The organism is Amycolatopsis sp. DSM 110486 (genome assembly GCF_019468465.1).
Classification (GTDB): domain Bacteria; phylum Actinomycetota; class Actinomycetes; order Mycobacteriales; family Pseudonocardiaceae; genus Amycolatopsis.
Map to the genome: position 1 here is coordinate 2,366,453 of NZ_CP080519.1, position 56,492 is coordinate 2,422,944.

60 protein-coding genes and 1 tRNA gene (2 of these 61 running past the window's edge) are annotated in these 56,492 nt (G+C 68.7%); 21 read left to right on the top strand and 40 right to left on the bottom strand.

Annotation, left to right across the window (positions count from 1 at the left end):
• Both K1T34_RS11370 and K1T34_RS11375 read right to left on the bottom strand, forming a co-directional pair.
• Positions 1-25 carry the 5' end (the start) of an NmrA family NAD(P)-binding protein gene (locus tag K1T34_RS11370; RefSeq protein ID WP_220244241.1) on the bottom strand. Its footprint begins 845 nt before the window's first position, so only the first 25 of its 870 coding nucleotides appear in the window; it begins with the start codon at positions 23-25; its stop codon lies beyond the left edge, outside the window.
• A gap of 23 nt (positions 26-48) precedes the next feature.
• Positions 49-753 (bottom strand): SDR family oxidoreductase, encoded by a 705-nt coding sequence (locus K1T34_RS11375; RefSeq protein ID WP_220244242.1) that lies wholly within the window; start codon positions 751-753, stop codon positions 49-51.
• 133 nt (positions 754-886) lie between these two features.
• On the opposite strand from K1T34_RS11375, the gene K1T34_RS11380 reads away from it, so the two are divergent.
• The 3 genes from K1T34_RS11380 to K1T34_RS11390 all read left to right on the top strand — a co-directional run bounded on the left by K1T34_RS11380 (position 887) and on the right by K1T34_RS11390 (position 2,501).
• Entirely contained in the window at positions 887-1,540 is a 654-nt protein-coding gene (locus tag K1T34_RS11380; RefSeq protein ID WP_220244243.1) for a helix-turn-helix domain-containing protein, read from the top strand.
• 212 nt (positions 1,541-1,752) lie between these two features.
• A complete protein-coding gene (locus K1T34_RS11385; protein ID WP_220244244.1) occupies positions 1,753-2,094 on the top strand; it encodes a hypothetical protein in 342 nt (113 codons plus the stop codon).
• Positions 2,095-2,234: 140 nt separating this feature from the next.
• The gene (locus K1T34_RS11390; RefSeq protein WP_220244245.1) at positions 2,235-2,501 is read left to right on the top strand and encodes a hypothetical protein; all 267 of its coding nucleotides are present in this window, start codon (positions 2,235-2,237) and stop codon (positions 2,499-2,501) included.
• A 306-nt stretch (positions 2,502-2,807) separates the two neighbouring features.
• Here K1T34_RS11390 and K1T34_RS11395 read toward each other — a convergent pair whose 3' ends face one another.
• On the bottom strand, positions 2,808-3,236 hold the full coding sequence (locus tag K1T34_RS11395; RefSeq protein ID WP_220244246.1) for a hypothetical protein: 429 nt from the start codon (positions 3,234-3,236) through the stop codon (positions 2,808-2,810).
• Positions 3,237-3,716: 480 nt separating this feature from the next.
• Between K1T34_RS11395 and K1T34_RS11400 the strand changes: the two genes are divergently transcribed.
• A complete protein-coding gene (locus tag K1T34_RS11400; RefSeq protein WP_220244247.1) occupies positions 3,717-4,127 on the top strand; it encodes an SHOCT domain-containing protein in 411 nt (136 codons plus the stop codon).
• Between the two features lie 61 nt (positions 4,128-4,188).
• Here the strand turns inward: K1T34_RS11400 and K1T34_RS11405 are convergent, their stop codons facing one another.
• Positions 4,189-4,368 (bottom strand): hypothetical protein, encoded by a 180-nt coding sequence (locus tag K1T34_RS11405; protein WP_220244248.1) that lies wholly within the window; start codon positions 4,366-4,368, stop codon positions 4,189-4,191.
• 387 nt (positions 4,369-4,755) lie between these two features.
• Between K1T34_RS11405 and K1T34_RS11410 the strand changes: the two genes are divergently transcribed.
• From K1T34_RS11410 to zwf, 4 genes are all read left to right on the top strand, one after another.
• Positions 4,756-5,379, top strand: a complete 624-nt coding sequence (locus K1T34_RS11410; RefSeq protein ID WP_220244249.1) for a hypothetical protein — start codon at positions 4,756-4,758, stop codon at positions 5,377-5,379.
• 335 nt (positions 5,380-5,714) lie between these two features.
• Entirely contained in the window at positions 5,715-6,161 is a 447-nt protein-coding gene (locus K1T34_RS11415) for a DUF6325 family protein (protein ID WP_255638450.1), read from the top strand.
• 84 nt (positions 6,162-6,245) lie between these two features.
• Entirely contained in the window at positions 6,246-6,464 is a 219-nt protein-coding gene (locus tag K1T34_RS11420) for an SHOCT domain-containing protein (RefSeq protein WP_255638451.1), read from the top strand.
• Between the two features lie 257 nt (positions 6,465-6,721).
• Positions 6,722-8,128 carry a glucose-6-phosphate dehydrogenase gene (gene zwf / locus K1T34_RS11425; RefSeq protein ID WP_220244251.1) on the top strand — a complete coding sequence of 469 codons (1,407 nt, stop codon included), beginning with the start codon at positions 6,722-6,724 and terminating at the stop codon, positions 8,126-8,128.
• Between the two features lie 6 nt (positions 8,129-8,134).
• On the opposite strand, the gene K1T34_RS11430 is transcribed toward zwf, so the two are convergent.
• The 5 genes from K1T34_RS11430 to K1T34_RS11450 all read right to left on the bottom strand — a co-directional run bounded on the left by K1T34_RS11430 (position 8,135) and on the right by K1T34_RS11450 (position 14,774).
• Positions 8,135-9,688: a GMC family oxidoreductase gene (locus K1T34_RS11430; RefSeq protein ID WP_220244252.1), complete on the bottom strand. Its 1,554-nt coding sequence runs from the start codon at positions 9,686-9,688 to the stop codon at positions 8,135-8,137.
• Between the two features lie 10 nt (positions 9,689-9,698).
• Complete coding sequence (locus K1T34_RS11435; protein ID WP_220244253.1) at positions 9,699-11,042, bottom strand: NAD(P)/FAD-dependent oxidoreductase; 1,344 nt, start codon at positions 11,040-11,042, stop codon at positions 9,699-9,701.
• The gene (locus K1T34_RS11440) at positions 11,039-12,247 is read right to left on the bottom strand and encodes a glycoside hydrolase family 15 protein (protein WP_255638452.1); all 1,209 of its coding nucleotides are present in this window, start codon (positions 12,245-12,247) and stop codon (positions 11,039-11,041) included. Before K1T34_RS11440 ends, K1T34_RS11435 begins: the two co-directional genes overlap by 4 nt.
• 104 nt (positions 12,248-12,351) lie before the next feature.
• On the bottom strand, positions 12,352-13,386 hold the full coding sequence (locus K1T34_RS11445; protein ID WP_220244254.1) for a cytochrome d ubiquinol oxidase subunit II: 1,035 nt from the start codon (positions 13,384-13,386) through the stop codon (positions 12,352-12,354).
• Positions 13,383-14,774, bottom strand: coding sequence for a cytochrome ubiquinol oxidase subunit I (locus tag K1T34_RS11450; protein WP_370643677.1), 1,392 nt, complete (start codon positions 14,772-14,774; stop codon positions 13,383-13,385). The genes K1T34_RS11445 and K1T34_RS11450 overlap by 4 nt, the downstream gene beginning before the upstream one ends.
• 987 nt (positions 14,775-15,761) lie before the next feature.
• Between K1T34_RS11450 and K1T34_RS54665 the strand changes: the two genes are divergently transcribed.
• Positions 15,762-15,956: a hypothetical protein gene (locus K1T34_RS54665; RefSeq protein ID WP_360593002.1), complete on the top strand. Its 195-nt coding sequence runs from the start codon at positions 15,762-15,764 to the stop codon at positions 15,954-15,956.
• Positions 15,957-16,326: 370 nt separating this feature from the next.
• Positions 16,327-16,737, top strand: a complete 411-nt coding sequence (locus K1T34_RS11460) for an Lsr2 family protein (protein ID WP_220244239.1) — start codon at positions 16,327-16,329, stop codon at positions 16,735-16,737.
• A gap of 378 nt (positions 16,738-17,115) precedes the next feature.
• On the opposite strand, the gene K1T34_RS11465 is transcribed toward K1T34_RS11460, so the two are convergent.
• The 4 genes from K1T34_RS11465 to K1T34_RS11480 form a co-directional block, all read right to left on the bottom strand.
• Entirely contained in the window at positions 17,116-18,213 is a 1,098-nt protein-coding gene (locus K1T34_RS11465) for a hypothetical protein (RefSeq protein ID WP_220244256.1), read from the bottom strand.
• Positions 18,214-18,770: 557 nt separating this feature from the next.
• A complete protein-coding gene (locus tag K1T34_RS11470) occupies positions 18,771-19,277 on the bottom strand; it encodes a hypothetical protein (protein ID WP_370643678.1) in 507 nt (168 codons plus the stop codon).
• A gap of 92 nt (positions 19,278-19,369) precedes the next feature.
• Positions 19,370-19,446 (bottom strand) — tRNA-Leu (locus tag K1T34_RS11475).
• Between the two features lie 31 nt (positions 19,447-19,477).
• Positions 19,478-20,086 carry a TetR/AcrR family transcriptional regulator gene (locus K1T34_RS11480; RefSeq protein WP_220244257.1) on the bottom strand — a complete coding sequence of 203 codons (609 nt, stop codon included), beginning with the start codon at positions 20,084-20,086 and terminating at the stop codon, positions 19,478-19,480.
• Positions 20,087-20,136: 50 nt separating this feature from the next.
• Here K1T34_RS11480 and K1T34_RS11485 point away from each other — a divergent pair, with 50 nt between their 5' ends.
• A complete protein-coding gene (locus K1T34_RS11485; protein ID WP_220244258.1) occupies positions 20,137-21,903 on the top strand; it encodes a multicopper oxidase family protein in 1,767 nt (588 codons plus the stop codon).
• 60 nt (positions 21,904-21,963) lie between these two features.
• Here K1T34_RS11485 and K1T34_RS11490 read toward each other — a convergent pair whose 3' ends face one another.
• From K1T34_RS11490 to K1T34_RS11500, 3 genes are all read right to left on the bottom strand, one after another.
• The gene (locus tag K1T34_RS11490; RefSeq protein WP_220244259.1) at positions 21,964-23,289 is read right to left on the bottom strand and encodes an NAD(P)/FAD-dependent oxidoreductase; all 1,326 of its coding nucleotides are present in this window, start codon (positions 23,287-23,289) and stop codon (positions 21,964-21,966) included.
• Positions 23,290-23,373: 84 nt separating this feature from the next.
• Positions 23,374-24,060, bottom strand: coding sequence for a uracil-DNA glycosylase (locus K1T34_RS11495; protein ID WP_220244260.1), 687 nt, complete (start codon positions 24,058-24,060; stop codon positions 23,374-23,376).
• Entirely contained in the window at positions 24,060-24,716 is a 657-nt protein-coding gene (locus tag K1T34_RS11500) for an endonuclease V (protein WP_220244261.1), read from the bottom strand. Before K1T34_RS11500 ends, K1T34_RS11495 begins: the two co-directional genes overlap by 1 nt.
• 50 nt (positions 24,717-24,766) lie before the next feature.
• Between K1T34_RS11500 and K1T34_RS11505 the strand changes: the two genes are divergently transcribed.
• Positions 24,767-26,251: a S10 family peptidase gene (locus tag K1T34_RS11505; protein ID WP_220244262.1), complete on the top strand. Its 1,485-nt coding sequence runs from the start codon at positions 24,767-24,769 to the stop codon at positions 26,249-26,251.
• 28 nt (positions 26,252-26,279) lie between these two features.
• Here K1T34_RS11505 and K1T34_RS11510 read toward each other — a convergent pair whose 3' ends face one another.
• The 10 genes from K1T34_RS11510 to K1T34_RS53215 form a co-directional block, all read right to left on the bottom strand.
• Positions 26,280-27,143, bottom strand: a complete 864-nt coding sequence (locus tag K1T34_RS11510) for an LLM class flavin-dependent oxidoreductase (RefSeq protein WP_220244263.1) — start codon at positions 27,141-27,143, stop codon at positions 26,280-26,282.
• Between the two features lie 43 nt (positions 27,144-27,186).
• The gene (locus tag K1T34_RS11515) at positions 27,187-28,113 is read right to left on the bottom strand and encodes a hypothetical protein (protein ID WP_220244264.1); all 927 of its coding nucleotides are present in this window, start codon (positions 28,111-28,113) and stop codon (positions 27,187-27,189) included.
• Positions 28,114-28,300: 187 nt separating this feature from the next.
• Positions 28,301-29,998 (bottom strand): S8 family serine peptidase, encoded by a 1,698-nt coding sequence (locus K1T34_RS11520; protein WP_255638454.1) that lies wholly within the window; start codon positions 29,996-29,998, stop codon positions 28,301-28,303.
• Positions 29,999-30,087: 89 nt separating this feature from the next.
• A complete protein-coding gene (locus K1T34_RS11525; RefSeq protein WP_220244265.1) occupies positions 30,088-31,086 on the bottom strand; it encodes an ABC transporter ATP-binding protein in 999 nt (332 codons plus the stop codon).
• Complete coding sequence (locus K1T34_RS11530) at positions 31,079-32,080, bottom strand: ABC transporter ATP-binding protein (protein ID WP_220244266.1); 1,002 nt, start codon at positions 32,078-32,080, stop codon at positions 31,079-31,081. The genes K1T34_RS11525 and K1T34_RS11530 overlap by 8 nt, the downstream gene beginning before the upstream one ends.
• Positions 32,081-32,086: 6 nt before the next feature.
• Positions 32,087-33,040 (bottom strand): ABC transporter permease, encoded by a 954-nt coding sequence (locus K1T34_RS11535; RefSeq protein ID WP_220244267.1) that lies wholly within the window; start codon positions 33,038-33,040, stop codon positions 32,087-32,089.
• Positions 33,033-33,959, bottom strand: coding sequence for an ABC transporter permease (locus tag K1T34_RS11540; RefSeq protein WP_220244268.1), 927 nt, complete (start codon positions 33,957-33,959; stop codon positions 33,033-33,035). The genes K1T34_RS11535 and K1T34_RS11540 overlap by 8 nt, the downstream gene beginning before the upstream one ends.
• Positions 33,960-34,054: 95 nt before the next feature.
• Positions 34,055-35,677: an ABC transporter substrate-binding protein gene (locus K1T34_RS11545; protein WP_220244269.1), complete on the bottom strand. Its 1,623-nt coding sequence runs from the start codon at positions 35,675-35,677 to the stop codon at positions 34,055-34,057.
• Between the two features lie 166 nt (positions 35,678-35,843).
• A complete protein-coding gene (locus tag K1T34_RS11550; RefSeq protein ID WP_220244270.1) occupies positions 35,844-36,797 on the bottom strand; it encodes a Ppx/GppA phosphatase family protein in 954 nt (317 codons plus the stop codon).
• Between the two features lie 24 nt (positions 36,798-36,821).
• Positions 36,822-37,886 (bottom strand): lytic transglycosylase domain-containing protein, encoded by a 1,065-nt coding sequence (locus tag K1T34_RS53215; RefSeq protein WP_255638750.1) that lies wholly within the window; start codon positions 37,884-37,886, stop codon positions 36,822-36,824.
• A gap of 333 nt (positions 37,887-38,219) precedes the next feature.
• On the opposite strand from K1T34_RS53215, the gene K1T34_RS53220 reads away from it, so the two are divergent.
• Positions 38,220-38,828 (top strand): hypothetical protein, encoded by a 609-nt coding sequence (locus K1T34_RS53220; RefSeq protein WP_255638455.1) that lies wholly within the window; start codon positions 38,220-38,222, stop codon positions 38,826-38,828.
• Between the two features lie 405 nt (positions 38,829-39,233).
• On the opposite strand, the gene K1T34_RS11560 is transcribed toward K1T34_RS53220, so the two are convergent.
• The 6 genes from K1T34_RS11560 to K1T34_RS11585 form a co-directional block, all read right to left on the bottom strand.
• Positions 39,234-39,776 carry a DUF501 domain-containing protein gene (locus K1T34_RS11560; protein ID WP_370643816.1) on the bottom strand — a complete coding sequence of 181 codons (543 nt, stop codon included), beginning with the start codon at positions 39,774-39,776 and terminating at the stop codon, positions 39,234-39,236.
• Positions 39,777-40,044: 268 nt separating this feature from the next.
• The gene (locus K1T34_RS11565; RefSeq protein WP_220244273.1) at positions 40,045-40,323 is read right to left on the bottom strand and encodes a helix-turn-helix transcriptional regulator; all 279 of its coding nucleotides are present in this window, start codon (positions 40,321-40,323) and stop codon (positions 40,045-40,047) included.
• Positions 40,323-40,814 (bottom strand): DUF2975 domain-containing protein, encoded by a 492-nt coding sequence (locus K1T34_RS11570; protein ID WP_220244274.1) that lies wholly within the window; start codon positions 40,812-40,814, stop codon positions 40,323-40,325. Before K1T34_RS11570 ends, K1T34_RS11565 begins: the two co-directional genes overlap by 1 nt.
• Before the next feature lie 121 nt (positions 40,815-40,935).
• Positions 40,936-41,298, bottom strand: coding sequence for a septum formation initiator family protein (locus K1T34_RS11575; protein ID WP_220244275.1), 363 nt, complete (start codon positions 41,296-41,298; stop codon positions 40,936-40,938).
• A gap of 230 nt (positions 41,299-41,528) precedes the next feature.
• Entirely contained in the window at positions 41,529-42,815 is a 1,287-nt protein-coding gene (gene eno / locus K1T34_RS11580; protein ID WP_220244276.1) for a phosphopyruvate hydratase, read from the bottom strand.
• Positions 42,816-42,914: 99 nt separating this feature from the next.
• Positions 42,915-43,385, bottom strand: a complete 471-nt coding sequence (locus tag K1T34_RS11585) for a VOC family protein (RefSeq protein ID WP_220244277.1) — start codon at positions 43,383-43,385, stop codon at positions 42,915-42,917.
• A gap of 72 nt (positions 43,386-43,457) precedes the next feature.
• Here K1T34_RS11585 and K1T34_RS11590 point away from each other — a divergent pair, with 72 nt between their 5' ends.
• Positions 43,458-43,859, top strand: a complete 402-nt coding sequence (locus tag K1T34_RS11590) for a tetratricopeptide repeat protein (RefSeq protein WP_220244278.1) — start codon at positions 43,458-43,460, stop codon at positions 43,857-43,859.
• Positions 43,860-44,038: 179 nt separating this feature from the next.
• Positions 44,039-44,239 carry a hypothetical protein gene (locus K1T34_RS11595; protein ID WP_220244279.1) on the top strand — a complete coding sequence of 67 codons (201 nt, stop codon included), beginning with the start codon at positions 44,039-44,041 and terminating at the stop codon, positions 44,237-44,239.
• A 195-nt stretch (positions 44,240-44,434) separates the two neighbouring features.
• On the opposite strand, the gene K1T34_RS11600 is transcribed toward K1T34_RS11595, so the two are convergent.
• Positions 44,435-45,220 carry a murein transglycosylase gene (locus K1T34_RS11600; RefSeq protein WP_255638456.1) on the bottom strand — a complete coding sequence of 262 codons (786 nt, stop codon included), beginning with the start codon at positions 45,218-45,220 and terminating at the stop codon, positions 44,435-44,437.
• A gap of 353 nt (positions 45,221-45,573) precedes the next feature.
• Here K1T34_RS11600 and efeU point away from each other — a divergent pair, with 353 nt between their 5' ends.
• From efeU to pip, 5 genes are all read left to right on the top strand, one after another.
• A complete protein-coding gene (efeU, locus tag K1T34_RS11605; RefSeq protein WP_220244280.1) occupies positions 45,574-46,422 on the top strand; it encodes an iron uptake transporter permease EfeU in 849 nt (282 codons plus the stop codon).
• A gap of 2 nt (positions 46,423-46,424) precedes the next feature.
• Positions 46,425-47,570: an iron uptake system protein EfeO gene (efeO, locus tag K1T34_RS11610; RefSeq protein ID WP_370643679.1), complete on the top strand. Its 1,146-nt coding sequence runs from the start codon at positions 46,425-46,427 to the stop codon at positions 47,568-47,570.
• Complete coding sequence (gene efeB / locus K1T34_RS11615; RefSeq protein ID WP_220244282.1) at positions 47,567-48,823, top strand: iron uptake transporter deferrochelatase/peroxidase subunit; 1,257 nt, start codon at positions 47,567-47,569, stop codon at positions 48,821-48,823. The genes efeO and efeB overlap by 4 nt, the downstream gene beginning before the upstream one ends.
• A gap of 34 nt (positions 48,824-48,857) precedes the next feature.
• Positions 48,858-49,268 (top strand): PPOX class F420-dependent oxidoreductase, encoded by a 411-nt coding sequence (locus K1T34_RS11620; RefSeq protein ID WP_220244283.1) that lies wholly within the window; start codon positions 48,858-48,860, stop codon positions 49,266-49,268.
• A 199-nt stretch (positions 49,269-49,467) separates the two neighbouring features.
• On the top strand, positions 49,468-50,445 hold the full coding sequence (pip, locus tag K1T34_RS11625) for a prolyl aminopeptidase (protein WP_220244284.1): 978 nt from the start codon (positions 49,468-49,470) through the stop codon (positions 50,443-50,445).
• A gap of 63 nt (positions 50,446-50,508) precedes the next feature.
• Here pip and K1T34_RS11630 read toward each other — a convergent pair whose 3' ends face one another.
• The 6 genes from K1T34_RS11630 to K1T34_RS11655 form a co-directional block, all read right to left on the bottom strand.
• Positions 50,509-51,054: a hypothetical protein gene (locus tag K1T34_RS11630; protein WP_255638457.1), complete on the bottom strand. Its 546-nt coding sequence runs from the start codon at positions 51,052-51,054 to the stop codon at positions 50,509-50,511.
• Positions 51,055-51,059: 5 nt separating this feature from the next.
• Complete coding sequence (locus K1T34_RS11635) at positions 51,060-52,385, bottom strand: hypothetical protein (protein WP_255638458.1); 1,326 nt, start codon at positions 52,383-52,385, stop codon at positions 51,060-51,062.
• Positions 52,382-53,185: an ABC transporter ATP-binding protein gene (locus K1T34_RS11640; protein ID WP_220247124.1), complete on the bottom strand. Its 804-nt coding sequence runs from the start codon at positions 53,183-53,185 to the stop codon at positions 52,382-52,384. Before K1T34_RS11640 ends, K1T34_RS11635 begins: the two co-directional genes overlap by 4 nt.
• A 21-nt stretch (positions 53,186-53,206) precedes the next feature.
• On the bottom strand, positions 53,207-53,983 hold the full coding sequence (locus K1T34_RS11645) for a zf-HC2 domain-containing protein (RefSeq protein WP_220244286.1): 777 nt from the start codon (positions 53,981-53,983) through the stop codon (positions 53,207-53,209).
• Positions 53,980-54,561, bottom strand: coding sequence for an RNA polymerase sigma factor (locus K1T34_RS11650; RefSeq protein WP_220244287.1), 582 nt, complete (start codon positions 54,559-54,561; stop codon positions 53,980-53,982). The genes K1T34_RS11645 and K1T34_RS11650 overlap by 4 nt, the downstream gene beginning before the upstream one ends.
• A 165-nt stretch (positions 54,562-54,726) precedes the next feature.
• Entirely contained in the window at positions 54,727-55,296 is a 570-nt protein-coding gene (locus K1T34_RS11655; protein WP_255638751.1) for a TetR/AcrR family transcriptional regulator, read from the bottom strand.
• Between the two features lie 189 nt (positions 55,297-55,485).
• Between K1T34_RS11655 and K1T34_RS11660 the strand changes: the two genes are divergently transcribed.
• Entirely contained in the window at positions 55,486-56,421 is a 936-nt protein-coding gene (locus K1T34_RS11660; protein ID WP_220244288.1) for a zinc-binding dehydrogenase, read from the top strand.
• Here K1T34_RS11660 and trpC read toward each other — a convergent pair.
• A protein-coding gene (trpC, locus tag K1T34_RS11665; RefSeq protein WP_220244289.1) for an indole-3-glycerol phosphate synthase TrpC crosses the window boundary here: on the bottom strand, positions 56,418-56,492 show its 3' end. The gene runs 702 nt beyond the window's last position; the window shows 75 of its 777 coding nt (coding positions 703-777); its start codon lies off the right edge, out of view; the stop codon is at positions 56,418-56,420. The genes K1T34_RS11660 and trpC overlap by 4 nt on opposite strands.

The following is a 56,492-nucleotide window of genomic DNA, read 5'->3' on the forward strand; positions in this document are numbered from 1 at the left end:
CACCGGCCGCTCCCGTGACGAGCACTCTTCTGTCTGAAGTGGACACAGTCACCTACCGGCCAGCGCCGGGTAGAGCGCCGTGACGTCGGCCGCGAGTCCGGCGTGGACCTTCTTCGTCATGTCGTCGACCAGAACCTCGTGCTCGCCGGCTTCGAGGGCGTCGAAGATCGCGCTGACGACGTCGGCAGGCTTGTTCATGCCGCCGGTGTCGTTGCCGGCCTGCATCGGAGTGTCGGTCGGGCCGAAGAAGGCCCCGAGGACCTGCACGCCGTCGGGCGCGAGTTCGAGCCGCAGGGCGTTGGTGGCCATCCACAGCCCGGCCTTGGAAACGCTGTGCGCCTTGCCGATGGCGAACCAGCTCAGCACCGACCCCACATTGAGCAGCGCGCCCTTTGCCGTCCGCAGCGCCGGCGCCAGCTCGCGGGTCAGGACGAGCGGGCCCAGCAGGTTGGCCTCGAACACCTCCTCGATCTCCTCGATCGGGGCGGTCAACAGGTCGCTGTGCGGGAAGATCGCCGCGTTGTTGACGAGGATCGTGGTGTCGCCCAGCTTCGCCGCGGCCGTCGCGATCGAGTCCCGGTCGGTCAGATCCAGGTCGACGGTCACGACCCGCTCGTCACCCCACTCTTTCTCCTTGCGGGCAGCCGCATACACCCGAGCCGCACCCCGATCCAGCGCGGCCTGGACGAACGCGGACCCGAGCCCACCGTTCGCACCCGTCACGCACACCGTCGCGTTCTGCAGAGCAGTCATCGTTGGTTCCCCTTCAGGTTCCGTGGCCCCTTCTTGGTCACGCCGAGGACGGTAATCCGGTCGCTTCATTTTTGCAAGTACAGTCCTTTTGGAGAAGTCTAGTCTCAGTTCGGGACGGTGCTACACTTAACACATGAAACGGCGTGATTTCGGGCAGTACTGCGGCCTCGCACGAGCCCTGGAGCTCGTCGGCGAACGCTGGGGGTTGCTGATCATCCGCGACCTGGCCATCCACCCGCGCCGCTACACCGATCTCCTCGACGGCCTGCCCGGCATCCCGTCCAACGTGCTGGCCACGCGCTTGAAAGAGTTCGAACAGTCCGGCATCGTCGAACGCCAGATCGCGCCCGCGCCCCGCCGCGGCGTCGTCTACGCCCTCACCCCACTCGGCCAGGAACTCGAACCGGCCATCCACGCCCTCGGCCGCTGGGGCACAACCCAACTCGGCGAACCCCGCCCCGGCGAGATCGTCACCCCCGAATCCCTGGCCATGTCACTCCGCGCCGCCTTCGACCCCTCCGGCGCCACCGACGTCACCGCGACCTGGGAAATCCACACCCCCGACTTCGCCGTCCACGCCGTCGTCACCAACGGCAAACTCGACGCCGGCGTCGGCCCCGCTCCCTCCGGTGCGGACCTCGTGATCACCCTCCAGCCCGAGGACCTCCCGTCCTACCTGGAGCTGGTGCAGGCCATCAAGTGCGGCCTGGTGAAGATCTCGGGGCCCCGCAAGCTTCTGGACACGTTTACCCGCGTGTTCGCCAGCCGTGGCCCTTCGACTCCCTAGGGTGGATCTCACTTCACTGGGCCCGCGGGCGGCATACTTCCCTGGCTCCGCCCCGATTTACCGGCCGTCCTTCGTGGCCACAGTGGACACTCGCGCGCACACTGTTCCTGAGTTCTTTCGACCCGATTTGGAACATGGCGAAGCGGCCGACTGCGACGACGACTGCTTCTGCGTATGGGAGAACGACGGCGCCACCGGACGACGGAAATCGGGTGCCTCTGGAAAACAGCAACTACCAGGGGCCAGTCGCTGAACGACGCGACCCCGGGATCGGCCTCGACCTCCACCACCGCCTCGGGCTGCACCGGCAGATATTGCGTGCGCCGCGGCCGAACCCACCGACCGACGTGTACGCCACGGGCTCGCCGGTGGGCAATCTGTGCGCCCAGCCGCGACGTCAGCGGCAGCGACAGCCCGATCTGCCGCCACCCACCGGCGCTGCGTTTGCCAGCTTTGAGCGGCGACGGCCGCGGGACCTCACAGTCGTCGATCTTGCCGCTGAGCACACTCCAAACCTGGCGCGCCAGCAGCAAAGTTCGGCTGATGGCATCTGAGGAGCGCTAGCTCGCAGGAGAGATCGGCTGGTGGGCTGAGCCCGAGAGCCCGGCTGGCCGTCAAAGCCTGTGCGAGGCGTAACGGGGTGAGCTCTACGCTCGATATAGGGCAACCTGATCGATCCGCTGGGGAGAAAGATATGGGATCTGACCCGAAGATCGTCTCGCGGTACACCCGCCCGGAAGTGGGCGACCCGGAGACCCGCGCACGCGACCTCGGGGAGCTGGTGGCCGAGCGCTTCAAGTGGGCACAGCTCGCCGTGGTTCCCGGGCAGTTCAACGGCTGGGACGTCGCCGTGCGCATCGACGGTTCGTACTCGAGCCTAGAGGCCGCGATGGCGGCAATGGAGCACCTTGCACACCGTGCGGCGAAGGTGGACTACCTCGACGGAGACGACGCCCAGTAGTCACGCGACACAAAAAGCCGCAACCGTGCAAGGTGTCGTGCGGTCGACGCACCACGCTCCGCCGCACGCTCACCTTCGTTGATCACTGTGGACCCGCCCCGCGGGCGCGGTGCGACTGAGTGCCCCGCCGTCGCCCGGCCTGCGACGATCGGCGCGAGATTGAGCCCCGCCGTCCCAAGCGCCTCATCGGTGTCCTTGTCTGCCACGCAAAAGGAGTAACCGGCTCCTGAGTCGAGGCGTCCGATCTGTCGCTCGATGCCACGCGCACCTCCGTCCACACGAGGGAGGACCGGACCTCCTCTGGCGTCAACCTGTGACCTCGACGACCGGCGTCGGCAGCGCGGCGAGCCCGGCCAGCATGCGCGGCGGGAAGTCGATCCAGCCGGCGAGGAGGAAGCGGTGGGTGTGCACGTGCAGCTCCTGGAAGCGGTGCCAGCGCCGCATCCCGTCCACCGCGGTGGCCAGGTCGAGGTGCCCTGCGTCGATCGCGTCGGCGAACTCGTCGAAGTCGAGCGGCCGCTGGTGGCGGCCGTCGGTGGACACCATGACCTCCAGGTACAGGTCGCGCAGCACGATCCGCCCGGGCTCGACCGTCACGTGCAGCAGATCGACATACCAGGTGGCCGGTGCGGGCAGGTCCCCGTCGACCCCCACGACGACGCGGCCATCGGTGGTCCGCATCCGCTGCCAGCACGGCTCGGCCATGCCCACCCCGAGGTCCAACAGGACGAACACGCGCACCAGCCGGGTGCGCCCCGGCCACGGCTCAAAACGCTGCGGCAGCTGGAATTCGTAGGCAAGGGTGTCGCCGTCGCGGACCCCGGCAGCGGGCCGACCAGCGGCACCGGGTCACCGTGGTCGCCCCGCCAGACCTCCACGTGCTTCATGGATCTTTCCCACCGCACCCGGCAACCGAAAACCCGACGTCTAGGTCCGCGAATTGCTGGCCGGCCGGGTATTGGCGACCTACCTTCACGGTCCGGTCCTGGCACGCAATTCTGCGCTGACCGACGTGCTGCTGGAATTTAAGGCTTTTCCGCCGACGTGCGGCCCCCTGTGGTCTCCGGCGCGATGGTTTTGGTCGTCGCTGGCGTGTTTCGGTCGACCAGTACTCCTCATCCATTCCAGGTGGTGCGCCAGGCACCCTGTCCGGTCGAGCGTGACTCCGGCGGCATCGGAGCCGCTGCCAATCGGACTGATGATCGGAGGCATCCGGTGTCGAGCTATCCGCTGCTCAACATTTTCTGGACCATGTTGTGGTTCTTCCTCTGGATCTTGTGGTTCATGCTCCTGTTCCGCGTGATAGCGGACATCTTCCGAGACGATCACCTCAACGGCTGGGCCAAGGCGGGGTGGACGATCTTCGTCTGCATCCTGCCATTCCTCGGAATCTTCGTGTACCTCGTTGCCCGCGGCCGTGGCATGGGCGAGCGCGCGCAGGAACGCGCACAGCGCCAGGAGCAGGCATTCCGCTCCTACGTGCAGGACGCGGCGCGCGATAAGCCACCGTCGGACCGTGGACCCGATCGGGTCGGCGAGCTGGAGCGGCTGGCCGGCTTGCGCAAGAGCGGCGACCTCACCGAAGACGAGTACCAACAGGCCAAGTCGAAGCTGCTCGCTGTTTGACGAACCAGAACGACAGACCGACTCCGGCCGGGCGCCGCGGCAGGCACCGCGCAGCCGGTATCTACGGCGCCATCGTGACCGCCGCGCTCACGGTCGCGGTGGTGGTCACGCTGCTCGTGTACTGGGTCGCCGAGGAGTACGCGGAACTGCTCGGCGAACACCTGGCCGACGTGCGTTTGACCGCGAAACCCGTGACACCGTTCACCGCGGAGGACTGCGCGGCGCGTACGGGGCAACGCACGCGATTGAAGGCACACGCCGTGGGAGGCACAGGTGCGGCCGATGGTCATGACCATGACGAACCGATTTCGCCGGCAGAACAGCCGCTGGCTGCACCACCGCACCCACCCCCGGCAACACCGCCGAGAGTTCGGCCCCAAGGGCGCTACCGCAGGCATCAGTGTCGTCGTCACACGGCGGAACGCCCGGCAAAACGACATTGGACCCTATCCGGACTCAACCCGCCCCTGCACGCTGGATCGCGGACTCCCCGCCGCCGGAGCACCACGCGCCGAGGCGGCGTAGAGCCCCACGGGGCCGGTGTCCTGGCTCCCGGTGCTTCGCTCGACAGTCGAGGTGAACCGTGTTCGCTCGCGTGGTGTGGTGGTCGACAGTGAGTTGCACGAGCGTGATTTGCGCACTCGGTCTCACGCTGGTACCGGCTCTGGCCCTGGTCGCCGTGGCGGCTTCAGCACTGGCCTTGGGCTTGTTCTTCCGGGTCTGCGCCAACGACCGCTGGGTGGAGCGTCGCTTCGGTCCTCGCCACGCGGCCCCGCGAGCAGCCGCGGCGGTCGCCGTCTTCACCGCGGTCGTCGGACTGATCGCGGCGACCATCGCAGTCGTCGCCGGAGCGACCCTCGCCCTGACGACCACCACCATTCTCGTAATCGCCGGCCTCTGGTCGGGGCCAAAGGTCCTCGCCCGGCCTGACCAGCCCCGCCGGCACCGGCGGCCCGCGCCTCTTCCGAACGTCCAGCGCGGGTCGGTCCAGCGCGGGTCCGTCCGGCCGGTGTCGGTCCGGCCGGTGTCGGTCAGCTCGCTGTCGGTCGAAGAGCTCTGCTTGGCGTGGCGGCGGAGTTACGTCGAGCTGGAGCACGTCCGCGACGAAGAGTCGCGGTACGCCGTCATTGCCGCCAGGCAGGCGTACCTCGACGAACTGGAACGGCGCGACCGGCAGGGTTTCACCCGATGGCTGGACAGCGGAGCGCGAGCGGCCGGCGATCCGAGCCGGTTCGTCCGCCCGGCGGAATGATCCCGCATCCGGCGGCTTGCGGTCCAGCGATCGAGGTGTCTGTCCGCGTTGCGCTCTACGTACTGCATCGCGACGTGGGACAGATACGAGTGCTGCCATTCGCTGGACTCGTGGAAGATGATCTTCATCGTGACCGGGGTTCGTGCTGACATCGATGACCGCGACAGGCGCGGGGTCGAAATCGGAAGTGGCGTACCCGCCAAGCCGTGCCCGCGCGACGTCACCTGCTTGGGATGAGGACAGGGCCGGCGCTCAGCTCGAAAGTCGAGTGGTGATGTGTGCGTCCGCTGTGGCGCGCACTACATCCCTGCCGGGAAGTAGCCAGGAGGCCTGTGATGACCGATGCCGTCGAGGCAATGGGGCCGGTCAGCTATCTGATCGTCGAGTTCCCGGGCGGCAAGATAACCGGCCACGGCTTGCCAATTTTAGTGGACTTGGTCGACCAGGGTTTGATCCGAATCCTCGATTTGCTGTTCGTCACCCGGGACGACGATGGGTCGGTGCGCGCGGTCGAGTTGCGCGACCTGGATCTTGACGGCCGGCTTGACGTGGCGACCTTCGAAGGCGCGTCCTCGGGCCTGTTCGACGACGGTGACCTGGCCGATGCCGCGTCCGCGATCGAACCCGGGGCGTCCGCGGCGATCCTGCTGTTCGAGAATCGGTGGGCACGGCCGTTCACGCAGGCCCTGCGCCGCGGTGGGGCCGAGGTGGTGGCTGTCGGTTACGTCCCCCTCGATGCCATCGCCGCATCGCTCGATGCCGCCGAAGCAGCCGACGTCTGATCCGACGGAGAAAGGACGAGAACCATGCCGGGTCTCCTCCGAGGTCTCGCACGAACTGCCGCGATCGCAGGGACTGCGACCGCCGTGTCGAATCGAGTCTCGCGCCGTCAGGGCCAACGCTGGTCCCGGCAGGAGGACGAGCAGTACGCCCAGCAACAGCAGGACGTGCCACCGTCGCAGCCAGCTGCGGCACCCGCTCGCGACACGGTCACGCAGCTCAAGGAGCTTGCCGAGCTCAAGGCGCAGGGCGTCCTCACCGACGCCGAGTTCCAGTCCGAGAAGGCCAAGATCCTCGCGTCATGACACTGCGGGCCCCGGATATGTATATGGAGGGCCGCCGCTGTTCCCGAGCGCGGCCTGTCTGCGGCTCGGTTTCGAGCTGAGCCGGGTGGCCACGAAGCTGCGTTGCCCGTGCGAGTCGTCCTCGATGGAGCCTGGCTGGTCGACGGGGACGAGTCTGCCTCGTGTGGACGGAGTCATCCGGATCGGGCGACGCGCCATGGGCTTTCCGGGCGCCATCGTGGCGACCGGACGCGGCCATGCCCGAGGTGGAGGTAAGGATGACATCGACAGCCACAGAGCCGCAGACGCGGCCGGCGGACGTACTCGTGATTTTCGGTATCACCGGCGACCTGGCGAAGGTGATGACCTTCCGTTCGCTGTACCGGCTCGAGGCCCGTGGCCTGCTGACATGTCCCATCGTCGGGGTGGCGGCTGACGACTGGGGGCTCGACCAGCTCATCGAACGGGCCCGGTCGTCGATCGAGGCGACCGGAGACCTGGACGAGGCGGTGTTCGATCGCTTCGCCGCCAAGCTGTCCTACGTCAGTGGAGATTTCACCGACCCCGCCACTTTCGAGCGGGTGGGAGACGCCGTCAAGGGTGTTGGGACTCCGGTGTTCTACCTGGAGATCCCGCCGTTCCTGTTCGGACGCGTGGTCAAGGGACTGTCGGAGGCCGGTCTGACCGCCGGCGCCCGGCTCGTCGTCGAGAAGCCGTTCGGACACGACCGGCAGTCCGCGCGTGCGCTGGCCGAGGAGCTGCACCAGTACATCGACGAGTCGCAGCTGTTCCGGATTGACCACTACCTGGGGAAGATGGGGCTGGAGGAGATCCTCCACCTGCGCTTCGCGAACGCCATCCTCGAACCGTTGTGGAGCCGCAACTACCTCGAGTGCGTGCAGATCACGATGGCGGAGAGCTTCGGCGTCGAGGACCGCGGCCATTTCTACGACCCGGTCGGCGCGCTGCGGGACGTCGTCGTGAACCACTTGATGCAGGTGGTCGCGGCTGCCGCGATGGAGCCGCCCTCGCGGGGCGACCCGGTGACGCTGAAGGAGTCGCAGGTCGGTCTGTTCCGAGCGGTGGAGGAGGCTGACCCGGCCCACTACGTGCGCGGCCAGTACGACGGTTACCTCGACATCGACGGTGTTTCGCGCGGCTCGGCCACCGAGACGTATGCGGCGCTGCGGCTCGACATCGAGAACTGGCGCTGGGCCGGCGTGCCGTTTTTCATCCGGACCGGCAAGCGGCTGCCGGTGACGCAGACCGAGCTGCGGCTGGTGTTCAAGCGCCCGCCCAAGCTGGGTTTCGGACTGGTCGGGCACGCGGCGCAGCCGAACCAGCTCGTGCTGAGGCTCGACCCGTCGACCGGGGTCCGGATCCAGGTCGATGCGCGTCGCGCCGACGTGGCCCGGATCGCGCCGATCGACCTCGACATGGAGTTCGCGGCCGAGGGCGGCGAGGGCCCGACACCGTATGAGACCCTGCTGCACGCGGCGATGATCGGGAAGAGCACGCGGTTCTCCCGGCAGGACAGCGTCGAAGAGACCTGGCGGATCATGCAACCCTTGCTCGACGCGCCGCCGCCCGTGCACTCCTACGCGCCCGGCAGCTGGGGCCCGGCCGCGGCCGACGAGATCCCGGCCGGATTCGGCGGCTGGCGTACGCCCTGGATTTCGAGCTGATCGGGCTCAGCCGAGTCGCTGCAGCAGGTGGTCTCCGACTCGCAGTGCGTTCGCGATCGCCGTCAGTGCCGGGTTGACCGCGCCGATGCTCGGGAAGAAGCTCGTGTCGACGACGTAGAGGTTGTCGAGTTCGTGAGCCTTGCAGTCGGAGTCGAGGACAGACGTCGCCGGATCGCGCCCGAACCGCACGGTGCCGGCCTGGTGCGCGCAGCCCGCCACCGGAATGTCGTTTTTCATGTAGACGTCGCGCGGAATCAGATGATGCGGATGCATCCCCAGCCGGCTCAGGTGCTTTTTCACGCGGTGGTAGAGCTGCTCCATCGGCTCCTGGTTGTTCGGGGTGTAGCTCAGCACCACGTTCCCGTCGCGGTCGAGCGTCACCCGGTTGTCGGGAACGGGAAGGTCTTCGGCCGACAGCCAGAAGTCGACCGCGTGCTCGGCCACGTCGTGGAGCGCGAACGTCGGTGCCAGCACCGTCTCGAGGGGCTTCTCGCCGCGGTACATCGGTGCGGACGACTTGCCCACCATCTGCAGGTTGCCCATCGGGTAGTCGAAATCGGCGTCGCCGAAGTAGTAGTCGTTGAGACCCAGCGTCTTCTGGAACCGGGTGTCGTTCTTCTCGGTCGAGATCGCGAGGAACGCGCGGCTGTTGTGGAACACGTAGTTGCGGCCGACCTGATCCGACCCGTTGGCGAGGCCGCCCGGATGGCGGTCGTTGGCGCTCGCGAGCAGGATCCGGGCCGAGTTGACCGCGCCCGCCGACACGACGACCACGTCGGCGGCGAACCGCTGCTCCTCGCCGTCCACGTCGGCGACGACCGAGGTCACCGTCCGCCCGGACTCGTCGGTCTCCAGGCGCTGCACCCGGGCGTTGCGGACCAGCGTCACGGTGTCGTGCTCGATGGCCGGTCGCACGGCGATGACGTCCGCGTCGGACTTCGCGTGGACCAGACACGGGAATCCGTCGCAGGTGGCGCAGCGGATGCACGCGCTGAACGCGGGCCGGGCCTCGTCGAGCATTATCCCCGCCGGCGCGTGGAAGGGGTGCAGCCCCACCGCTGCCAGGTCGTCGAACAGCCGCTGGATGCGCGGCTCGTGCGAAACCGGCGGGAAGGGGTACGGCGCGGAAGCGGGCGGATCGGTCGAGTCCTCGCCGCGCTTGCCGTGCACCTGGTAGAGCTGCTCGGCCTGGGTGTAGTACGGCTCCATCTCGTCGTACCCGATGGGCCACGCGGGCGAGATGCCGCCGTGATGCTTGAGCTCGCCGAAGTCTCGCTCTCGCAGCCGATACAGCGCGGCTCCGTAGAACTTCGTCGCACCTCCGACGAAGTAGTGGACCTGAGGCTGGAACGGATTTCCCTTGTCGTCCAACCACTTGTCGGTCGACACGTAGCGGTTGTCGACGAACACCGCCTCGGCGTCCCAATTCTGCGCCTCGCGGGGCAGCCAGTCGCCGCGTTCGAGGATCAGCACGCGCTTTCCCGACGGCGCGAGCCGATGTGCGAGGGTGCCGCCACCGGCTCCGGATCCCACGATGATGACGTCGTAGTGCTCGGTCATGCTGTCCTCCTCAGGAGCTATCAGCTTTCCTTGAAGAGTGGCCACGGTGCACCGAGATGTGCGGGATGTCCGCGGCGTCGTCTCCCCAGGCGATGCGCTTGGGCGTCGCCGACCACTCGACGGTCGCGGCGTGGTCGCGTTCGAAGTAGTCCCAGGCCCACGAGATGAACGCGTCGGCCTTGCTGTGGGCGCCGCTCAGCAGCATCGCGTGGACACCGAGCCAGGCGGCGAACGCGAGGGGCCCGTCGACCTGATGGCGGTGCTTGCCGACCTCGGCGACGGCGGCGTTGCGGCCGATCATGGCCATGATGCCCTTGTCCTTGTAGTGGAACGGCTTCGTGGGCTGTCCGTTGCGCTCGCGCAGGATGTTGCCCGCTGCCCAGTCGCCGGACTGCTGCGCGACCGAGCCCAGCTGCGGCAGCGTTGTGCCGTGCGCCGCCGGGATGTTGGCGGCGTCTCCGATCGCGTACACGCCCGGGTGCCCTTCGACAGTCAGGTCGGGCGACACGTCCACCCGCCCGCCCCGACCGGTCTTGAGCCCGGCGGCGGCCTGCACCACCGGCGCCGCCGACTCACCGCCGCCCCAGATGACGGTGCGGGTGCGGATGGCGGTTCCGTCGTCGAGTTCCACCCGGTCGGCGTGCACCGCCGCGACACCCGTGTCGAGTCGGGGTTCGGCGCCCTGCGTGGTGAGCTTCTTGTGGGCGTACTTGTGCGATCGGCTGGAGAACGCGCCGAGCAGCGTGCTGCCGCGGTCGATCAGGAAGATCCGCCCGGGCTTCGGGATCCGGTCCATGGTCGCGAGGGCGGCCATGAGCTCGGTGAGCGCGCCGGTGATCTCGACCCCGGTCGGGCCGCCGCCCACGACGACGACGTCGAGCGCGTCCTCCTCGAGTTCCCCTGCCGAGACCGCCCGCACCAGGTCCTGCACGTGGAGCCGGAGCCGCTCGGCGTCGGCCACGGAGTAGAGCGGGAACGCGTGCTCGGCGGCGCCCGGGACACCGAAGAACTCGGGCTGCGCGCCCGCCGCGAGCACCAGGTGTGATCCGCCGACCACCTCGCCGTCGGACAGCGTCAGGCTGAGGTTCGCGACGTCGACCTCGGCGACGTGCGCGGTGCGGACCTCGACCGTCGGGTAGGCGTGGAAGATCACCCGGTGCGGGCGGGCGATGTCCTCCGCGGGCAGTTGCGCGGTGGCGACTTGGTAGAGCAATGGCTGGAACTGGTGGTAGTCGTTGCGGTCGACGAGGGTCACCCCGATGCCTTCGTCACCGAGCCGGTGGGCACAGGCGACGCCGGCCAGCCCGCCGCCGAGCACCAGGACGTTCCGGCTCTCGTCGCGCTGCCCGGTCACAGCGACAGCTCCGCCAGGAAGTCGGACAGGATGATCCGCCCGGCCGCCTCGATCAGGGCGAGGTGGGAGAACGCCTGGGGGAAGTTGCCCAGGTGCCGTGCGCGGTCGACTTCGAACTCCTCCGCGTACAGGCCCAACGGCGACGCGATCCGCAGCAGGCGCTCCATGAGGCTCGTCGCCCGGTCCATCTCGCCGACCACGGCGAGCGCGGAGACCAGCCAGTACGAGCAGATCAGGAACGTGCCTTCCTTGCCGGACAGACCGTCGTCGGTTTCGTCGGTGCGGTACCGAAGGACGAAACCGTTCTCGGTCAGCTCGGTGTCAATCGCGTCGACGGTGTTGCGCATTCGTTCGTCGGTGCCCGGCAGGAAGCCGAACAGGGCTGCGAGCAGGGTCGAGGCGTCCAGCGCGTCGGTGTCGTAGTGCTGCCGGAGCACGCCGCGGTCGCTCACGCCGTGCTCGAGGATGTCCGCACGGATCTCGTCCGCCGTCGAGCGCCACTGGCCGGCGAGCTTGTCGTCGTCCCGGATGTTCGCCAGCTTGGCGGCCCGGTCGAGCGCCACCCAGCCCATCAGCTTCGACGACACGTAGTGCTGCGGCTTGCCGCGAGCCTCCCAGATGCCCTGGTCCGGTTCGCGCCACGCCGCGATCGCACCCGCCGCCTGCGACTGGACGAGAGGCCAGAGCCGGCGCGGCAGGTGCTGGCTTCTGCTGGTGTGCAGCAGAAGCGAGTCCAGAACCGCGCCGAAGACGTCGTTCTGGCGCTGGTCGAACGCACCGTTGCCGATCCGCACCGGCCGGGCGCCTTCGTAGCCGTTCAGGTCGTCGCGAGTGGACTCGGTCAGGTCCCGGCGTCCGTCGATGCCGTACATGATCTGCAGGCCGCCGTCGGGGTTCGGCTCGAGGTCGGCCACGAACTGCATGAACTCGTCGGCTTCCCAGTCGAGGTTCAGGTAGTGCAGCGCCTGGAGTGTGAACGTGGTGTCGCGGATCCAGGTGTAGCGGTAATCCCAGTTGCGCTCACCGCCCGGCGCCTCGGGCAATGACGTCGTCAGGGCCGCGACCGTCGCGCCGGTCGGCATGTAGGTCAGGCCTTTGATGGTGAGCGCCGAGCGCTCGAGCGGATGACGCAGTGGGTGGTCCGGGATCCGGGCACGCGCCAGCCAGCCGGCAATCGGCGGGAAGGGCGAGGTCGTGGAACTCACGGAGGCTCCTTCACAGTCGTGACGCGCGAAATCCCGGGCCTGTTCCGACGATCGATGGACGGGGCTGTGCCGCAATCACCCTTCGCAGGTGATTGCGGCACGGCTCAGCCGGCCGCGCGGTCAGCGGCGTCCTCGACGCCTTCCTCGGGCAGCAGCCGGCGCTGGTCGAGCACGTACAGCAGCACGAAGCCCGGCAGCACGATCAGCACCGCCACCCCCACCGCGACCAGCAATGCGACCAGGGTTCCGGTCGGCGCGGCGGCAGCAGAGACGGTGACGCTCTCCGGCAGAAGGTAGGGCCACTGCGCCACGCCCCAGCTGAAAATGATGCAGGCCACCGCGACCACAGCGAGCACTCGTGCACCTCGGGCGGCGTCGCGGACCAGCAGCACCAGAGCGCCGAACCCGCTCAGGACGCTGAGCACGACCAGTGGCAACGCCCACGACGAGGTCAAGCGGTCGAAGACGTGCGGGGCCGAGGAGCTCAGGACGACGAAGCCGATCACGGCGACCACGGCCGCGACCACGGCGGCCACCACCGCGCGGCGGCGGAAGTAGACCGCCATCGTGGTGTCATCTGCTCGACGTGCGTCCCAGACGAGATACACCGCCGCCAGGTACGCCGCCAGCACGACCGCCAGGCCGCCCGTCACCAGTGACGTCGGGTTCAGCCAGCTGTCGACGGGATCGCCGGCCTTCCCGCCGGCCGGCACGTGACCCGAAGCGATGCCGCCCGCGATCGCGCCGAAGCAGAAGGGCACGAGCACGGACGAGAGTGCGAATGCGCCACCGAAGACACGACGGGAGCGAACGGTGACGACAGACTTGCGGAACGCGAAGCTCGCGCCACGCAACACGATGCCGAGTGCCGCGATGGTCAGCGGGACGAACATGGTCAGCGTGATCGACTGGTACGCCGACGGAAAGGCGGACCACGTGACGACGAAGATGAAGATCAGCCAGACGTGATTGGCCTCCCACACCGGGCCGATCGATCGCTCTATCAAGCCGCGCGGTGCGGCACCTCGCGTCGGCCCGCCGGCGGTCAGGTCCCAGAATCCGGCACCGAAGTCGGCTCCCCCGAAGACCGCGTACGTCGCGAGGGCGACCAATAGCACGGTGGCCACGGCGGTACTCACGGCTCGGACTCGACGGTCTCGGCTGGCTCGGGTTTCTCCGTCGGCCCGTACGGGGTGTCGATGTCGGCGAACCCGCCTGCCCGGCGGAAGCGCCTGCTCATCGAGCGGAGCACCATGATCGTCGTGACGCCGAGTGCCAGGTAGAGAACGATCACGGCGATGAAGGTGATCCAGACACCGGCGTTCCCGGTCGCCGCGGCCTCGACCTTCATCAGGTTGTAGACGATCCACGGCTGGCGGCCGACCTCGGTGACCACCCAGCCGGCCTCCATCGTGACGACCGCGAGCACTCCCGAGCACGCCGCGGCGCGCAGGAACCACTTGCCCGTCGGCGCGCGCCGCCGGATCAACCAGATCGCGGCGTACCAGAGGGACAGCAGCAACAACAGCGAGCCGAGACCGACCATCACGTCCCAGGCGAGGTGGACGACGTTGGCCTCCAGGATCGTCGGACGGGTGTCGGCCGGCACGCTGTCGAGGCCTTGGACGACGGTCGACCGGCCGGTGCTCGGGTCGGACAGCCACGACGCCATGCCGGGGATCGGGATGCCGCCGGTGACCGTGCCGTCCGCATTGAGGTGGCCCAGCAGTGTCTCGGGAACGTCCGAGCTGGTCGTCGGCACCAGTTCGATGGCGGCGAACTTGACCGGTTGGTTGTCATACACCCAGCGCGCCAGGGTGTCGCCCACGCCGATCTGGATCGGTGTCGCCACCGCGGCGACGCTGAAGGGGATGGCGAACCCGAGCTTGTGGTAGCGATCGACCCGGCCGCGCAGCATGCCGACCGCGTAGACCGACGAGATCAGGAATCCGCCGACCAGATAGGCGGCGACGACCATGTGCGCGGCCTGCAGCGGCATCGCGTCGTTGAAAATCACCGCGAGCGGGTCGACGTCGACGATCTCGCCCTGCGCGTTCGCCGTGAACCCGGACGGGGCGTTCATCCAGGCGTTCGCCGCCACCACGGAGACCGAGCCGAACACCCCGGCGAGGACGATCGGCACGCCGGTCCAGAAGTGCGTCCACGGTTTCAGCCGGCGCCAGCCGAAGATGTAGATCGCGACGAAGATCGCCTCGGTGAAAAAGAACAGCCCCTCGAACGCGAACGGCACGCCGAAGGCCTCGCCCCAGGTCCCCATGAAGTGCGGCCAGAGCAGCCCGAACTCGAAACTCAGCACGGTCCCGGTCACCGCGCCCACCGCGAACGTCACGGCCATGTACTTCGACCACCGCTGTGCGAGCACCAACGCGGCACGGTCGTCCTTCCGTAACGCCCGGTAGTTCGCGATCAGCACCATGAACGCCCACGACACACCGAGCGGGACCAGGATGATGTGGAAAGCAAGGGTGAACGCCATCTGCGAACGCGCCCACGGGACCGGGTTCACGGCAGCCATGGTCGCCAGGCCAGTCAACGTCTCGCCCACAATCACCCCTGCCTCCCTGTGCACGGCCGCCGCCGCTCGGAGAGTTCGCCGATTGGGGCGCTGGCCCGACCCTCTCCGGTCCCGATCCCGACGGGCATCACCCAGCACGGATGACGTCGGCCGCCGATCGGACTGCGCCCGCACCGCCGCCACCCGACGATCGTGCCGTTGTCGTTGACCACCGCGAGCTCGCGTTCCAGTACTGCCGCGGCGCAACCTGCGGCGCACCAGTTCTCGCCGGTTTGAGCGGCGCCGCCTACGCAGGCCCACGACAAGTGAAGCCAAAACTGGTACAAGCGGCTCTGTCCCCTGCACCTGTTGCAGGACGTCGCAACAGGTGCAGATCAAGGAGAATCGTCGCCCGCTGGAAGCGTTTCACAGATGAGTCGGACTTCTTGCCACCGTAGTAGGTGAAGTTGTACCTGGAGTTCGGCGGATCACAGCTTCGCCGGCCGTCGTAGTTGTGTCCCTCGTACAAGCAGAAGTTCCATGGCGATCAATTCCGCTGCGAGCCGGCTGCCTTGTCCAGGCCCGGGTTGGCGAGGTTCGGCGACCCGGTCGTCAAGAATGCCATCGCCCGGCGCCGTCGCAGCCATCGAAAAGGCAGTAGTAGCCCGCAGAGCAGTCTTCCCAGCCGCCCGCCTGACCGGCCGCAACGCTGCCGGCGCAGCAGTAAGCCGAGCGCAGGCAGGGCGCAGAGGGCAGTGTTGGACATGGGTGTCCCCTTCGATGAATTGCAAAATTTTGGTTTGAAATGATTAGGCGATAGCACAGGTCCTCGAGCAGGACCTACTACTCTTGCCGTCTGGTCATGCCCGGGGCAGAGGCAGCCTCGCGGACCTGCTTCCATGACTGGCAGCGATCGCACCAGGCGAAGCCGGCGGCAGCGCCAGGAGCGGCCGCCAGGTCGTCGAGAGTATTCTCGCCTGCGTCGATGATCGGGCTGCGATGACCGCCGCATACTCGCTGCGCGGCCGCGACCAGCCTACCGCGTCCACGCCCATCACCCGGGAAGAAGTGTCGGCCTGCCACCAAGCGCGCCAATTCGTGTTCACCGCCGACGAAGTTCTCGATCGCATCGACGAGGTTGGCGACCTTCTTCAACCTCTCCTTGGCACCACCGCGCCATTGTCGGAGCGATAGTCGCACACTTGGCCCACGCGCTCGAAGGCAAGGCCCAGGCGGCATACCCATGTCGCGGCCGTCTGGAGCGGCGACTTCTCCATGGGCTCCAAACCCGCCGGGACGACGCCTCCACTGCCGGCAACACACCAGCCGAGGGCGATCTCCGGGGTGCACGCGCACGAGAACCCCAGGATCCAGTAGGAACTCCACCAGCTGGCCCGGTTCCGTCCAAACACCACGAAGTTCGCACAGACGGGAAACAGTCCGTCATTTCCTCAATGCAACCGCGCCGAAATGGCCAGAAATATTTGGTGATATGATCCCGCCCAGTCACAGCCTTCGTGCGCCTGGTCACGGTCAGCATGCACGCCAATTTCAAGGAGCACTCATGGCCCAGAAGGTTCTCGTCGAAATGCTGGACGACATCGACGGCAGCCCGGCCACCCAGACAGTCCCCTTCGGACTCGACGGTGTCAGCTACGAGATCGACCTGTCCGACGACAACGCCGCCGCCCTGCGCGACGAGCTCGCGCGCTACATCGGCGTGGGCCGCAAGACCGGTGGCCGCAAGGTGCGCGTCGCCGCGGGGCAGCCGACCGCGGCCACCCCGGCCGACCGCGAGCGCTCGCGCACGATCCGCGCGTGGGCCAACGAAAACGGCTACCAGATCTCCGAGCGCGGCCGCATCCCGTCCGACGTCGTGAACGCCTACGAGCAGGCCGAGCTCGAAGCCGCCAAGCCCTCCGCGCCGGCCCGCAAGCGCCCGGCGCGCAAGAAGGTCGCCGCCGCCAAGAAGTAGCACCGCGAGCCTGCTGACCGAGCTGCCGGCTCGTTGACAACGGACCCCCCGTTCGTCAACGAACCGACACCGGCCGGACGCGCCGTCACCCATCGCCAACGACCCGCCACCGCCGAGGGATCACGTGCCTCAACCTCAAAGACGAAACCGGCATGACCAACGTGATCGCCTTGGTCGAGCTGTTTCACCGGAGCAGGAGGGTTCTGCAGAACCATGCCGCCGTCGTCGTCCGCGGTATCGCCCAATCGACCAGGGCACCGTGTCCCTCGTGGCTAACCAGGTCACGCCGCTCGATCTGAAGGCTCTGACGATGAAGTCCAGGGGCTTTCGGTAAGCCGGCAATTGGGTGGCGAGACTTGGCACACAGTGTGAAGGCTCTCAGCCCGGCGGGGTGGCGGCGGTCCCGGTCTCCTCGACCGGGGTGATGGTCTCTCGTGGTTTCTTGCCACCCTTACGTTTGTCCGCGCGCCACCACAGCACATTGCCCCAGGAGAAGAAGATCACGAGCGCGGCACAGACCACGACGTAGATTCCGAGGACGATGAGCGGCAGCGTGATGCTGTTGCCGTGGAAATACAGCGTGTTGCGGACCAGGTAGAGGCCATTTCTCGGCGGCAGCACGACCCCGATGTCCTGCCAGAACGGCGGCAGGTACGCAACCCCGTTGCCGCCGCCGGTTGAGGGATTGCCGAAGAAGACGACGATGACGACCGTCACCAGCGTGCCGAGCGGACCTATCAGACTCTGCAACGTCGCAGCGAGTAGCGCGACCGCGAAACAGATCAACGCGAACTCCGGCCACAGCTTCCAGAAGTTGCTGCCCACATCGGGATAAGCCCGCAGGATCGGGCCGGCGATCAGGTCGACGACCAGACCGACGACGATCGAGTAGCCGAGCAGTACCGTGACGCGGCGGTGGGCCGCCGCCGTCTTGGTGCGTTGCATCGCAAACGTGGACCCGAGGTAGCCGGCCACCAGCAGAACGAACAGGGCCAGGCCGGGAACAACCCCCTCCGGGTCCTCCGGCGGGAGCATGTTGATCGGCTTCGCTTGCAGCTTCACACCCTCCTGCCGGGCAGCCTCCAGGTATGCCTGCGGCATCACGAACGGAGCCCACAGGCTCGCCGCGACGTTGATGATCAACGTGTTGGTTTGCGGGACAAATCCGCCGTAGATCTCGGCGTTATTCGCCGCGTTCTCCAGGTCGGCCTCGTTCGCGTACTGGTGGATGTCCAGGCTGACATTCTTCTGCACGTCCGTGGTCAACGATGACGACCCCGTGACCCCCCAAGGCACGTTGTGAGCGACGACCCCATGGTTCGCCGAAATGTAGGTCGTCGCCATGATCGTCGCCAAGACGAGGGCGATGAGGAGGCCGATCAACAACCGTCCCCACTGCGGTGCCTTCGAGTCCTTGACTTCGTCTGATTTCCCGTCCGCCTGCGGGCCGACCCCATCCGGCTGCTCCGACGCCACCAGCTTGCCTCCTCCCGAGGTGAACGACTCCGGCCTGCGTCGTCGGTCGGCTCAAACAGACCGGGTAGCGCGGATGGGCTGACCGCCGGCGTGGGTGAGACGTAGTCCCTCGTGTATCGGAGCCGGTCTCGTCGCAATGAGAATCACCTGATGAAGGTGAGCCGGGCGCCCACGTCGCCCTCCGTGAACGGCGAGGTTCAGAGGGTTTGACAGCTGAATGACAGTGGGGGTGACAGCCCTTCCCTCACCGGCAAGTCCTCTCACCCGGTCGACAGCGTGGCAGCGAGACCAACGTGACGAGGGCCGGCGCCGGACAGGCATACAGGGTTCATTGCGCCTCCGGCAGCACCACCTCGGAACGCACTGTCGCGCAGAGCGACCGCGCGGCCGTAGCCCCCACCCCAACTGCTTTCGCAACGTCTCCGTAGAAATTGGACGCCGGTGCGTTGTCCAATGCTCGGCGTTCAGGACGCGGGCTTAGTTCCAGCTTTGCGTCATCAGGCTGAACACGGTGAAGTGACTTTGCGCCGCTTGACACGCTTGGGGCAACAGCCGTTTCAATCGGCGGTTTCGGCGTGTGCACGGCAGGCACCTCGGCGGCAGCGGTGGTGGTCCCCGTCTGGCGCGATGATCGCAGCCTCGACTTTCGTCTTCGCCCATTCCTCGACGTCCTGGAGGCCCCCAAGCAAGCCCGGGCCCACTTCCGCCCAGCCGATGAGCAGCAGTGGTCCGACCGCGTCGAATGCCGCCTTGTCCCCTTGACCCGAGCAGACGGGATCGGCGACGTTCAGCGCACGGGTCACAGCGCTGGCCGCGAGCAGCAAACGCCGGGCTGGCTGCACAACACGGTCGGGAGCACTGTGAAGAGCGAGGTGCCGGGTGCCCACCAGCAACCCGAGGACCGTCAGGTCGACCGCCGGAGCAACGAGTGGAGCGACGTACGAGGGGACTCCGATCCGAAGAGCCAACGCCAGGACGTTTCCGAAGCCGAAAAGAAAAGTCAGCCCGATCACGATGCCCATCACCGTGGTCACGAACCCGGTCACGCCCGACGACGTGCCCATCATGGCCTCCCGCGCATCGACGAGAGGTCGTATGTGTCTTCGATGACCAGTGTGCCGGTCAGAGGGGGTTCACCACGTGATGATGGTCTGCGTGGTGCCCCCGACGGGGTTCGAACCCGCACTGGGTCGATTTTAAGTCGACTGCCTCTGCCAATTGGGCTACGGGGGCACGAACACCTTAGCGGGACCCCCGCGGCCCGTCAGATGCGCGGCGTGTGATCCGCCACAGCGGACGCCGGCGACAGCCCCGAAGCGCCCGATGGCGACAGCGCGTCCATCAGCAGGTCCAGATACCGCCGCCACCCCTCCGAAGCGCCGGCGGGGAACGACGGCAACGTCCCCACCAGCATCAACACCAGCCGCGGGACGTCGTCCGCCACCAGGTCCGCGCGGAACACGCCCGAGGCCTGGCCGGCGGCCACCAGGGCAGCCACCGGCGAGAAGAAGCGCCAAGCCAGATCCATCGTCAACGCACCCACGTTGTTGGCCGCGGCGAACAGCGGCTGCTCAACCGCCGCCAAACCCACCGCGGCTTCCAACGCGAGATAAACACCGTCGCGCGGAGCCGCGGAAGCAGCCCGCGACAGCACCGGCACGATCACCTCGTCGAACCGCGCCTCCAGCACCGCCCGCACCAGGTCCTGCTTGTGCGGGAACCGCCGGTACAACGTCGCGACCCCGACGCCGGCCGCGGCGGCGATCTCCTCCATCGGCACGGTGACGCCGCCGGCGGCGAAGACCGAGTAGGCCGCGTCGACGATGCGGCGGGCGTTGCGGGCGGCGTCAGCACGCAGCGGCTGCGGGGGCATGCCCTACACTACCAACTGATAGCTCACTATCACTTGGACAGGAACCTCCCATGGCAGAAGGCATCTCCCGTCGACGGCTGTTCAAAGCGACCGCAGCCACGGCAGCCACAGCAGCCACCGCGGCCATCCCGGCGACTGCGGCCCGAGCGCAAACCGACGTAGACCTCCGCACCTTCCCCTCGCCCGACCTCCCGCCCTACGTCGACGAGCTCCCGATCCCGCAGACCATCCGCGGCGACCACCGCCTCGCCATGGCCGAGTCCACCCACCGCTTCCACCGCGACCTCGCCCCCGCGCCCACCTGGTCCTACGGCGGCGCCGAATACCTCGGGCCCACCATCGAGGCCCACGCGAACCAGCGCCTCGAGCTGACGTTCGACAACAAGCTCGGCCGGCACCTCTTCGCGGAAGACGTCGACCCCACGCTCGACGGTGCGTCCGAGGAAAGCCGCGTCAAACCCCACACTTCGGTCCACCTGCACGGCGCCGTCACGCCGCCCGAGATCGACGGCCACCCGATGGACGTCTTCCTCCCCGGCGAGCACCGCACCTACCGCCACGAAAACCGCCAGCCCGCCGCCGGCCTCTGGTACCACGACCACGGCATGGGCCTCACGCGCCTGAACGTCCACGCGGGACTCGCGGGCATGTACCTCCTGCGCGACGAAGGCGACACCGGCGACCGCACCAACGCGTGGCACCTGCCCAGCGGCGAGTTCGAACTACCGCTGATCCTGGCCGATCGCCGCTTCCACGCCGACGGCTCGCTCAACTACCGCACCCTGACCCTCGTCCCGCAGGGTCACTGGGACGGCGGCCAGATCGGCGACCGCATGACGGTCAACGGCAAGGTGTCGCCGTACACGAACGTCGCCCGCGGCCAGTACCGGTTCCGGGTGCTCAACGCGTCGAACTTCCGCGCCTACCACTTGTTCTTCCGCGACCGCCGCCCGTTCCACGTGATCGGCAACGACGCCGGCCTGCTCGACACGCCCGTCGTCACCACCGACGTCCGCCTCACGCCCGGCGAGCGCGCCGACCTCGTGGTCGACTTCTCGGACCTCGAAAAGGGCGAACACGTCGACCTCATCAACGACCAACGCGAAGCCGCGCTCATCGCCCTCGTCACGGGCGCGCAGCCGCTGCCCGACGTCGTGCGTTTCACCAGCACTGGCGCGAAAGGTCACCAGCAGGCGCTGCCGACTCGCCTGCGCGTCACGAAAAAACCGTCGGCGCCCGACCGCCGCCGCGTCGTCACGCTCACCCAGGACCTCAAGCTCACGCGCTGGCCGCCGGTCGGCATGTCGCTCAACAACCTGTGCTTCGAGGACGATCCGATCGCCATGCCGCGCCAGGGAACCACGGAGCTGTGGGAGGTCGTGAACCTCACCATCGAGGACCACCCCGTGCACCTGCACCTGGTGAACCTGCACCTGCTCAACCGACAGATGTTCGACCCGGTCGCCTATTCACTAGCGAACCCGCGCCCGCCGATGCACACGGAGTGGGCGCCGCCGCCGGATGACTTCCTCCTCGGCGCACCCCAGCCGCCCGCGCCGTGGGAGGCGGGGCCGAAGGACACCGTGAACTGCCCGCAGAACACCGTCACGCGCTTCCTCGTGCACTTCCCGACGGCCGACGAGCTCGGCTTCGACCCGGACGCGACGTTCACCCCGGCCCGGCACGCGATGTCCGGCATGACCATGGCCGAGCACGACATGGACATGGACATGGACCTCCAGGGCTACGTCTGGCACTGCCACATCCTCGACCACGAAGACGACTGCATGATGGCGCGCTACCGCCTCGTCCAGTAACCGAAAACGCGAGAAGCCGGACCTCCCGACAGGAGGTCCGGCTTCAGCGGAGGAACGAACTCAGCCCTTCGAAACCCGGGCGAACTCTTCCTTCGGGTTGTTGATCTGCCCGAGCGAGATCACCTCACGGCGGAACAGGCCGCCGAGCATCCAGTCGAACAGGATGCGGGTCTTGCGGTTCCACGTCGGCATCGCCTTGAGGTGGTACGCGCGGTGGAAGAGCCAGGCCGGGAAGCCCTTGATCCTCAGGTTCAGCGCGTCGGCGACACCCTTGTGCAGGCCGAGGCTAGCGACCGCACCGAGGTTCTTGTGGAAGTAGTCCTTCGGCTGGCCACCGCGCAGGACCTTGATGATGTTCTTGGCCAGCAGCGTCGCCTGGCGCACGGCGTGCTGCGCGTTGGGCGGGCACGTGGCCGTCGGGTCCTGCTCGGTACGCGAGAGGTCGGGGATCGCGGCGTTGTCGCCCGCCGTCCACACCTCGGGGTGGCCGACGACCTGCATCGCGGCGGTGGCCTCGACGCGGCCGCGCTTGTCGAGCGGAAGGTCGGAGTCGGCGAGCACCGGGTTGGCCTTCACACCGGCCGTCCAGATGAGCGTATCGGTGTCGAACTCGGTGCCGTCCGAGAGCACGACGTGGCCGTTTTCGAACGACTTCGCCGCCGTCGACAGGTAGACCTCGATGCCGCGCTTCTCCAGCTGCTGCACCGTGTACACACCGAGCGTCTCGCGGACCTCGGGCAGGATCCGCCCGGCGGCCTCGACGAGCACCCAGCGGATGTCTGCGGGCTTGATGTTCGGGTAGTAGTTCTCCACCGCGAACCGGGTCATGTCCTCGAGCTCGGCCAGCGCCTCGATGCCGGCGAAGCCGCCGCCGACGACCGTGAAGGTCAGCAGGCGCTTGCGCAGCTCGGGGTCGAGCGTGCTCGCCGCCTCGTCGAGCTTGGTCATGATGTGGTTGCGCAGGTAGATGGCCTCGCCGATGGTCTTGAAGGCGATGCCCTGCTCCGCCAGGCCCGGGATCGGGAGGATGCGGGCGACGGCGCCGAGCGCGACCACGAGCACGTCGTAGTTCAGCGTCTCGATGTGGCCGTCGGCGGCCTCGACCGTGACGGCCTTGCGCTCGTTCTCGATCTTCGTCACGCGCGCGGTGAGCACGTGGCAGCGCTTGAGCACGCGGCGCAGGGGCACCACCACGTGACGGGGTTCGATCGCGCCGGCCGCAGCCTCGGGCAGGAAGGGCGCGTAGGTCATGTGCGGCTGAGGGTCAACGACGGTCACGGAGGCCTCGTTGGCGCGCAGCATCTTCTGGAGCCCGTACGCCGTGTACAGGCCGACGTAACCACCACCGAGGATGAGGATCCGAGTCGGTTCCGACTTAGCAGCCATGTCTCCATAGTCGCACTTGCCGAGCCGTATCGCTCGGGTACCCCGCCCTGCTGTGACCAGCGTCGCCATGCAGGCGGTAACGATTCAGAAGAGGCCGGCGGCCCTGGCCGCGGAGGCGAACACGTCACACACCATCGCGTGAGTCACACGGCCCGTCTGGACATTACGGGGTGACACGTGGTAGCAGCCGTGCAGCTGTAAGTCACCGAGCTCGACGACGGCCCCGTGGCCGAACGCCGGCCGCGGCGACGGCACCGGCCGGCCCGCCTCGGCGAGCACCGGCAGCAGCGCCTGCCAGCCGAACGCGCCGAGCACCACGACGGCCTTCAAGGTCGGGTGCAGGAGCCTCAGCTCGTCGGCGAGCCAGTGGCGGCAGGTGTCGCGCTCGGCCGGCGTCGGCTTGTTCTCGGGCGGCGCGCAGCGGACGGGTGAGACGAGGCGGGTGCCGCGCAGGGTGAGGCCGTCGTGCTTGTCAGTGGACGTGGGCTGCGACACCAGCCCCACCTCGTGCAGCACGCGGAACAGGAAGTCACCCGACGGGTCGCCGGTGAACATCCGCCCGGTGCGGTTGCCGCCGTGCGCCGAGGGCGCGAGCCCGACCACGGCCAGCGCCGCGTCCGCCGGCCCGAAGCCGGGCACGGGCTTGGCCCAGTACTCGTCGTCGAGGTAGGCGGCCCGCTTGGTGAGCGCCACGTTTTCGCGCCACGCCACCAGCCGCGGGCACGCGCGGCACCCGGTGACGGCGGCGTCGAGCTCCGCGAGCGTGTCCATCAGCGGCCGGCCAGAGCCGCGCGGCACAGGTGGTCGGCCGCGCGCGTCGTCTCGGGCAGGCGGTAGCGCGGGGTCAACGCGAGCGTCAGCCGGCAGGCGTGGTCGAGGCTGATCAGGTGGCCCGCGGACACGTAAACCGGTTTCACACCGGGCCTCGTGCGCACGACGGCGCCGAGCTGCTCGTCGCCGTCCAGCAGCGGCGCGGTGTCGCCGCGTTCCGGGCCGGGCTCCGCGTGCGTGCCGACGAGCCGCGTCTTGCCGACGCCGAAGGCCGGGATCCCCGTGAGCACGCCGAGGTGGCACGCGAGCCCGAAGCGCCGCGGGTGGGCGAGGCCGTGGCCGTCGCATGCGAATACCTCGGGCGGGTGCGTGAGCGCCGCGATGGCGTCGAGCAGCGGCGGCAGCTCGCGGAAGGCGAACAGGCCCGGCTCGTACGGGAAGGTGACCTCGCCCGTGATCACGCGTTCCTCGACCACGCGCAGGTCGTCGAGGGCCAGCGTGACCGCGGCCGCGGCGATGCGCGTGCCGGCCGGGTCGTAGGCGACGTCGAGGCCGGTCACCGTCGCCGGCGCCGGGCAGGCGTCGGTGAGGTCCACGCGGCCGCGGAGCGCGTCCTGGACCTCGCGGGCCTCGGGAATCGTGACGGGCCAGCGCATTCCGCCAGCTTTCCACAGCCGTCCCCAGCCCGGTTGGCTAAGTTGGGTCCATGTCGGACACCACCGAAGAGACCCCCGAAAAGCCGGCCACGGCGGAGAAGCCGCCGGAGCCCGTCGACGACCTCGTGACCACGCACCACACGCTCACGGTCAAACGCCGCAAACTGGCCTACACCGCTCAGGCCGGGCGCGTGGTGCTGCGCCAAGAGGTGCTGAAGGACGGCAAGTCGGAGGGCCACAAGCCCAAGGCCGAGGTGTTCCTCACCGCCTACACGCTCGACGACGCCGAGCCGGGCTCGCGCCCGGTCACGTTCGCGTTCAACGGCGGCCCCGGCTCGTCCAGCATCTGGCTGCACATGGGCCTGCTGGGCCCGCGGCGGGTGCTCTCGGGTGACGTCGACGACCTGGTCGCGCCCCCGTACGGCCTCGACGACAACAGCGAGACCCTGCTTCAGCACAGCGACCTCGTGTTCATCGACCCGGTCTCCACGGGCTACTCGCGCGTGACCGAGGGCGGCGAGTCGAAGGACTACACCGGGTTCCAGGAGGACATCGACTCGGTCGCCGAGATCATCCGGCTGTGGGTCTCGCGCAACGGACGCTGGCTGTCGCCGAAGTTCCTCGCCGGCGAGTCGTACGGCACGCTGCGCGCGGCCGCGCTGGCCGGGCACCTGCAGGACCGCTACGGCCTGTACCTCAACGGCCTGCTGCTCATCTCGTCCGTGCTCGACATGGGCACGCTGCGCTTCCACGAGGGCAACGACCTGCCGTACTCGCTCTACGTGCCAACCTACGCGGCCATCGCGCACTACCACGGCTTCCACGGCGACCGCCCCCTCGACGACGTCCTGGCCGACGCCGAGGACTTCGCGGCCAAGGAACTGCCGTGGGCCCTGGCGCGCGGTGCGCGGCTGTCCACTCAGGACCGCGCGGAGACCGTGGCCACGCTGGCTTCGCTGACGGGGCTTTCGGAGTCCTATGTGGACCGGGTCAACCTGCGGATCGAGCACGTGCGCTTCTTCACGGAGCTCCTGCGCGACCGCGGCCTGCTCGTCGGGCGTATGGACGGCCGGTTCACCACGTGGGAGGTCGACGGCGGCCGCGAGCACATGAGCGACGACGCGTCGATCTCGCGCATCATCGGCGCGTACTCGGCCGGCTTCAACCACTACATCCGCGACGAGCTCGAGTACAAGAACGACCTGCCGTACGAGATCCTGTCCGGCGATGTCTTCAAGGCGTGGTCGTACAAGGACTTCGAAGGCCGGTTCGTGTCCGTTGTGGACTCCGTGAGCGCCGCCATGCGGGCGAACCCGCACCTGAAGGTCCACGTCGCGTTCGGTCATTACGACGGCGCCACGGCATACTTCGCGAGTGAGCACGTGCTCGCCCACCTGCAGATCCCGGACGACCTGCGCGACAACATCGAGACGGCCTACTACCCGGCCGGACACATGATGTACGTGCACGAACCGACGCGGATCCAGCAGTCGAAGGATCTGGGGAAGTTCGTGAAGTCGGCTTCGAACCGGTGATTCTTTCGAGTCGTTCGGGTCTTTCGGTCTAGAGGACGAGGTCGGCCAGCCGGTCGACCTCGTCCGGATCGGCCACGGTCGGCGTGAACGTGAGCTCGTTGAGCCCGGCTGCCTCGAAGTCCCGCACGATCGCCCTGATCTTCTCCGGCGTCCGCACGGCTCCGTCGGCGATCGTGTCGGCGTGGTCTCCGGCGTAGGCGTAGTAGGAGCGCAGGTACTCGTCGCCGCTGTCGGGTTGTGCCGCCGAGAAGTACGCCAACCCGAGCAACCGCGGCTCGCCGACCCGGCCGGCTTCCGCCCACGCGTCGCGGATTTCCCTGACCGTCGGCTCCGCCCGCGCCGGCCCACCACCGGCGCCGGTCCACCCGGCCGCGTGCTCGACTGTCCGCCGCACTGCCCGCTTGCTGTGCCCACCGATCAGGATCGGAATCCCCGGCGGCTCCGGCACCACGGCCCTCTTCTCGCCCGGAAAGTCGCCGTCGGCCACGGCTTCACCACGCCACGCCTGCTTGAGGTAGCTCAACTGCCGGTCGAACGCCGCCCCGCGCCCGGCGAAATCCCGCTCCGCCGGCAGGTAGTCCGACTCGCGCGCACCCACGCCGAGCCCGAGCGTCAGCCGCCCTTCCGACAACGACGCCACGGTGCCGGCCACTTTCGCCAGGACCGCGTCCGGGTACGTCGGCCCCAGCACGGCGTTGGTGACCAGCCCGATCCCGCTCGTCGCCCCGGCCACGCCGGCCAGCGCCGTCAACGAGTCCAGCGACGGGTACGCCACCCGCCCGATCGTGGACACGAAGGCAAACCCGCGCTCCTCCGCCCGGCGTGCCCACTCGAGCACCAACGGTCCACTCGTGCCGGGCACCGTGTTGGGAATTCCGATACCGATCCGCATGTCGCCAGTGTGCAGCCCTGGGCCGCCTGCCGCAGCGCTCGGCTCAGGGCACGAAAGCCGCGCCGACGCTCTGGTTGTTGGCCTCGATGAGGAACGAGTTGTGCGCCGCGTTGGCCGTGACCCTGGTGTACACCACGAAGTCGCGCGAACACGTCGCGACGATCGGAACGTTCGTCACCCAGGTGTTGATCTTGAAGTGGTGGACGGTGTTCGTCACGGTCACGCCCGCGAGGGGACCGTTGGTGGTGGTGTTGCAGGGATTGCCGTTCGCGTCGAGCTGGTTCACCACGAGCTGCGTGCCCACCAGCGAGTTCGCGCCGTCCATCCGCGCACCCGCCGAGCGTTGGCACAGGCCGTTGTCCGCGTTGTAGCAGACGGTGATGTTCACATCGCCGATCGCCTGCACGACCGTCGCCCCGGCGGGCGCGGTGAACGACACGGAGTTCGCGGTCGCCGCGGAGTTCACCAGCACCTTGCCGTTGAACGCCTGCTTCACGGCGGCGATGGGCCCGTCGACGTCCTGTAGGTACGAGGAGGCGAGCACCGAGATGTGGCCGCTGACGTTCGCCGCGTGGTTCACGAACTGCGCATACACCGCACAGGTGAGCGCGCTGTCCGCCGGCGCGGTCACGAACCCGCGGGTGAGCAACGTCGTCGCGGTGTTCGCGAGCACGTTCTGCCCGCTCACCAGCTGCGCCGCGTTCACGGTCTGCCCCGGCCGCCGGCAGTACACGAGGTGCGAAACCTCTGTGACCTGCGCGGCGTCGTCCACGTTCAGCTTGCTGCTGACGTACCGCGTCTCCCCGGCCGGCACGGTGACCGCCGCCCCGAGCGCCCGCGTGTGCTTCCCCGCGGCCGGCGTACTGGACGGATCACTCGCGTACCCGCCGGGCGCGGAAATCGGCACGGTCGTCGCGGCGTTCGCCGCCCCGGCCCCGGCCAGGAGCCCCGCCACGACCATCCCGGCCACGGCCACCTTGGCCCACCCACCACAACGCACAGCCCCCACCCCCAAGGCGCGGCACTCGACGCGCCGCCCCCATCGTTGGGCGCGCCGGTTTGCGGTGTCAATGCCCCTATTCGCGATTCACCACTTGGCGCGAAACGGCCCTGTGCCAAGGCCGAAAACCTTGACACAGGGCCGTCAACCGCGAGAACTACTGCTTCACGTACTTGGCCCCATGCGTCACAGCCGCATAGGCATCCACGGCACCATGCCCGTAAAACGCGTTGAACGAAGCATTCCCCGTACAAGTGGCCGTGAACGACTCGTCCCGGCCCTCGTCCAGGTAGTCCACCGTCCGCGGCACCGGGCAGGCGACCTGGGAAGCCGTCCCCTCCAAAACGCGCTGCACCGCATCTGGGTCCATGCCGAAGCCGGAACCCGACTTCTTCCCGTACTCGGAAACAATCAACGCCGCCACGCCGGCAGCGTGCGGCGTCGCCATCGAAGTCCCCTGCAGCCACTGGTAGTACCCGACCCGGCCGTCACGAGCGACGGCCTTCTGCACACCCGCGGCGACCCCGGCCGGAGTCACGTTGCCGGCCTCGTCGACGTTCCCCTCGGCCACAGCCACATTGCGCGGGTAAGCCGACAGGATCTCGTTCTCCACCTTCTGGAACCAAGGCGTCCCGAAGCCGTCCCGGAAATACCCACCGGGCGCGGAAACCGAGATCTGCTCGGTCCCGTAATTGGAGTAGTCCGCCTTCGCCTGCGAGGGCCCGAAAGCACCCACACCGATCGTGTGCGGGCCTTCCGCCGGGAGGTTGAAGCAGGACGCGTTGTCGATCTGACGCGGGTGCGCCGAGGTGCTCGGGTAGTCCGGGCTGGTCGCGTCGGGCAACGGCGCGCCGAGGTCCGTGTGCTCGTTGCCGAGCGCGACGACCATCGAAACGCCCTTGCGGTGCGCGTAGTTCAGCGCCCGCGTGGTGGCCTCGATGACGGTGCGCTGCTCGGCCTGCTCCTCGGCGGAGTCGGCCGGGTTCGCGCGGCAGTTGTAGAGCCACGGGTCGGTGTAGAAGCTCATGTTCACCACGTCGATGCCCGCGTCACCGGCGTAGGTCAACGCGTCGACAGTCGACTGCAGGAAGAAGAAGCCCGAGTCCTGGCCGGCGCGGATGTTCACCAGCGAGACGCCCGGCGCGACGCCCGAGACGCCGAAGCCGTTCACCGCCGCACCGATCGTGCCGGCGACGTGGGTGCCGTGGCCGTTGTCGTCGTGGTCCACGGGGTCGACGCAGCCGCGGTACTCGCACGGACCGTCCACCACGGCGCCGTTCACATCCGCGACGATGTCCCGCGTGAAGTTGCGCGAGTCGGCGCGGTCGAAGTTCGGCGCGATGTCCGGGTGACTGGCGTCGATGCCGGTGTCGATGATGCCGACCTTCACGCGCTTGTCACCGGGCTGCACGGTGCGCGCGAGGTCCGACCGGGTGGACTTCAGGCCCCAGAGCTCGTCGTCCAGCGGGTCTGTACCAGAAGCACCACGCTTGGCACCGGAAGCCTTCCCCCGGCCCTCCTTCTCGACCGCGTCGTGCTTCACCTTCTTGCCGTCCCGCGGCGCCGAGCCGATCGCCTTCGACCGGGCCGCGCCGAACACCGCGCTACTGGAAGACACCCGCGCCACGAAGCCCGAAGCCGCCGAAGCCGTGATCAGCCCGACGGCGTCGTTCCGGGCCACCACCGTCCCGCCGGCGGCCTCGACCGCGGCCACGGCGGCGCCGACGTCCGAACGCGCCAGCACCGTGAACTCCGTGACCGGGCCGGACACCCCCGCCGACGCGACCGGCACGAAGGAAGCCGCACCGAGCAGGGGTACCGCCAACACGGCGAGAAGCAGTCTGGGTCTTTTCACGAGTCCTCCTCCAACGCGAAAACCGACAATGCAACGTACATACCGGACACACGTCGCAGCAATCGTCAGGAGGAGGAACCCGACTAAAGTCAGGGCACCACGGACCGGGCTTCCGCGAAGTGACACGCCGAGAGGTGCCCGTCGGTGCGCGGCGAGAGCTCGGGCACCTCCGTGGCGCAGATGTCCTGCGCCTTCCAGCACCGCGTGCGGAACCGGCAGCCCGACGGCGGGTCGAGCGGGCTCGGCGGGTCGCCCTCGAGCCGGATGATCTGCCGCTGCCCGCGCACCTCCGGGTCGGCCACGGGCACGGCCGAGAGCAGCGCCTGCGTGTACGGGTGCGAGGGCCGCTCGTAGATCTCGTCCTCGGTGCCGATCTCCACGATCTTGCCCAGGTACATCACGGCCACGCGCGTGGCGAGGTGGCGCACCACGGACAGGTCGTGCGCGATGAACACGTACGACAGCCCGAACTCCGTCTGCAGGTCGCCGAGCAGGTTCATCACCTGCGCCTGGATGGAGACGTCCAAAGCGGACACCGGCTCGTCGCAGATGATCACCTTCGGCCGCAGCGCGAGTGCCCGCGCGATACCGATGCGCTGGCGCTGCCCGCCCGAGAACTGGTGCGGGTAACGGTTGAGGTGCTCGGGGTTGAGCCCCACCACGTCCAGCAGCTCGCGCACCTTCTGCGCGCGCGAACCCTTCGGCGCCACCTCGGTGTGGATCTCGAACGGCTCGCCGATGATGTCGCCGACCGTCATCCGCGGGTTCAGCGACGTGTACGGGTCCTGCAGCACGATCTGGATCTGGCGCCGCAGCCGCCGCAGCTCACCGCCGCTCAGCTTGAAGATGTCGCGGCCCTCGAACGTCGCCCCGCCCGCGGTCGGCTCCTCCAGGCGCATCAGCACCTGCGCGAGCGTCGACTTGCCGCAGCCCGACTCGCCCACCACGCCGAGCGTCTCGCCCGGCGCCAGGTCGAACGAGACGCCGTCGACGGCCTTGACGTGCCCGACGGTGCGCTTGAACAGCACGCCCTGGCGCACCGGGAAGTGCTTCACCAGCTCCTGCACGCTGAGAATCGGCTCAGACACGGCTTTCCACCACCTCTTCGGCGAAGTGACACGCACTGACCCGGCCGAACCCGAGACTGTGCAACGACGGCCGTTCCTCCGAACAGCGTTGCTCCGCCCGCTTGCACCGCGGGTGGAACGGACAGCCCGAAGGGATGTGGAGCAGGCTCGGCGGCAGCCCCTTGATCGTCTCCAGCGTCTGGCCCTTGAGATCCAGGCGCGGCAACGAGTCCATCAGCGCCGCCGTGTACGGGTGGCCCGGTGACTTGAACAGCTCGCGCACGTCGGCCTGCTCCACGATCCGGCCCGCGTACATCACGGCGATCCGGTCGGCGACCTCCGCGACCACGCCCAGGTCGTGGGTGATGAGGACCAGCCCCATCTGCCGTTCGCGCTGGATCTCGCCCAGCAGGTCCATGATCTGGGCCTGCACGGTCACGTCGAGCGCCGTGGTCGGCTCGTCCGCGATCAGCAGCACGGGGTCGAGCGCCAGCGACATCGCGATCATCGCGCGCTGGCGCATGCCGCCCGAGAACTGGTGCGGGTAGTCCTTCACGCGCCGCGCGGCGGCCGGGATTCGCACCAGGTCCAGCAGCTCGATCGCGCGCTTGCGGGCGTCCTGTTTGGACATCCCCTGGCGCACGCGCAGCTGTTCTTCGATCTGGAACCCCACGGTGAACACGGGGTTCAGCGCCGAAAGCGCGTCCTGGAAGATCATCGCGATCTCGGTGCCGCGCAGCTCGCGCCGCCGCTCGGGCGTGGCCGTGAGCAGGTCCTCGCCGCGGTAGCGGATCGAACCGCCGGTGATCACCCCCGGCGGCATGTCGAGGATGCCCATGATGGTCTGCGCGGTCACGCTCTTGCCGGAGCCGGATTCACCCAGCACCGCAAGGGTTTCGCCGGCGTGCACGGAGTAGCTCACGCCGTTGAGCACGTTGGCGACGCCGTCGGACGTGCGGAACTCCACCTGGAGGTCTTCGACCTCGAGCAGCAGTTCGTTCTGTGTATCGGTCATCGGCCGCTACCTCGACTTCGGGTCGAGCGCGTCGCGGATCCCGTCACCGAGCATCACGAACGCGAGCACGGTGATGGTGACGAACGCACCGGGGAACAAGAGCATGTGCGGGTCGGCCCGGAAGTAGTCGCGCGAGTCGCTGATCATCACGCCCCACGAGATCACCGGCGGCCGCACGCCGATGCCGAGGTACGCGAGCGTGGCCTCGGCGCCGATGGCCGCGCCGAGCGCGATGGTGGCGTAGACCAGCACCGGCGCGAGCGTGTTGGGCAGCAGGTGCCGGAACACGATGCGCGGCGTGCTGGCGCCGAGCGCACGAGCGGCCTTCACGTAGTCGAGCTGCTTCGCGACCAGCGTCGCCGAGCGCATGATGCGCATGGCGACCGGCCAGGTCAGCACCGCGATGGAGCAGACCACCTGCACGATGATCGTCACGGCGCCAGGGTTGGAGCCAGGCGCGTTGAACGTCGTGAGAATGACGATCGCGCCGAGCACGAACGGCAGGCCGGCGAAGATGTCGCCGAGCCGCGAGAGCAGGCTGTCGATCAGGCGGCCGTAGTAGCCGGCGAGGATGCCGACCAGCGAGCCGAACACCACCGTCAGGATCGTCGCGAACACCCCGACCAGCAGCGACGCGCGAGCGCCGTAGATGGTGCGGGTGTAGACGTCGTAACCCTGGTTGTCGTAGCCGAACCAGGCGTCGGACGACGGGCCCTGGTTGGCCTTCGTCAGGTCGCCCATCCCGGGGTCACCGTGCGCGAACAGTCCCGGCGCGACCGCGATGAGCACGATGAACACGATGATCACCGCGGAGATCACGAACGCCGGCTTGCGGCGCAGCTGGCGCCAGGCGTCACCCCACAGGCTGCGGGGCTTCTTCGCCTCGGTCGCGGAGTCGTCGATGCGCGACAGCTCCGCCGCGTCGACAGCCGTGCCCCCGACGAGGTTGGGGTCAGTCATAGCGGATCCTCGGGTCGAGAACGGCGTAGAGCAGGTCCACGATCAGGCTCATCAGCAGGTACACGAGCACGAGCAGCACCACGACGCCCACGACGGTGGCGCTCTCGCGGTTCTGGATGCCGCGGAAGATGAGCCCGCCCAGGCCGTTGATGTTGAACACGCCCTCGGTCACGATCGCGCCGCCCATCAGCGCGCCCAGGTCGGTGCCGAGGAACGTCAGCACCGGGATCACCGAGTTGCGCAGCAGGTGCACGCCGACCACGCGACTGTTGGGCTGGCCCTTCGCGATGGCCGTGCGGATGTAGTCGGCATGGCGGTTCTCCGCGATCGACGTTCTCGTGAGCCGCGCGACGTAGGCCATCGAGAGGCTGCCCAGCGCGATGCCGGGCACGATCAGCTCGCCGAAGCCCGGGTTGTCCGACACGCTCGTGTCGATGATGCCGAGCTCGGTGCCCAGCACGAGCTGTAGCACGATCGCGGTCACGAACACCGGCAGCGAGATGAGGAACGTGGTGGAGACGAGCACCAGATTGTCGAGGAAACCCTTGCCGCGCAAGCCGGTCAGCACGCCCGCGGTCAGGCCGATCACGGCCTCGATAAGCACCGCGACGAGCGCCAGGCGCAGCGTGATCGGGTAGGAGGTGGCGATCAGCTCGCCGACGGAGGTGCCGTTGAAGGTCTCGCCCCAGTCGCCCGTGAACAGGCTGCCGAGGTACTTGAGGTACTGCAGGATCAGGTTGTCGTTCAGGTGGAACTTCTCGGTCATCAGGTCGACGTAGGCCTGGGGGCAGGCCGTCTGACCGCACTTGCCCGAGAAGGGATCACCCGGGACGGCCCACACCAGCACGTAGATCAGGAAGGTCGTTCCGAAGAACACCGGGATCAGCTGGAGCAGGCGTCGCAGGACGTAGCGAATCATGCGTCAGTTCCTAGGAGTGCGCGCCGGGCGAGCCGCGAACCGTCCTTTTGAGACGGTCCGCGGCTGCCCTGGTGATGGGACGTCTTCTCAGCGCGTCACTTGGTGACCTCGACCGACGAGTAGTCGGCGCGGCGGCGGAAGTCGAGCGTCACGGTCTTGGTGTGCTTGGACTTCGCGGCCACACCCTTCTCGTCCCAGACCGGGATCGAGGGCAGGTCCTTGGCGATGGCGTCCTCGGCCTGCTGGTAGATCTTGATCGCGGCGTCCTTGTCCGGCGTGGAGTCGGCCTGCTCGAGGAGCTGGTCGACGGCCGGGTTGGTGTAGACCGAGTCGTTCGACGAGGCACCCGACCGGTAGATCGGGTTCAGGAAGTCCTCGATCGACGGGTAGTCGGCCGACCAGTCCGAACGGCCCATGCCGGTCAGCTTGTGGCCCGTCACGATGCTGCGCCACTGGCCGAAGTCCGTGGCCGGCACGAAGTCGCACTCGACGCCGAGCACGTTCTTGATGCTGTTGCACGCGGCCACCAGCGGCTCCTTGCGGCCACCGTCGGCGTTGGACGCGATGGTGAGCTTGCCCTTGAAGCCGGACTTCGCGAACGCCGCCTTGGCCGCGGTCGGGTCGAACTTGCAGAACTCGCACACGGCCGGGCGGTAGCCCTCGATGCCCTGCGAGACGTAGCCGTCGGCCGGCACGTAGGTGTCGTTCATGACGGTCTTGGTGATCTGCGTGCGGTCGATCGCCATGGAGATGGCCTTGCGCAGGTCGAGGTTGTCGTAGCCGGGCACGTAGTACGGCACGGCGATGGTGCTGATGCCGAGCAGGTGACCGATGACCAGGTTGTCCTTGAGATCGGTCTTGTACTTGCTGCCGGCCAGCGCCGAGGGCGGGAGCGTCTCGATGAAGTCGAGCTTGTTGCTCAGCAGGTCCTGGTACGCGGTTTCCTGGCTCGCGTAGATCTTGATGTCCAGGTCCTTGAACTTGACCTTGTCCTGGCCCTTGTAGTCGTCGTTGCGCGTCAGCTTGATGTCGACGTTCGGCGTGCGGCTGACGAACTTCATCGGGCCGTTGCCGATCGGGTGCTGCGCGAAAGCCTTGGGGTCCTTGAAGAACACGTCGGGCAGCGGTGCGAAGGCCGTGTAGCCGATCTTGGTGGCGAAGACCGAGAACGGCGCCTTCAGCGTCACCTGGAACTCGTAGTCGCCCTTCACGACCAGGCCGGACATCTTGTCCGTGGTCGGCTTGGCGTTGTCGTCGGCCGGGTGGACGTCGTCGTAGCCCTGGATGTTCTCGAAGAACGTGCTGTTGATCTGGCCGTTGGGCGAGTAGGCGCCGTAGTTCCAGGCGTCGACGAAGTTCTTGGCCTTGACCTCGGTGCCGTCGTGGAACTTCCAGCCCTGCTTGATCTTGATGTCGAAGACCTTGGAGTCGGTCGTGGTGATCGACTCGGCCATCTGGTTGTAGGGCTGCGCGTTGTCACCCTTGAACGCGACCAGCTCGGCGAACATCGCGTCGACGGCCTTCGAGCCACCCAGCTCGTTGGTGTTCGTGGGGATCAGCGTGTTCTGCGGCTCGGTGCCGTAGACGGTGAAGGTCCCGTTGGGATCCACCTCGCCGGACGACCCGCTACTGCTGGAGCCACCACCACACGCGGCCAGGACCAATGACAAGGTTGTCACCACCGCGGCGGCTCCCCAGAGCCTGCGTGAACGCCGCATCGTTCCCCTCCATCTCATGTTCCCGAAAAGTGAGATGGAGGTTATCGGGCTATTGGCGGTTTGTAACCAGATCGCTCGGTTGCAAAAGAGTGACAACCTTGTCGCTCACCCGGGCAGAGTACGACCAAGGTCTTGTTGATCACCGCGCGTGTCCGCGCTGCTCCACTCAGGCGAGGGACAGCGCGATTCCGTCGAGGATGTCGTGTTCGCTCACGATCAGCTGGTCCGGACCACCGCGTTTCGCGAGCTGCTCGGCCAGCACCTGCACGATCACCGCGCCCCCGCCGATCACGTCCACCCTGCCCGGATGGATCACGGGGTTGGCCGCGCGGGTGGCCCGGTCGGCCGCCAGCAGGCTCGTCGCGAGGCGGTCGATCTCGGCGTGGGAGAGCTTCGACAGGTGCGTTCGCTCGGAGTCGTACTCGGGCAGCTCCTGGGCGACCGCTGACAACGTGGTCACCGTGCCGGCGACCCCGATCCAGGTCTTCGCCTTGGCCACGTCGACGACGTCGAAGGCCTCGGTGAGGATGGTCTCGGCGGTGGTTTTCGCCCGGGCGATTTCTTCGTCGGTGGGCGGGTCACCCTTGAGGTCGCGCTCGGTGATGCGGACGCAGCCGATGTCCACGGACTTGGCCGCGAGCACCTCGGCGCGCTGCCCGTCCCACGTGCCGAGGACGAGCTCGGTCGAGCCGCCGCCGACGTCGACGACCACGAAGGGACCGTCGTCCGGGTCCTGCTCCCCGACCGCGCCGGTGAAGGACAGCCGCGCTTCCTCGTCGCCGCTGATCACTTCGGCCTCGACGCCGAGCGTCTCGCGCGTCATGGCGAAGAACTCGTCGCGATTGCTGGCGTCCCTGGTGGCAGAGGTGGCGACCATCCTTATTTTTTCGACGCCCTTGCGCCGCGCCGCGATCGTGTAGTCGGCGAGGGCTTTTCGCGTCCGCTCCAGCGCTTCCGGCGCCAGGCGCCCGGTGGCGTCGACGCCCTGGCCGAGGCGCACGATGCGCATCTCGCGGTGCAGGTCGCGCAGGTCCACCGTGCCGTCGTGGCGCGGCGTCAGCTCGGCGACGAGCAGGCGGATGGAGTTGGTCCCACAGTCGATCGCGGCTACACGAGGCATGGCGTCGACCTTACTGGGTCGAGGTCAGGACGCTGGGGCGTTGCTCGTCGGGCTCGGTGAGCCGCTGCTGTCGTCGGGCTGTGTGGAGCTCGGCGGGGCGCACGGCGGGAGGCTCGTGGTGGTGGTCGTGGTCGTGGTGGTGCTGCTCGGCGGTGTGCTGTCCTGCGTCGTACTGGATTCGCAGGTCGGCGTGGTGCTGGTAGTGGTAGTGGTGTCGGTCGAGGTGCTGCTGCTGGGGCCGTTCGGCGGCAACGACGTCTGCGGCGGCCCACTCGGCGGCGTACTGGACACCGGTGGCGGCGGCACAGCCGGCGGCGGCGGGTTCACGCCCGCATTGGGCGCCCCGACGGGAATCTGGCTGTCCGGCAGCGGCGCGACGCCGTTGCGGTAGGCCTCGGCCCAGAGGATGACGGTGTTCACGTACACGTCGGAGTTGTTGTAGCGGTAGATCGCCGTGCGCAACTGGTCCGGGTTCGCGACGTCCAGGCCGCCGGAGCAGAGGTAGCGCGCCGTGGCCAGCGAGGCGTCGAACAGGTTCTCGGGGTCGGCGGTGCCGTCGCCGTTCCCGTCGGACGCGTACTCGCGCCACGTCGCGGGGATGAACTGCGCCGGCCCCACCGCGCGATCCCAGACGGTGTCGTGGTCCAGCACGCCGCCATCGGTGTCGGGGATCGCCGCGAAGGGCCCGGTCCCGTTGAGCTCCGGGCCGAGGATCGGCTCGAGCGCCGTGCCCGCCGCGTCGACGTATCCACCCCGCGCGTGGTTGGACTCGATCCGCCCGATGCTGGCGACCAGCGCCCAGTCGATGTGGCAGATCGGCTGCTCGTGGGCCAGGATGTCCGCCGCGTTGTGATACGCGGCCAAGGCGGTGGTCGGGATGCCAAGGGGCCCGGTGGGCAACTCGTAGGCAGGCAACGGCAGCGGGACGGGGGAGTCGGGCAGGCTGCCGTCGACAGCGACCTTTTCCACCTGGGGGTTCTGGGGGTCGTAACCCTGCTCGAGGGCTACGTCTTTGGTGTGGGTCGTCGGCAGACCGGCCGTCCACGCCCCGATGGCCAGCGTTGCGGCGATCGCCGGCACGACCGCCAGGATCCCGACGGCGATGGAGAACGCGTTCCGGTGCTTCGCGGTGACCTTTCGGCTGCGGTACCGGGCTTTCCTCGTGGCGATCCGCAGTGCTCGCGGGCTGTGACTCGGCGGGGCTTGATCGGGCCTTGACCAGCGGCGGGGTCTGTCTTGGTCTTCTTCAGCGTCAGCGTCAGCCTCAGCTTCCGCTGCTTCTGCTTCGCCCGCTTCGCTTACTTCGGCAGCGGCTCCGGCTCCGTCTTCACCTGCTCCGACCACTTCGCCGACCTCGGCAGCGGCTCCGACTTCGCCTTCTTCACCCGCTCCGGCCAATTCGCCGACTTCGCCTGCTGCGGTTTGAGCAACACCGACCTGCGCTTCTGCCTCGGCATCGGGTGCCACGACCTCGGTTCCACCGGCTACCTCGGCGTGAGCTTCGTCGACTTCGCCCGCTTCAGCCTGGGCCGCTTCGCCCTCCGCGGCGCTCGCAGCTCCGACTCCTTCACCCTGGGCCGCAGCTTCGCCGCGCGCTTCGACTTCAGCCGCGCCACCTTCACCCGCCGCGGCCTGACTTCCTTGCCCTTCGTCGGCTTGCACAGCTTCAGCGGCTTCGACTCGCACTACAGCTTCGCCGACTGCCGCGGTCGCGTCGGCCCTGGCATCTGCGGTGGCTCCGGTCCCAGCCCCCTGCGGCTCGGCGTCGTCTGCCGCCTCAGGTTCGGTCGCTTGAGCTGGTTTGGCTTCGGCGTTGTCGGTGAGGGCTCCGTCGTCCGGTGTATCCGATTCGCGCCGAGCGTCCCCAGCCAAATCTTCAGCCTTGGCTGCGATCCCCGGGCCCTGCGCGTTTTCGCCATCAGCCGCATGCTCGTTGTTGCCGCCTTCGGCTTCTTCGCGGCCCTCATCGCCCGGCGGTTCTTCGTCGTCCACGTCTGCGATCACGGCGTGTTCACCAGCGCCCAGCTCTGACTGGGCTTCCTCGGTCGAACTGTCGGCCTGGCCCGTGATCTCCTCGGCGGGAGCCCCACTGGCGGCCAGCTCGGTCGAGCCCTCGTCGGCGGTCTCCGCATTAGAGGGTTCCTCGCCGAGGTTCTGGCCGCCACCGTCCACATCGCTCGCCTCGACTTCGGCCGAAGCCTCATCGCGAGGGGCGTCGCCGTGGGGTCCATTGCGGAGCTTCCGGGCGATGTGCCCGAGTCCGCGTGGCGCCCGCATGGTCCGAACCCTCCTCCGGGTCACCCGGTGATGAGCCCGATGGTTGCCTACGTCGTGTGAAGATTCCGTACTCAGCTTGGCGGCGGGTCACCCGTACGGGAACCCACAGATGCAGTAACTGCCCGCCTGTCCGGACTATCTGCACACGAGACGGAAGCGTTACCCCTCTTCGACTGCCGCGCACTCGCCCGAGGGCCAGCCCTGGGTGTGGAGCCAGGCAAGGGTCTCGTCACCGAAGGGGTTGACCCCCGGGCCTGCGGCGAGGGTGTGAGCGAGGTGGACGTGGAGGCACTTCACGCGCCCCGGCATGCCGCCGGCGGTGACCTGCGTGCCGAGGGACTCGATGGCGTCGCGCTCGGCGAGGTAGGTCTCGTGCGTGCGCAGGTACGCCGCGGCGAGCTCCGGGTCGGTCTCGAGCCTTGCGGTCATCTCCTTCATCACGCCGGACGCCTCCAGCGTGCCGACCAGCGACGTCAGCCGCGGGCACGTCAAGTAGTAGAGCGTGGGGAACGGGGTGCCGTTCTCGAGCCGCGGGCTCGTCTGCACCACCGACGGGTGCCCGCTCGGACACCGCGCCGCCACGGCCCGCAACGCACGCGGCGGCCGCCCGAGCTGCTCCTTGATGATCTCCCGGTCTGCATCGGAGACCGGCTCGAAGCGGGGGGTTTCCGTGCTGCTGTTGCTGCTGTTCACGCCCCCCAGGTTAGTGCCGCCGACGCCCGGCCCCTCCGCCACCTCCGCCTGAACCCCCGACTTATCCACAACTCGACTCCCCTGTGGACAACTCGGCCGCCCACGTCCTCGACCGCCGTTTTCGCCGGCCCCCGCCGATAGAATGGGATGGGGACGCCCCCCTTGGGAGGGCGGGGGCCTGTGGTCCCGGCGGCGGCGTCCGATAAGTGCCCAAGCGAGGCCAGACGCGGCGGGGATCGCGGGCGTTATGGCGCGTCCACGCGATCCACGTGCCGTGTCACAGCCCACTGACACCAGGCGTTTTCACGCCCACCCGAGACACCTCCACCCCCGCGTCGTCCCCCGCGTCATCCTCCGCCTCCCACCGCAGCAGGTCACCCGGCTGGCACTCCAGCACCTCACAAAGCGCCGCCAGCGTCGCGAAGCGAACTGCCTTGGCGCGGCCGTTCTTCAGCACCGCCAGGTTCGCCGGTGTGATTCCCACGCGGTCCGCGAGCTCGCCCACCGACATCTTCCGCCGGGCCAGCATCACGTCGATGTCGACGGCGATGGGCATCAGATCACCTCGTCGAGCTCGGCCTGCAGCTGCTTCGCCTCGACGTCGCGCGCGACGGCCCGGGCGAGGAGCATCCGCAGGACCAGCACGATGAGCGCGACGCCCAGGATGGCGACGCCGATCCCGCCCATGATGAGGGTGACGCCGGGGTCGTCGCGCTGGCCGGGTGCATTGATGGCCGTGACCGCGAACCACACGAGGGCCGCCGCCACGATCGCGCCGATGACGGTGTCGACGTAGCGGAAGGCGGCGTGGGTGAACACGGTGCCGCGGCGCACCATCGTCACCAGCCGCCACACGCTGACCACGGCGACCTGCACCGTCACCAGGCCCAGGATCGCGAGGAGGCGAAACGCGGTCAGCGGCAGCGTCCCGTCCTCCGGGTCACTCCCGGTGACCAGCACCCACACCATCAGCACCTGGATCAGCACGGTTCCGGTGAGCACCACCGCGAGCACCGTGCGCAGCGCGTTCACTGCCAGCTTTCCCACAGGCCAACCTCCCATCGAGTTACGATGGGAATCTATCGATTTTCGATAGATTAGGCAAGCCGCAAAAGAGAAACGGCGGGGTACCCGAAGGCACCCCGCCGCTCAACCCAAAACCAGACCGTCACCCACCGGAAACCGAGTCCCACAGCTTCTCGTACCAAGACCCCTGCGGAACCGCCGCCGGGTTGGCCGCGGGAGGCGGCGCGGAAGGCTGGTCCTCCGGCAGCTGCACGATGTACGGCGTCTCCCCCGGCTTCACGTACCGCAGCCGACGGCGGGCCTCCGCCTCGATCTGCGCCGGGTCGCTCAGCTGGGCCTTGCGGTCGCGCAGGACGTCGACTTCCTTCTGCAGCTGGGCTTGCTGCGCCTCCTGGTCACGCACTTCCGACCGCTGGCTCAGATACGTCCGCAGCGGCACCGCGACGGTGAACGCCAGCGCACACACGACGATCGCCACCACGGCCGCGCGCCGGGTGGTCGACATGCCGAGCACTTTGGCCGCGCCCGACGCGCGTTTCGCCGCGAGGCCACGGCGTAGCCGAGCCCTCGTCGTCTCCGCTGACGAAGCCTCCGCCGTCCGACGCCGGGCCGACGCGGGGCGACGGGCCCGTGTGGACCCGCCTCCCTCGGCGCGCCGCGTCCGCGTGGACCCGGCGCCGTCGGCTCGGCCTCCGCGGCGGCTGCGCGCCCTCCCCCGGTCGGCCATGGAAACCCTCAGGCCTCCGCGGTGAACCGCGGGAAGGCGAGGTCGCCGGCGTAACGCGCGGCGTCCGCCAGCGTCTCCTCGATGCGCAGGAGCTGGTTGTACTTCGCGATCCGCTCGCCGCGTGCCGGGGCGCCCGTCTTGATCTGGCCGACGCCCGTGGCGACCGCAAGGTCCGCGATGAACGTGTCCTCGGTCTCGCCGGAACGGTGGCTCATCATCGACTTGTAGCCGTACGACGTGGCCAGCGACACCGCGTCCAGCGTCTCCGACAGGGTTCCGATCTGGTTGACCTTCACCAGCAGCGCGTTGGCGGCGCGGCGGGTGATGCCCTCTTCGAGGCGGTCCGGGTTGGTGACGAACAGGTCGTCGCCGACGAGCTGGACCTTGTCGCCGACCTCGGCGGTCAGCTGGACCCAGCCGTCCCAGTCGTCCTCGCTCAGCGGGTCCTCGATGGACACGAGCGGGTAGTCGCGCAGCAGTTCGGCGTAGTAGGCCGACATCTGCTCGGCGCTGCGCTTGGTGCCCTCGAACGTGTAGGCGCCGTCGGCGAAGAACTCGGTGGCGGCGACGTCCAGCGCGAGCGCGACGTCGCGGCCCGGCGCGTAGCCGGCCTTCTCGATGGCCTGCAGGATCAGGTCGAGCGCCTCGCGGTTGTTGCCGAGGCTCGGCGCGAAGCCGCCCTCGTCGCCGAGGCCGGTGGACAGGCCGCGGCCCTTCAGCACGCCCTTGAGCGCGTGGTAGACCTCGGTGCCCCAGCGCAGCGCCTCGCGGAACGACTCGGCGCCGATCGGCGCGATCATGAACTCCTGGATGTCCACGTCGGTGTCGGCGTGGGCGCCACCGTTGAGGATGTTGAGCATCGGCACGGGCAGCACGTGCGCGTTCGGCCCGCCCAGGTAGCGGAAGAGTTCCAGCTCGGCCGACTCGGCGGCGGCCTTCGCGACGGCCAGCGAGACGCCGAGGATCGCGTTGGCGCCCAGGCGCGACTTCGCGGGCGTGCCGTCGAGGTCCACGAGCTTCTGGTCGACGATCCGCTGATCCACGGCGTCGACGCCGACCAGGTCCGGACCGATCTCGTCGAGCACCGCGGCGACCGCGCGCTCCACGCCCTTGCCGTTGTAGCGACCGGTGTCCCCGTCACGCAGCTCGACTGCTTCGTGCTCGCCGGTGGACGCACCCGACGGGACAGCGGCCCGCGCCAGCGTGCCGTCGTCGAGCGCCACCTCCACCTCGACGGTCGGGTTGCCACGCGAGTCCAGAATCTCGCGCGCGCCTACCTGCTCGATGAGAGCCACGCCATGCTCCTCAGTGGGTCGTGCCTGCGGTGACGCCGCCCAGAGTAGCCGTCCGCGGCTTTCACCCGTTGGAGGCACGGCCATTCCGCTCAGTGCCCGTCAGTGGGCTTCCGAGCCCTCCGGCCGCACTTCACGCCACCCGGACGGCAGCTCGACGATCTCCGACGTCTGCTGCCAGAACGTCCAGCTGTTGCCCCCGGGATCCGCCACCGTGAACACGCGCGCGCCGTACGGCTGGTCCTGCGGCGGCTCCGGCTCGGCGTCCTCGCCCAGCGCCGAACGCACGCGCTCGTACTGCGCGTCGACGTCGGTCACGTAGATGATGTTGAGCTGCCCGACCGGTCCCTCGACGCCCTTGGCCGCCCAGTACTCGGAACCGACGCCGGCGAGCTGGACCGTTCCGGTGCCCGCGCAGAGCGTCGCCTGGAAGACCTCCCCGGACGCGTCCTCGAACCGCACTTCCTCCCGGAAGCCGAAGACCCTGGTCAGCCACTCCAGCGCCGCCGTCGCGTCGGTGTAGTAGAGGTAGGGCGCCAGGCCCAGGTAGCCGGGTTCCTGTCCGCTGCTCATGGCAGGACAGTCCACCACGACCCGTCCGCCGCCTCGTGCGAGGCCCTCCGGAGCGGTATCGTCGGAGTGACCATGACGGACGCCGCAGCAGCACCAGAGCCCACCGGCGAAGACCGTTTCCGCGCCTTCCGCCAGGCCGAGGATCTGGTCGAACGCCACCGCCCGCTCGACGCGCTCAAGGCGCTCGAACCCCTGCTCGACGAGACGGACAAACCGAGCGTCCAGCTCCTCGCGGGCCGCGCGTACTTCCACTCGGCGCAGCTGCGCCGGGCGGAACGCGCGTTCACACGAGTCCTCGAGCTGGATCCGACGGATCACTACGCCCGCTTCGTCCTCGGGCGGACCCTCCAGCGCCTCGGCCGGTTGGCCGAGGCGCTGGCGCAACTGCGGATGGCTTCGGCGATGAACCCCGTGCCGGAGTACCTGGAGGCGATCGCGGAAGTGACGGCGCGGATCACGTTGCAGGATCGCTGACGGGCTGTTCGGGCTCCGCGCCTTTCCCGATCGGCGCTGTCGGGCTCGGTCTTCTGGCCGGTCAGCGGTTGCGCGGGTGTGGCCTTTCGGCGCCGCCGCTCGGCCGGTCGGCTGATCCGGCGGACCCTCCTCGTGGGCGAATCTTGAGTCATCACGGAGAACGACCCGAGGAGCTCGAGATGAACGTCTTCACCTTCATCGCCGTCTACGCCGGCCTTGCCGTCCTGCTGCTGGCGGCGCTCTCGCCGGTGATCGTCGAGCTGGACGCGCGGTTCCCGGCCGGCCGCCGCCAGCGCGCCGCCGCCGCTTCGCCCGCCACTCCCGCCGCGCCGCGTCCGGCGAAGGCCCTCAAGGGCACGCGGATCACCGCCCACGCCTGAGGTGCAAGTGACGCGCCGCTCTGGCACGGCGCGAGTGCGGCACCCTGCCAACTCGCCGACTTATCCACACCGTGACTCTCGCCCGCGAGGTTGTCCACAGATTCCGCGAAACCCGTTGCCGGGCCGCTGACCTCGGTAGACTGGGTTCGGGGACGCCCCCTCGGGAGGGCGGGGGCCTGTCTTCCCGACCCGCTGTCAGGGAGCGACGCTCGCCGCAGCGTACGAGTCCGCGGCGGAGAACACGCTCTGCACGTAATCCACCGAAGCGTTGTAGAACAACATCGCGCGCCACCAGCCCGTGGGAGTGCCGAGGTCGTCGCCACCGGAGCAGAGGTAGCGGGCGGCCGTGAAGGCGGCGTCGTCGATGTTCTGGGGGTTGGCGGGTTTGCCGTCGCCGTTGGCGCGTTCGGCGTACTTCTTCCACGTCGCCGGGGTGAAGTGGAGCGGGCCGAGTTCGTGGTCGGCTTTGCGGTCGCCGTCGAGGGCGCCGGAGTCGGTGTCCGCGCCGACGGAAGCGCCGACGACAGCGGGAGTCATGTCACCCGAGGAAGACACGGTCAGCGAAGGCGTGGCCAGATGGCCGATGCCGGCGAGGGTCGCCCAGGACAGGTGGCAAGCCGGTTTCTGACGGCGCATCCACATTTCCGCGCGGCCGTACGCGGCGAGAACCCGAGCGGACAGCTGAGTCTTGCCCGCCACGCGCGCGGCCCACGCGTCCAGCTCCGCCTGGTCCGATTCCGTCGGACGGTCGGGCGGGGCGGCCAAACCGGCGCGCGGAGCCGTAGCACCCGATTGGGGACGCTGCGGTGGCACCGAGAACGACGACGTCGCAGCAGGAACGGGCGGAGCGGCCGAAGGAGCCGGGTTACGCACCCCGATCGTCACCACCAGCACGATCCCCGTGAGTACCAGCCCCAGCGACAACGCGATCCGGCTGACGTAGCGACGAGGCGGAGACGTCGTCTGAGTGGTATCGGCCACCCGGACAGGTTACTTCTCCCACCTTCGCGTGACGCCACATCGGGTGATCACGAAACGCCTCGCGCCAGGCGTCCCGAGCCGGACACGGCCAGGCCCCGATCGAACACTCCCCGATGCCGTTCCGCCTCACAAAAGGCAAGCGGACGGTTAACTCCCAGCCCCAGCCGCCCACATCACACAATTCGTTATGGATCCGCCGTTCACCCCGCTGACCTGCGGTTACCCTAACCTAACCCGACCGGGTAGTCCGTTTTGTCCGATCACTCAGGGGTTCCCGGGCGTACGCTCCTCTGGACTTACAGGCAAGCCTTACCTAAAAACATCAGGTCAGGTATGCGGAGGAGGGCTGAGCAGTGGTGTTTTCGAGCGCGCTCATCGGGTTGCGCGAGGGGCTCGAAGCCGCCCTCGTGGTCAGCATCCTGGTGGCGTTCCTGGTCAAGACGGACCGGCGCCACGCGCTGAAGTTCGTGTGGCCGGGCGTGGGTGCCGCGGTGCTGCTGTCGGTCGCCGTCGGCGCGATCCTGACCTACAGCACCGCGCAGCTGAGCTTCGAGCACCAGGAGCTGCTCGGCGGCAGCCTCTCGATCGTCGCGGTCGCGTTCGTCACGGCGATGATCTTCTGGATGCGCAAGGCTTCCAAGCAGATGGCCGCGGAGCTGCGCGGCAAGATGGAGGACGCGCTCAACGTCGGCCCCGCCGCCGTGCTGCTGCTGTCGTTCCTCGCCGTCGGCCGCGAAGGCCTCGAGACGGCCGTGTTCTTCTACTCCGCCGTGCAGACCGCGCAGTCGGACACGATCCAGCCGCTCATCGGGTTCGTGGTCGGCATCGCCGCCGCGATCGTGATCGCGTACCTGCTCTACCGCGGCGCCGTGCGGTTCAACCTCGCGAAGTTCTTCACGGTCACCGGCGTGCTGCTGGTGTTCGTCGCCGCCGGCGTGCTCGGCTACGGCCTGCACGACCTTCAGGAAGCCGGCTTCATCCCGGGCCTGACCACCCTCGCGTTCGACGCGTCGAGCGCGCTGCCGGAAACCTCCTGGTACGGCGCGCTGCTCAAGGGGATCTTCAACTACTCACAGCAGACCACCGTGCTGCAGGCGATCGCTTGGGTCGCCTACGTGGTGATCGTGCTCCCGCTCTTCCTCAAGCCCACCAAGAAGAAAACCGTCACGGCTGAAGCCGCTGCGGCCGCTGTCAAGGAGTGACCGTGCCCCTTTCTCCCAGAACCCCACTGGCCGTGCTGGCCGGAGTCGGCGCCCTCGTGGCCCTGTCCGCGTGTGACAGCACCGATTCCGCGTCGAGCGGCTCCGGCGCGGCGGGCCCGATCAAGGTCGAGGCCTCCGACAGCACGTGCGCCGTCGCCGTGAATACCGCCAACGCGGGCAACGTGACGTTCGAGATCACCAACAAGGGCACCAAGGTCACCGAGTTCTACCTCTACGCCGAGGGCGACCGGATCATGGGCGAGGTCGAGAACATCGCCCCCGGCCTCAACCGCCGGCTCATCGTCGAGGTCCCCGAAGCCGGCAAGTACCAGACGGCGTGCAAGCCGGGCATGGTCGGCAACGGCATCCGCGGCGACTTCACCATCACCGGCGGCGCGCAGAAGCAGACCGACACCAACGCGCAGAAGGCCGAAGCCACCAAGAGCTACGCCACCTACGTCGCCAACAACACCGCCGCGCTCGAGACCGAGACGCAGAAGTTCGTCGACCTCGTGAAGGCCGGCAAGGTCGACGAGGCCAAGGCCGAGTACGCCACCACGCGCGTGTACTACGAGCGCATCGAGCCCGTCGCGGAGAAGTTCGGCGACCTCGACCCGCTGATCGACGTGCGCGAGGCCGACCTCGAGTCGGGCCAGCAGTTCACCGGTTTCCACCGGCTGGAGAAGGACCTGTGGGTCACCGGCCTGCAGCCCGACAGCCCGCAGGTCGCCGACAAGCTGCTCACCGACGTCAAGGACCTGGTCACCAAGACCAAGACGCTGCAGCTGAGCGCGCTCGACCTCGCCAACGGTGCCAAGGGCCTGCTCGACGAGGTCGCCACCGGCAAGATCACCGGCGAGGAAGAGACGTTCTCGCACACGGACCTGTGGGACTTCCAGGCCAACGTGGACGGTTCGAAGGGCGCGATCGCTTCGCTGCGCCCGATCCTGCAGGAGCGCGACCCGGCTCTGGTGTCCACTCTGGACAAGCAGTTCGCCAACGTGCAGTCGCTGCTGGACAAGACGCGCGTGGGTGACGGGTTCAAGTACTACAACCAGCTGTCGCAGGACGAGATCAAGGCGTTCGCCTCGGCGGTCGACGCGCTGAGCGAGCCGCTGAGCAAGGTCGCGGAGGTTGTGTCGAAGTGAACGAAGAGGGCACCCGCGTCTCCCGCAGGAAGCTGTTCGGCCTGGCGGGAGCGGGGGTCGCCCTGGCCGGCGCGGGAGCGGCGGCCGGGGTCGGCATCGACAGGATGGGTGGCTCCACCGCACAGGCCGCGGTGACCACTGTGGACTTCCACGGCGAGCACCAGGCCGGCATCGTCACGCCGACCCAGCAGAACTTGCACTTCGCCGCGTTCGACGTGACGACGACCGACGTCGGCGAGCTGCGGCAGCTGCTGCGCACGTGGACTTCGGCGGCGCGGCGGATGACGGCCGGGCAGGAGGTCGTGCCCAACGGAGCCGTCGGCGGCGCGGCCGAAGCCCCGCCCGGCGACACGGGCGAGGCGCTGGACCTGCCGGCGTCCGACCTGACGTTGACGATCGGCTTCGGCCCGTCGCTGTTCGACGGCCGGTTCGGGCTCGCGGCGAAGCGGCCGGCGCAACTGATCGACCTGCCGCTGTTCCCGAAGGACAAGCTCGACCCCGCGCGCACCGGCGGTGACCTGTGCATCCAGGCGTGCGCCAACGACCCGCAGGTCGCCGTGCACGCCGTGCGCAACCTCGCGCGGCTCGGCTTCGGCGTCACGGAGGTGCGCTGGTCGCAGCTCGGCTTCGGGCGCAGCTCGTCGACGTCGCGCGAGCAGGCCACGCCGCGCAACCTGTTCGGTTTCAAGGACGGCACCAACAACATCAAGTCCGAGGACACCGATTTCCTGCGCGACGAGGTGTGGGCCGTGGCCGGTGACGGCCAGACCTGGATGGCGGGCGGCTCGTACCTGGTGGCGCGGCGGATCCGGATGCACATCGAGACGTGGGACCGCGAGCCGCTGGAGGGCCAGGAGCAGATCGTCGGCCGCACCAAGGGTTCCGGCGCGCCGCTGGGCCAGACGGCGGAGTTCGACGAGGTCGACCTGGGCGTCCGCGGCGAGGGCGGCGTGCCCCTGATCGCCGACGACGCGCACATCCGGCTGGCTTCGCACCAGACGTTGAACGGGACCCGGATCCTGCGGCGTGGCTACAACTTCGTCGACGGTTCCGACGGCGTCGGCCACCTCGAAGCCGGACTGTTCTTCCTGGCTTTCAACCGCGATACGCGCAAGCAGTACGTGCCCATGCAGCAGGCGCTGTCGTCGAAGGACGCGATGATGGAGTACGTGCAGCACACGGGTTCGGCGCACTTCGCGGTTCCGCCGGGCCTCACCCCCACCTCGAACTGGGGCGACGGCCTGTTCGCTTGACTTCAAGTGGGGTTGAACTTGCACGGTGGAGTGCATGTTCACCTCAGCAGAACTCGACTACCTCGCCACGCAGGGTCTCGGGCGGCTCGCCACGCAGCAGCCGAACGGGACCCTGCAGGTCAGCCCCGTGGGCTTCACCTACAACGCTGACGCCAAGGCCATCGACATCACCGGCTACCACCTGACGCAGAGCCGCAAGTACCGCAACGTCGCCGCCAACGGCCGCGCCGCCTTCGTGGTGGACGACCGTCCGTCGCTGAACCCGATGCGCGTGCGCTGCCTGGAGATCCGCGGCCGCGCGGAGGTGCTCACCGACGTGTTCGCGCCGGACGGGCACCTCGACGGAGCGGTCATCCGGCTCCACCCGGAACGCATCATCAGCATGGGCATCGACAACGCCGATGTGCCGCCGTTGGAGATGAAGCCGAACAACCGCAACGTCTGAGGCCGCTACCGGATCGTCGGCCAGAACCCGCACCGCTGCTCGGCCACCGCGTCCACCGGCTGGATCGCGAGGGGTGCACGGGGCCGGCGGCGGGGGTTCAGTGCCGGGGAACCAGCGCCGGCGTCGCCCGTCCTCGACGTCGAACGGTGCGTTCACGCTTCCGCCCCCGCGCAAGGCACCGGTGCGCGATCATGCTTGCATGGTGACCAAATCCGAGGACGGGCGTTATCCGTCGACCGAGCCACACGAGTCGGGCACGCTGGAGGTCGGCGACGGCCATTCGCTGTACTGGGAGGTGTCGGGCAACCCCGACGGCAAAACGGCCGTCGCGCTGCACGGTGGTCCCGGCTCGGGGAGCTCTCCGGGAACGCGGAGCCTGTTCGACCCGGACCGTTACCGCGTGGTCCTGTTCGACCAGCGCAACTCCGGGCGCAGCACCCCTTCGGCGACCGACCCGGTCGTCGACCTGTCGGCGAACACCACCCAGCACCTCGTCGCCGACATCGAGGCCCTGCGGGTCCACCTGGGAATCGAGCGCTGGCTCGTGTGGGGTGGCTCGTGGGGCGTCACGCTCGCTCTCGCCTACGCGCAGGCACATCCGGAGCGCGTGACCGAATTGGTGCTCGCGGCCGTGACCAACGGCGACCACCGCGACACCGACTGGATCACTCGTGACATGGGCCGCGTTTTCCCGCGCGAGTGGGAAAAGTTCCGCGATGGCGTACCCGCCGCCGAACGCGACGGCGACCTGTCAGCGGCCTACAGCCGGCTGCTCCACGACCCCGACCCCGAGGTCCGCGCCAAGGCCGCACACGGGTGGTGCGAGTGGGAGGACACGCACATGTCGCTGGCCCCCGACGCCGCACCGCGCCTGGCGATCGCCGACCCGGCGTTTCAGCTGACCTTCGCCCGCATCGTGACCCACTACTGGTCCCACGGCTGTTTTCTGGACGACGGGCAGCTGTTGCGTGACATCGAGCGGCTCCACGGGATTCCCGCCGTGTTGATCCACGGGCGCTACGACGTCAGCGGTCCGCTCAGCACAGCCTGGGCGCTGCACCGGGCCTGGCCCGGAAGCGAACTCGTGGTTCTCGACGACACCGGTCACGGCGGCGGCAGCATGACCGCGGCGATCATCGCCGCCACCGACTGCTTCGCCCGCGATCAAGACCAGTGATCGTTGCGCCCTAGCGCCGGTTGCCGTACCCGCCCCCCGTGCGGGTACGGCAACCGGCGGTTCTCAGCGGCGGGCCCCCGCCACCGCGTAAACCCCCGTGCCCAGCAGGAACAACGTGCCAGCGAGCCACCAGGACACAGCGACGTCCGCGGGCTGCAGCGGCCACGCCACCACCTCGTACAGGCCCTGTGGATCATGCGGTGCGAACAACGCGACCACGATCCACAGCAGCGGGAACGTCCACCCGAACTGGCCGCCGAACGCGAAAGCCGCCAAGCCCGCCAGGCCGACGAGGCCGAGGCCGTCGCGCAGGATCACGGCGGCCGGGATCGCGGACGCCTGCACCGCCAGCAGGACTCCGACGGCGAGGGCGCCGAGCACGACGAGGTGCACCAGCCGCCGCGGGAACCAGCCGAACGCGGCGGTGCGGTCGAGGTCCACGTCCTGGCCCGACAATCCGGTGGCCGCGACGGCGATCGACGCGCCCAGCGCCAGCGAGGCGAACACCACCGACCAGTCGGCGCCGGCGAGGACGCGGATCACCACCGGACACAGGACCAGGGCCGCGAGAGACGCGGGCAGCCGGCGCGAGCGGGCGTAGAGCGTCATCCACCTCATCGCGACGCTCCGGTCAGCAGCGCGTACGGGTCACCGGAGCAGGTCTGCTGGGCCTGGCGTGCCGCGGCGACGCGCGTGAGCTGCTCGGAAGCGGGCAAGGCGCGCAGCTTCGTCCACGCGTCACGCATCGACGTGGTCATCGAGGGGCCGTAGATGTCGGCGTGGGGCGGGGTGACCAGGTCGCCGAGCAGCCACGAGGCGACGACATAGCGGGCCGCCGAGTCGGTGACCGCACCGGAGCACACGGGGGCGCTCGCGAGGATCTCGTACTCGAGGGTCCGACCGGTTGTGCCACGCAGGAGGTAGCTGTCGCGGCGCACGACGAGCGCGGTCGGGTCACCGGGGCCGTGGCTGACGTACTCGGAATCGGTCGTCTCCACGATGTGCGTCGGCGCAGAAGGCAGCTTTGCCAGCCGAGCCAGGGCGTCCTTGCCCGGACCGGCCACAGTGGACAGCCAGTCGGCATGCAGGGTGGTGACGCACACCGGACCGTCGCACACGGGCTTGCCCGCGCCGGTGCTGTCGGTGAAATTGTCGGCGGCCGAGGCCGGGAAGAGCGGAAGGGCGACGGCCAGCCCGACGACGGCCGGCAGCACCGCGGACCAGCGCCGCGCGGCCAGCACGAGGAACCCCGTCGCGGCCAGGCCCAGCAGCCAGCACAGCTGGCCGATCGACACGGCGAGAACCGGCTCGACGAGTGGGCTGCTCGGCTGCGTGATCGTGGGCGAGAGCAGCGCGATGCGATTCGGCACCGCCTGCTCCACCGAGCTGCCACGTTCCCCGGCGATCTGCAGCACCACGCCCACCACAAGCGCCACGACCCCGGCGGCCGGGGCCGTCAACGGGTGCGGCAGCAGCCGGCCGACGGCGAGCCCCACGGCGACACCCGCGACCACCGAAGCGATACCGACCAGCAGCGGCAGCACCCACGTGAACGTGAACCGCCCGTCGTTCGCGATCACCTGCCCGAGCCCGACCGCGACGATCACGAGGTAACCGACCACAGCGGCCAGTCCCATCACGAGCCCGACCTTCGCCGTGCGCCGCCCGACGGGTAGCGGGGTCGTGGTCAGCAGTTCTTCCATTCCGGACCGCCGGTCGCGCATCCCCTGCAGCGCCGCGCCGCACACGATGATGGGCCACAGCAGCGAAAGCAGGTAGCGCGACCACAGCACCGACGGTGTCCACTGCAGATCCCAGGCCACGGCGTCCCTCGACCACGGCCCGCTGAACAGGAAGAAGAACCCCAACCCTACGGCCAGGAGCACGAACAGGAGCCAGGGCGCGATCGTCCGTCGCGCCTCGGTGCGCAGCACGCTCACCAGGAACCCCTCCCCCGGTCGTGGTTGAGCAGCGCCGAGTAGCCGCGTTCGATGGGGCTGTCGCCGATGTCTTCGGGAGTGCCCGCGGCGGCCAGCTGGTCGGGCGTGCCCTGGAAGACGAGCTTGCCCTCGGCGAACAGCACCACGTCGGTGCACGCCGTGGCGACGTCTTCCACCAGGTGCGTCGACACGACGACACACGCGTCCTGTCCGAGCTGCGCCATGAGCTCGCGGAACCGCACGCGCTGCGCCGGGTCGAGACCCGCGGTGGGCTCGTCGAGCAGCAGGATCTGCGGGTCATTCACGATAGCCTGCGCGATGCCGACGCGGCGGACCATGCCGCCCGACAGGGTTTTGAGCTTGTCGTCGGCGCGGTCGGCGAGGCCCACGCGCTCGATCGCGCGCTGCACGGCGGCGGGAATGTCCTGTTTGGACATTTCCTTCAGCCACGCCAGGTACTCGACGAACTCCCGCACCGTGAACCGCTTGTAGTACCCGAACGTCTGCGGCAGGTATCCGATCCGTCGGCGCAGGCGGCGCTGGTCGATGTGTCCCCCGACCGACTCACCGAGCAGCGCCAGCCCGCCTTCCGCCGGCCGGAGCACTGTCGCCAGGGCTCTGATCAGCGTGGTCTTGCCGGCCCCGTTGGGCCCGAGGAGGCCGTGGACTCCCTTGCCCAGGGACAAATCCAGGCCATCGACGGCCATTTTCCGCCGCCCCACCCGTACTTTCAGCGCTTCCGCCTGGATTTCCCAGGCATAGGTCGACGGAGCGACCTCAGCGGCTTCGACTGCCCGCATGTCCATTGTCCCCTTCCTCCCTCAGTGGTGCGCGCTGAGCCGAGTGAACGCGCTCCGGCGGAGCACCACCACCACGGCCGTCAACGCGAAGATCCCGCCCCAGACCGGGAGCGATCCCGGTTGCAGTGCGAACGAAGACCCCTTGGCCAACATCGGCAGCACCAGCACGGCGATCCACGCGGCCACTAGCACCGACGCCGCGCGGCTCACGCCGATGAGCCCGCCCAGCGCCAGGGTTCCTGTGGTGAACGCGAGGCTCGGTAGCAGCGCCAGCCCCAGATTCGTGCCGGTGAGCCAACCCGCGACCAGCAGCACGGGAACCACGGCCACCAGCACCGCCGTGGTGCGGCGAAGAACGAGGTCCAGACCAGCCCGCGGGCTGGCGGCGACCAGTTCGTACGCCGGGTCGAGGCCACGTGACCACGACGCCGCGACGCCCAGCACCGGCAGCACCGGCGCGAAAATCTGGACGAACGACAGGTTGCCCTGGAATCCGCGGTCGAGCAGCACGGCCACGACCGCCACCAGCACCGTCATCACCAGCCACGGCAGCATCACCGGGGTCGCCCAGCTACGGGTCCTGAAGCGGCTGGGTACGCGTTGCGGCTTGGTGGTGAGCTGGGCCTGGAGTCCATTCCAGACGTCGGTGATCAGCGGGTCCGATGTGGACAGTTGTGCGAGCCGAGCGCGGCAGACGGCACACGTCTCCAGGTGGGCCTCGGCGGCCCACTCCTCGTCGCCCGGCAGCGTGCCGCCTTCGAGGTAGCCGGTGAGGAGTCGATCCGGGACGTGTTTCATGTCAGTGCCTCTCGCATGGCGATCCGCGCGCGGCGCGCCCGCGTCTTCACAGTTCCTTCCGGCAGCCCGAGCAGCACGGCGGTCTCGCGGACGGACAGCCCGTCGAGCACCATCGCCTGCAGGACCTGCCGCAGCTCGGGGGCGAGCATGCGCAACGCGTCACCCACCTCGTCGCCGACGGTGGCCTTGAGCGCTTCCTCCTCCGCCGCCGGCGCGGTGACGTCGACCTGCGTCACGGTCGGCACCTGCGCGTGCTGCGCCCTCCGCCGAAACGCGTCAACCAGCCTTCTCACGGCGATCGTCCACACCCACCCGACCGCCGACCCGCCGGCCGCCGCCCCCGCGAACGACCCGGCCGCCCGCCACACCGCCAGGTACGTCTCCTGCATGACCTCGGCGACAACCTGCTCATCCGCACAGCGGCGCCTCAACCGCACCGCCAACCACGGCGCCGTGCGACGGTAGAACTCCTCGAACGCCGCCCGATCGCCCCGCGCAGTCCGGCGGACGAGCTGCTCCTCGTCCACCTCTGGCGCGGGCTTCTGGTGCTTCACATCAGGCAAGACGCCGCGAATCATCCCACGGTTCTCGTGGCTGTGTGGTTTGGGTCACACCAGTGGGTGCAGAGGCAGGCGAGCCGCCGGCGGGAGCGGCGACAGCTGCGAGGTGGCGCGAAAGGCCTGGACCGCCAGCACGGCGAAGCGACAAGAAGCAGCAACATCCATCGACCAGCGCCGCCGTGGTCACACCACCGGGTGCAGAGGCAGGCGAGCCGCGGGCGGGAGCGGCGACAGCTGCGGGGTGGCGCGAAAGGCCTGGATGGCCAGGGCGGCGAAGCGCCGTGAAGCAGCGACGCGCGCGGCGGGCGAGGTGGCGTGGATGCCGTTGTTGGCCATGAGGACCAGGACGAGGTCGTCGACCACGAAGTCGGGGCGGAGGTGGCCCGTGGTTTTCGCGCGGCGGGCGAGTTCGGCGATCGAGGTGAGGGCGGAGTCGCGGGTGGTGGTGAAGTCGAAGGCGCGCGGGAAGCGCGAGAGGAAGGCCGCGGTGAAGCCGCGGTCGCGGACGTGGACGTCGAAGAGTTTTTCGATCACCAGGCAGAAGCCGAGCCAGGGGTCGGGGGTGGCGAGGCCCTCGTCGACGATCTGCCGGCAGACCTGCAGCTGGTCCGCGAAAGCCGCGCCCGCCAGGTCTTCCTTGGTCGGGAAGTGGCGGTAGAGCGTGGCAGGGCCGACGCCGGCGCGGCGGGCGATTTCGCGCATCGGGACGTCGAGGCCTTCGGCGGCGAAGACCTCGCGGGCCGCGCTGAGGATGCGGTCGCGGTTGTCGCGGGCGTCGGAGCGGAGGGTGCGCGAAGCATCCGCGGGCGAAGCCTCACCCCCCGAGACCGCGGAGTCGGGGTGCGAGGTCTGAGGCAAACGAGCCGTCACGCTCTCACTTTAGCCGAAACGGACGCCCCCGTCCGTTAGCGTCGGCGGCGAGATCGAGAGGAGAACACGCAGGTGAAAGCAGTGGCGATTCAGGAGTTCGGCCCACCCGAGGGGTTGCGGGTCATCGAGACACCGGAGCCCACGCCCGGTGCGGGGCAGGTGCTGATCGAGACCGAGGCCATCGGGGTCGGCGGGGTCGACGCGGTGATCCGGCGCGGCACGCTCGGCAGTTACGGCTTCAAACCCGGCCACATCCCCGGCAGCGAAGTCGCCGGGACGGTCGTCGCGGTCGGGGCGGGCCTCGACGAGAGTCTGAAGGGCCGGCGGGTGTGGGCGTTCACTGGCACGGGCGGCGGGTACGCCGAGAAGGCGGTGGCGAGCGATTTCCTGCCGATCCCCGAGGCCTTGACCAGCGAGGACGCGGTGGCCATTGGCACCTCGGGAGCCGTCGCGCACTTCGCGCTGGCGCACGCGCACTTCGAGGCCGGCGAGTCCGTGCTGGTGCGCGGGGCGGCCGGGAGCATCGGGGTGTCGGCGGTTCAGCTGGCGGCACGAAACGGCGCCAAGAACGTGGCCGTCACGACCTCGAACCAAGAGCGAGGTGAGCGCCTCGAGAAACTCGGCGCGACGGAAGTCCTGGACCGCGCGGGGACCGGCGAAGGCAAGTACGACGTCATCGTCGACCTGATCGCCGGCCCGAACCTGCCGGACTTCTTCGACAAGCTCAACCCCAACGGCCGCCTCGTCGTGGTCGGCGTGGTCGGCGGGATGCCACCCGGCGACTTCGCCGCTAGGCTCCTGCAGAACTTCCGGAAGTCCCTGTCGTTCATGACCTTCAGCGCCGACACCGTGCCCCGCGAGGCGCTGCAAAAAGTGCGCCTGGAGCAGTTCAACGACGAAACGTTCCAGGGCGTCGTCCACGAAATCCTGCCGCTCGACCAAGCCGCACTGGCCCACCGGAAGATGGACGACGGTGAGGTCTTCGGCCGGATCGTCCTGAAGCCCTAACCCTGGATGAAGTCGCGGACGGACGTCACCGGGTCGCCCGAGCGCACCAGCGCCTCGCCGACCAGGACGAC

Coding starts and splice junctions, on each gene's coding strand:
- K1T34_RS11375 (WP_220244242.1), bottom strand. CDS start 753: ATGACTGCTCTGCAGAACGCGACGGTGTGCGTGACGGGTGCGAACGGT.
- K1T34_RS11380 (WP_220244243.1), top strand. CDS start 887: ATGAAACGGCGTGATTTCGGGCAGTACTGCGGCCTCGCACGAGCCCTG.
- K1T34_RS11390 (WP_220244245.1), top strand. CDS start 2,235: ATGGGATCTGACCCGAAGATCGTCTCGCGGTACACCCGCCCGGAAGTG.
- K1T34_RS11415 (WP_255638450.1), top strand. CDS start 5,715: ATGACCGATGCCGTCGAGGCAATGGGGCCGGTCAGCTATCTGATCGTC.
- zwf (WP_220244251.1), top strand. CDS start 6,722: ATGACATCGACAGCCACAGAGCCGCAGACGCGGCCGGCGGACGTACTC.
- K1T34_RS11430 (WP_220244252.1), bottom strand. CDS start 9,688: ATGACCGAGCACTACGACGTCATCATCGTGGGATCCGGAGCCGGTGGC.
- K1T34_RS54665 (WP_360593002.1), top strand. CDS start 15,762: ATGACCGCCGCATACTCGCTGCGCGGCCGCGACCAGCCTACCGCGTCC.
- K1T34_RS11460 (WP_220244239.1), top strand. CDS start 16,327: ATGGCCCAGAAGGTTCTCGTCGAAATGCTGGACGACATCGACGGCAGC.
- K1T34_RS11470 (WP_370643678.1), bottom strand. CDS start 19,277: ATGGGCACGTCGTCGGGCGTGACCGGGTTCGTGACCACGGTGATGGGC.
- K1T34_RS11480 (WP_220244257.1), bottom strand. CDS start 20,086: ATGCCCCCGCAGCCGCTGCGTGCTGACGCCGCCCGCAACGCCCGCCGC.
- K1T34_RS11485 (WP_220244258.1), top strand. CDS start 20,137: ATGGCAGAAGGCATCTCCCGTCGACGGCTGTTCAAAGCGACCGCAGCC.
- K1T34_RS11490 (WP_220244259.1), bottom strand. CDS start 23,289: ATGGCTGCTAAGTCGGAACCGACTCGGATCCTCATCCTCGGTGGTGGT.
- K1T34_RS11495 (WP_220244260.1), bottom strand. CDS start 24,060: ATGGACACGCTCGCGGAGCTCGACGCCGCCGTCACCGGGTGCCGCGCG.
- K1T34_RS11500 (WP_220244261.1), bottom strand. CDS start 24,716: ATGCGCTGGCCCGTCACGATTCCCGAGGCCCGCGAGGTCCAGGACGCG.
- K1T34_RS11505 (WP_220244262.1), top strand. CDS start 24,767: ATGTCGGACACCACCGAAGAGACCCCCGAAAAGCCGGCCACGGCGGAG.
- K1T34_RS11510 (WP_220244263.1), bottom strand. CDS start 27,143: ATGCGGATCGGTATCGGAATTCCCAACACGGTGCCCGGCACGAGTGGA.
- K1T34_RS11530 (WP_220244266.1), bottom strand. CDS start 32,080: ATGACCGATACACAGAACGAACTGCTGCTCGAGGTCGAAGACCTCCAG.
- K1T34_RS11535 (WP_220244267.1), bottom strand. CDS start 33,040: ATGACTGACCCCAACCTCGTCGGGGGCACGGCTGTCGACGCGGCGGAG.
- K1T34_RS11540 (WP_220244268.1), bottom strand. CDS start 33,959: ATGATTCGCTACGTCCTGCGACGCCTGCTCCAGCTGATCCCGGTGTTC.
- K1T34_RS11545 (WP_220244269.1), bottom strand. CDS start 35,677: ATGCGGCGTTCACGCAGGCTCTGGGGAGCCGCCGCGGTGGTGACAACC.
- K1T34_RS11550 (WP_220244270.1), bottom strand. CDS start 36,797: ATGCCTCGTGTAGCCGCGATCGACTGTGGGACCAACTCCATCCGCCTG.
- K1T34_RS11565 (WP_220244273.1), bottom strand. CDS start 40,323: ATGCCCATCGCCGTCGACATCGACGTGATGCTGGCCCGGCGGAAGATG.
- K1T34_RS11575 (WP_220244275.1), bottom strand. CDS start 41,298: ATGTCGACCACCCGGCGCGCGGCCGTGGTGGCGATCGTCGTGTGTGCG.
- K1T34_RS11585 (WP_220244277.1), bottom strand. CDS start 43,385: ATGAGCAGCGGACAGGAACCCGGCTACCTGGGCCTGGCGCCCTACCTC.
- K1T34_RS11590 (WP_220244278.1), top strand. CDS start 43,458: ATGACGGACGCCGCAGCAGCACCAGAGCCCACCGGCGAAGACCGTTTC.
- K1T34_RS11595 (WP_220244279.1), top strand. CDS start 44,039: ATGAACGTCTTCACCTTCATCGCCGTCTACGCCGGCCTTGCCGTCCTG.
- K1T34_RS11620 (WP_220244283.1), top strand. CDS start 48,858: ATGTTCACCTCAGCAGAACTCGACTACCTCGCCACGCAGGGTCTCGGG.
- pip (WP_220244284.1), top strand. CDS start 49,468: ATGGTGACCAAATCCGAGGACGGGCGTTATCCGTCGACCGAGCCACAC.
- K1T34_RS11630 (WP_255638457.1), bottom strand. CDS start 51,054: ATGACGCTCTACGCCCGCTCGCGCCGGCTGCCCGCGTCTCTCGCGGCC.
- K1T34_RS11640 (WP_220247124.1), bottom strand. CDS start 53,185: ATGCGGGCAGTCGAAGCCGCTGAGGTCGCTCCGTCGACCTATGCCTGG.
- K1T34_RS11645 (WP_220244286.1), bottom strand. CDS start 53,983: ATGAAACACGTCCCGGATCGACTCCTCACCGGCTACCTCGAAGGCGGC.
- K1T34_RS11650 (WP_220244287.1), bottom strand. CDS start 54,561: ATGATTCGCGGCGTCTTGCCTGATGTGAAGCACCAGAAGCCCGCGCCA.